The organism is Streptomyces sp. NRRL F-5630 (assembly GCF_000719475.1).
In the GTDB taxonomy this organism is placed as follows: domain Bacteria; phylum Actinomycetota; class Actinomycetes; order Streptomycetales; family Streptomycetaceae; genus Streptomyces.
The window spans coordinates 1-44,188 of the sequence record NZ_JOGO01000093.1; the positions used below are offsets into that span (position 1 = coordinate 1).

A 44,188-nucleotide genomic window follows, 5' to 3' on the forward strand; every position below is an offset into this window, starting at 1 on the left:
CCCGGTCCCCGCGGGGGCCCTCCCACCCCCCTGCCGCTTCCCCCCTCCCCCCCCCCGCCCTGCTCGCCCATCGCCCCCGCCGCGCCCGCCGCGCCCGGGGGACGGTGGCTGTGGGGGCGGGTCGGGCGCGATGGGCGAGCAGGGCGGGGCGGGGCAGGGGGAACGCGGCAGGGCGGTGGACGCGCACCGGCGGTAACGGGCCCGGGTACAGCGGGACCGGCCGGTCGCTCGTACGGGCGGGGCGGCGGCGCGCCGAACCGTACGAGCCGCCCGGCCCTGCCCGGGCCCCGGACGGACCGCGTCCGGGGCCCCGCGGTGGGGCCGAGCGCCGTCCTCCGCGCGGCGGACGGCGGTACGGCTGCGGGCGGGGCCCGTCGTGGGGTCCCGCCCGCAGCCGTACCACCGCGCTCGGCGGCCTCCGGGTCAGTCCTTGATCTCGCAGATGACCGTGCCGGAGCTGAGCGAGGCGCCGACCGCGACGTCCAGGCCCTTGACCGTCCCGGAGCGGTGGGCCGTCAGGGGCTGCTCCATCTTCATGGCCTCCAGGACCACGATCAGGTCGCCCTCCGCGACCTGCTGGCCCTCCTCGACGGCGACCTTCACGATCGTGCCCTGCATCGGCGAGGCGAGCGTGTCGCCCGAGGCGGCCGGGCCGCTCTTGCGGGCCGCGCGGCGCTTCGGCTTGGCGCCCGCCGCCAGGCCCGTACGGGCGAGGGACATGCCGAGGCGGGCCGGGAGGGAGACCTCCAGGCGCTTGCCGCCGACCTCGACGACGATGTTCTCGCGGTCCTCGTCGTCGGCGGAGCCGTCCGCCGGGGCGGCGAAGGGCTTGATCTCGTTGACGAACTCGGTCTCGATCCACCGGGTGTGGATCGTGAACGGGTCCGTGGAGCCGGTCAGTTCGGGGGCGAAGGCCGGGTCCTCGACCACGGCGCGGTGGAAGGGGATCGCCGTCGCCATGCCCTCGACGCGGAAGTCAGCGAGGGCGCGCGCGGAGCGCTCCAGGGCCTCCTTGCGGGTACGGCCCGTGACGATCAGCTTGGCGAGCAGCGAGTCCCACGCCGGGCCGATGACCGTGCCCGACTCGACCCCCGCGTCCAGGCGCACGCCCGGACCGCTCGGCGGCGCGAAGGTCGTGACCGTGCCGGGGGCGGGCAGGAAGCCGCGCCCCGGGTCCTCGCCGTTGATGCGGAACTCGAAGGAGTGGCCGCGCAGTTCGGGGTCGCCGTAGCCCAGCTCCTCGCCGTCGGCGATGCGGAACATCTCGCGCACGAGGTCGATGCCAGCGACCTCCTCGGTCACCGGGTGCTCGACCTGGAGGCGCGTGTTGACCTCCAGGAAGGAGATCGTGCCGTCGTTGCCGACCAGGAACTCGACGGTCCCGGCGCCGACGTAACCGGCCTCCTTGAGGATCGCCTTCGACGCGCGGTACAGCTCGGCGACCTGGGCCTCGCTCAGGAACGGCGCGGGCGCCTCCTCGACGAGCTTCTGGTGGCGGCGCTGGAGCGAGCAGTCGCGGGTCGAGACGACGACGACGTTGCCGTGCTGGTCGGCGAGGCACTGGGTCTCGACGTGCCGGGGGCGGTCGAGGTAGCGCTCGACGAAGCACTCGCCGCGCCCGAAGGACACGACCGCCTCGCGCACCGCCGAGTCGTACAGCTCGGGGACCTCTTCGAGCGTGCGGGCGACCTTGAGGCCGCGACCGCCGCCACCGAAGGCCGCCTTGATCGCGATGGGGAGCCCGTGCTCCCGCGCGAAGGCCACGACCTCATCGGCGCCCGAGACCGGGTCGGGCGTGCCCGCGACGAGCGGCGCACCGGCGCGCTGCGCGATGTGACGCGCGGCGACCTTGTCGCCGAGGTCGCGGATCGCGGCGGGGGGCGGGCCGATCCAGGTCAGCCCGGCGTCGAGGACGGCCTGGGCGAACTCGGCGTTCTCGGAGAGGAAGCCGTACCCCGGGTGCACGGCGTCCGCGCCGGACTCGGCGGCGGCGTGCAGCACCTTCGCGATGTCGAGGTAGCTCGTCGCGGGCGTGTCACCGCCCAGCGCGTACGCCTCGTCGGCCGCCCGCACGTGAGGCGCGTCCCGGTCCGGCTCCGCGTACACCGCTACGCTGCCGATGCCCGCGTCGCGGCAGGCCCGGGCGACCCGGACGGCGATTTCACCGCGGTTGGCGATGAGCACCTTGCGCACGATGGCTCCCTTTTCTCGCTCTTCGTCCCTGGGGGCGGGCCCCGACGCGTACGAACACGCCGAGTTTAGGGACAGCCGACACGAGGCGCCGGAGGCGGCCCGGTGGTGAGTTTGCCCACACCAGCCGCCCCGCGACCCCAGGCGAACGGACGAAAGTCCATGTACAGGGCCCTGAACCACTTCAGCGTAGCCCTGCCCGAGGGGCGGGGTCTCTGTCCGCCCGTGCCGCGAGGGGCGGGGTTTCTTTGTGGGGATTCGACTAAAGAGGGCGGGATTCTTTGCGCCTCGGCCGGGCCGGTGTCTCGCGCGGACCCTTGCCGGGCCGCCTACTCGTCAGTAGCGTGCGCGAGAGCCATGCGTACCCCCGGTAACAGTGGTTGCGGGGGCGGAACGGAAGCGGGTGCCGAGGATGACGCGGACCGTGGCGGCCTGGGTGACGGGCTGCGTCCTGTTGCTGGAGACCTTCGGGATCATCCTGCTCTGCCTCACGCTCGGCGCCGTCGTCGGCGACCAGTCCATGTCCCTGGCGGGCACCGACCCGGACGCCGTCGTCACCGGCTCGTACGTCCTCGCCGTCGTCGCCGGGCTCTTCCTCTGCGCCTGCGCCGTCGTCGCCCTGCGCTGCGCGGTGCGCCGCCACGCCCCCGGGCGCACGGGCCGAGTCCTGCTGATCGTCGCCGCCGTCGTGCACGGCCTGCTCGCGGCGGTCTCCCTGGCGCTCCTCGGACTCGCCGCCTTCCTCGGCCTGCTCGTCGTCCTCGCGCTGCTCGTCCTCATCCTGGTGAGCCCGGACGCCGCGCCCGCGCCCCCGCACGCCGAGGTCAGTCCTTCCACAACTCCGTGATGGCCACGCCCAGTTCGCGCAGCAGCGCGCGCAGGGTGGGCAAGGAGAGGCCGAGCACGTTGCCGTGGTCGCCCTCGATGCCGTCCACGAACGGGGCCGAACGCCCGTCGAGCGTGAACGCCCCCGCCACGTACAGCGGTTCACCGCTCGCCACGTACGCGGCGATCTCCGCGTCGTCCGGCGTCCCGAACCGCACCGTCGTCGACGCGGTCACCGAGGCGCGCGCACCCGAGCCGGTGTCGATCACGCAGTGCCCGGTACGGAGCACCCCGGCCCGCCCGCGCATCGCCTTCCACCGCGCCGCGGCCTCCTCGGCGTCGGCGGGCTTCCCGTACGCGACGCCGTCGAGGTCGAGCACCGAGTCGCAGCCGACCACGAGCGCGCCCTTCGCGTCCTCGCGCGCGGCGACCACCGCCGCCTTCGCCTCGGCGAGCACGAGCGCCAGCTCACCCGGCGTCGGCGCGCTGATCGCCTCCTCGTCCACGCCGCTCACGATCACCTCGGGATCGAGTCCGGCCTGGCGCAGCAGGCCGAGCCGCGCGGGGGACTGCGAGGCGAGGACGAGACGGCGGCGGGGAGCGGGGGAGTGCGAACCGAGTGCGGGCATGGGAGTGATCGTAGGCGGTACGCCGTGCGCCCTCACACGTATCCGCCGAGCCCGAGGAGCAGCATCGCGAGCACCATGACGCACGCGAGGAGCACACCCGCGCGGTGCAGCTTCTTCTGCGCCGCGCGCCACTCCTCGGGCGGCTCGTGTTGATCCCGGTCCGACCACAGCATGGGTTCCAGGCTGCGACCGCCGGGGTGCCGCGCGCCTGAGTACGCATACCTAAGAGGACGGCGGCGGGGCGCGTGCGCCGGGGGAGGGGCCGGGTGGCCCGCGACGCGCCCCGGGGCCGGGCGAACGCGGTGGGCCGGGCGGGGAGGCCCTCGGAGCGTGGTGGGGTAGGGGCATGAGCAACCCGTACTCCGATCTCGACCGCCCCCCGCTGCACGCCACCGCGCTGCGCCGCGCACTCCTGCGGCCCGGCGGGCTGTGGACCGCGCTCGATGTCGTGCCCCGTACCGGCTCGACCAACACCGACCTGCGCGAACGCTCCGCCGGCACCCCCGAGGGCACGGTCCTCGTCGCCGAGGAGCAGACGGGCGCCCGGGGCAGGCTCGACCGCCGCTGGAGCGCCCCGCCGCGCTCCGGGCTCTTCTTCTCCGTCCTGCTGCGCCCCGAGGTCCCGCCCGCGCGGCTCGGCTGGCTGCCCCTCCTCGCCGGAGTCGCCCTCGCCACCGCCCTCTCGCGCGCCGCCGGAGTCGACACGGCCCTCAAATGGCCCAACGACCTCCTCCTCACCATCGACGGAGGCGAGCGCAAGGCGGCCGGCATCCTCGCCGAGGCCACGCAGGACGGCGCCGTCGTCCTCGGCATCGGCCTCAACGTGTCGCTGCGCGCCGACGAGCTGCCGGTCCCGACCGCCGGTTCCCTCGCCCTCGCCCACGCCCTCACGCTCGACCGCGACCCGCTGCTCCGCGCGGTCCTGCGCTCGCTCGCCGACTGGTACGGGCGCTGGCAGGAGGCGGACGGGGACCCGGCCGCCTGCGGACTCCAGGCCGCCTACGCGGCGGGGTGCTCCACGCTCGGGCGGCGGGTGCGGGCGGAGCTGCCGGGGGGCGGCGAGCTGGTCGGGGAGGCCGTCGCGCTCGACGGGGACGGCCGGCTCGTCCTTCTGACCCCGGGGGGCGCACAGGAGGCCGTGGGGGCGGGGGACATCGTCCATCTGCGCCCCGCCCCGCACCCGGAGGAACGACAGGGCGGCTCGGGCGGCGAGTGAGCCAGGGCACACCTGCCGTATCGTGGAGCGCGGTCGTGGCGTTGGCCCGCGGCAGAGGGGAAGGGCGCAGGCAGTGACCGTCGACGACACCGGTTCGGGCGAGGGTGGCTCGGCCTCACCGGGCGGCGAACGGCGCGCCCCGGAGGGGGCGGGCGACTCCGCCGGCACCCCTCCCGCACCCAACGACGCCGACCCCGACCCCGCACCGGAGCCGGGCGCGGCGGCCCCGGGCGGCTCCGGCCGCCCCGAGGATCGTCCCGAAGGCTCCGGTCACCCCGACGGCCCCGAGGGCTCAAACGGCTCGCTCGGCTCCGAGGGCGTGGACGGCTCGGAGCGGTCCGAGGACCCCGGCGGCTCCGGGCGCGAGCACCTCGTCGAGTGGACGCGGGACCGCGCGGTGGACCGGGGCGAGCACGAGCGCGCCGACCACGCCCCCTCCGTCCCCGGCGCCCCCCGCGACGAGCCGCCCGAGGACGACCCCCTCGCACTGCGCCTCGAAACCCTCATCCTCGGTGCCGAGCGCCGCTATACCCCTTTCCAGGCCGCCCGGACCGCCGGTGTCTCGATGGAGCTGGCCTCGCGTTTCTGGCGGGCCATGGGCTTCGCCGACATAAACCAGGCCAAGGCGCTCACCGAGGCCGATGTCCTCGCCCTGCGCCGCCTCGCCGGTCTCGTCGAGGCCGGGCTGCTCAGCGAGGCGATGGCGGTCCAGGTCGCCCGCTCCACCGGGCAGACCACGGCGCGGCTCGCCGAGTGGCAGATCGACTCCTTCCTCGAAGGGCTCACCGAGCCGCCCGAGCCCGGGATGACCCGTACCGAGGTCACGTATCCGCTGATGGAACTGCTCCTGCCCGAGCTGGAGGAGTTCCTCGTCTACGTGTGGCGGCGCCAGCTCGCGGCGGCGACCGGCCGGGTCGTGCAGGTCAGCGACGACGAGGAGATGGTCGACCGCAGGCTCGCCATCGGCTTCGCCGACCTCGTGGGCTTCACGCGCCTCACGCGCCGCATGGAGGAGGAAGAGGTCGGCGAACTCGTCGAGGCGTTCGAGACCACCTCGGCCGACCTCGTCGCGGCCCGTGGCGGGCGCCTCGTCAAGACCCTCGGCGACGAGGTGCTCTTCGCCGCCGACGACGCCGGGGTGGCCGCCGAGATCGCGCTGCGCCTCATCGAGACCCTCTCGGGCGACGAGACGATGCCCGAACTCCGCGTCGGCATCGCCTTCGGCACCGTCGCGACCCGGATGGGCGACGTCTTCGGCACGACGGTGAACCTCGCGTCCCGGCTCACCTCGATAGCGCCACGGGACGCCGTCCTCGTCGACTCCGCCTTCGCCGAGGAACTCATCCGCACCGGCGAGGCCCCCGTCTCCGAAACGGCCGCGGCCGAGGAGACGGACCGCGCGGCGAAGGAGGGCGAGCCGCCCCCCGCCTACCGCTTCGCCCTCCAGCCCATGTGGCAGCGCCCGGTCCGCGGCCTCGGCGTCGTCGAACCGTGGCTGCTGACGCGGCGCGCCCCGAAGGAAGACGAGGACTGACCCGGCGGGGCACGGGTGCGGGTGCGCGCTCGCGTGGCCGGGCGCGCGAGACGGCGACCGGCGAGGCGCCCGGCGCGTACCCGCCGAAGACCCCGGTGAATAACGCTCGTTAACATCGGCGGGGACCGCAGTCGGGAGACACACCGAGACCGGAGGCCGCCGTGCCCGTCACCGCAGAGAACCCCGAAGTCCCCGCCGAGCGCCGCTACGGCAGTGACATCCTCGTCCGCCGGCACGGCCACGTCGCCGAACTCGTGCTGGACCGGCCGCGGGCGCTCAACGCCGTCGCGACCGCAACCGCCGAGGCACTCCGTGCGGCCTGCGGGGACCTCGCCGACGATCGCGCGGTGCGGGCGGTCGTGCTCACCTCGTCCGCCGAGCGGGCCTTCTGCGTGGGCGCCGACCTCAAGGAGCGCAACTCCCTCAGCGACGCGGAGCTGATGCGGCAGCGCCCCGTGACCCGCGCCGCGTACACCGCCGTGCTCGACCTGCCGGTGCCCGCCGTCGCCGCCGTGCACGGCTTCGCGCTGGGCGGCGGTTACGAGATCGCCCTCGCCTGCGACCTGATCGTGGCGGACCCGAGCGCCGTCGTGGGCCTGCCCGAGGTCTCCGTGGGCGTCATCCCGGGCGGCGGCGGCACGCAACTGCTACCGCGCCGCGTCGGCGCCGCCCGCGCCGCCGAACTCGTCTTCACGGCGCGCCGCGTCCCGGCCGCCGAGGCGAAGGACCTGGGCCTGATCGACGTCCTGGTGGGGGAGGGCGAGGACCGTACGGAAGCCCTCGCGCTCGGCGCCCGCATCGCGGCCCACTCCCCCCACGGCCTCCGCGCCGCCAAGCGCGCCCTGCGCCTCGGGCAGGGGCTCGACCTCCGGGCGGGCCTGGAGGTCGAGGACGCCGCCTGGCGCTCGGTCGCCACGTCCGGGGACCGCGCGGAGGGGGTGGCGGCCTTCAACGAGAAGCGGAAGCCGCAGTGGCCGCAGGAGTGAGGACAGCGGGAGGGAGGGGGACCGCCCGGCCGCCCCGAGACCGCTCCGCGTGTTCACTCTCCGTAGTCGCTCATCCGGCAGACCCCTCGTCACCTGCCTAAAGTGGCCGAATGAGCGACGGAGCGGAGGACGCCCGGTTGCGGGCTGTCGTGGAGCTGGCGCAGGCCATGGCCGTGGCGCGCTCCGCTCGGGAGACGTGGCGCGCGGCGGCGCGGGGGGCGCGGCGGGCGCTCGGGGGGAGCTTCGCCGCCCTGTCGGTGTGGGAGCGGGGGCCCGGACGGCTGCGGGTGCTCGTCAACGAGGGGCAGCGGGCGCCGGGCGAGGAGGAGTTCCCCGAGGACGAGACGTATCCCGTGCACCGCTTTCCCGAGATCACCGAGTTCCTGCACGAGCGGTGGGCGCGCGGCGGCGCCCCGCACGCCTGGGTCGAGACCGCCGAGGGCCCGGCCGGGGGCGAGGCCGGGTACTGCCACCAGCGGGTCGCGGCGCTCCGGCGCCGGGGCCGGGGCGCCTGCGTCGTCGCCCCGCTCGTGCTCGACGGGCGCGCCTGGGGCGAGCTGTACGTGGCGCGGGCCGCGGGGGCGCCGGTGTTCGGGCAGGCGGAGGCCGGGCTCGCGACCGTGCTCGCCGCCGTCGTCGCCGCCGGTCTCGCGCAGCTCCACCGTCTGGAGGAGGCCCGCAGGCTCGCCTTCACCGACCCGCTCACCGGGCTCGCCAACCGCCGCCTCGTCGACCAGCGCCTCGACGAGGCGCTGGAGCGGCACCGCGCGGAAGGGCTCGTCCTGAGCCTTGTCGTGTGCGACCTCAACGGGCTCAAGCGGGTCAACGACACCCAGGGCCACGCGGTCGGCGACCACCTCCTCGAACGCTTCGGCTGCGTGCTCTCGCGCGGCGCGGCGCGCCTTGGCGCGGGCACGCTCGCCGCGCGCCTCGGCGGCGACGAGTTCTGCCTCCTCGCGCTGGGCCCCGGCGCGGACGAGGTCGTCGCCGTCGCCGAGGAGGTCTGCGCGGCGGCGTACGCGCTCGACGTCGGCGAGGGCGTCGCGTGCGGCGTCGCCTCGACGGGCGACGCCATCGGCCCCCTCACCTCGGCCCGCCGCCTCTTCCGCCTCGCGGACGCCGCGCAGTACGAGGCGAAGGGCCTCGCCGCCCGCCGCCCCGTGGTCGCCGGGCGCGAGGGGAGCGACGACCCGGTGGTCCGTCTCGCGGACGCCGTCCGTACGGACCCGGACGACGCCCGTCAGGAGACCCCCGGGCACGGCGCCGCTCCCGCGCCCCCCACGGAACGCCGCCGCATCCGCGGCAGACGCCGCCCCGAGCGGCCGGAGGAGCCCCGCCCCGACCGGCCCGGCGGATCTCCCGGCCCCCCGGACGCCCCGCGCGACTGAGCCGGGAGCCCCCGCGCCTGCCCCTACGCGGGCGCGCGACCCGCCCGCCGCCGCCTCGCGCCCCCCGTCCCCGACCCGCGCCCGTCCGATCCGCTCCCCGCCCTGTTGTCCCGTCGATTCATTTCGTAGGGTCGTGAATATGGATATGCACACTGTGGTGCTCGGGTCGAGCGGTGTCACCGCTGCCGAGACCCTCGCCGTGGCCCGCGCGGACGCGCGGGTCGAGCTGGGCGCCGAGGCGCGCGAGGCACTCGCGAAGGCGCGCGCGACGATCGACGCGCTCGCCGAGAAGCCCGAGCCGGTCTACGGCGTCTCGACGGGCTTCGGGGCGCTCGCGAGCCGGCACATCGCCCCCGGGCTGCGCGCCAGGCTCCAGCGCAACATCGTCCGCTCGCACGCCGCCGGGATGGGCCCGCGCGTCGAGCGCGAGGTGGTGCGGGCGCTGATGTTCCTGCGCCTGAAGACGGTGTGCTCGGGGCGCACGGGCGTACGCCCCGAGGTGGCGCAGGCGATGGCCGACCTGCTCAACGCGGGGATCACCCCCGTCGTCCACGAGTACGGCTCGCTCGGCTGCTCCGGCGACCTCGCCCCGCTCAGCCACTGCGCCCTGACCCTCATGGGCGAGGGCGACGCGGAGGGCCCGGACGGCGTCGTGCGGCCCGCGGGGGAACTGCTCGAAGCGCACGGCCTCCGGCCCGTCGAGCTGCGCGAGAAGGAGGGGCTCGCGCTCCTCAACGGCACGGACGGCATGCTCGGCATGCTGCTGATGGCCCTCGACGACCTCGCGCGCCTCTACACGTCCGCCGACATCACCGCCGCGCTCTCGCTCGAAGCGTTGCTCGGCACGCGGAAGGTCCTCGCCCCCGAGATCCAGGCCATCCGCCCGCACCCGGGCCAGGCGGCGAGCGCCGCGAACATGCTCAAGGTCCTCGCGCACTCGGGACTCACCGGGCACCACCAGGACGAGGCCCCGCGCGTGCAGGACGCCTACTCGGTGCGCTGCGCCCCCCAGGTCGCGGGCGCGGGCCGCGACACGCTCGCCCACGCCCGTACGGTCGCCGAGCGCGAACTCGCCGCCGCCGTGGACAACCCCGTCGTCCTGGAGGACGGCCGCGTCGAGTCCAACGGCAACTTCCACGGCGCCCCGGTCGCCTACGTGCTCGACTTCCTCGCGATCGCCGCCGCCGATCTCGCCTCGATCGCCGAGCGCCGCACGGACCGGCTCCTCGACAAGAACCGCTCGCACGGGCTGCCGCCGTTCCTCGCCGACGACGCGGGCGTGGACTCCGGGCTGATGATCGCCCAGTACACGCAGGCGGCGCTGGTCAGCGAGCTGAAGCGGCTCGCCGCTCCTGCCTCGGTGGACTCGATCCCGTCCTCGGCGATGCAGGAGGACCACGTCTCCATGGGCTGGTCGGCGGCGCGCAAGCTCCGGACGGCCGTGGCGAACCTGACGCGGGTCGTGGCCGTCGAGCTGTACGCGGCGACGCGGGCGCTGGAGATCCGTACGGCCGACGGCGGGCCGCGCGCCTCGGACGGTGGCCGCGCGGCGCTCGACGCGGTGCGCGCGGCGGGGGTGCTCGGCGCGGGGCCCGACCGCTTCCTCGCGCCCGACCTCGCCGCGGCGGAGACCTTCGTCCGCGAGGGCGGCCTCGTGCGCGCCGTCGAGGCGGCCGTGGGCCCGCTGGCCTGAGCCGCACGCCCGGTCCCCGCGGGGACCGGGCGCCTCACGCGCCGCGGCCCGTACGACGAGTGAGGCCCGTAGGGCCCGAAGTCCCCCCAGCCTGAAGCCGGTACCGGCCGAGGTCTGTACCGGCCGAAATCTTCACCGCCGAAGTCCGTACCGCTCGAAGCCTGTACGGGCTCGACTCCGTAGTCCTAGACCGCCGCGTCCGCGAACGGCTCGTGCCGCCCGCGCCTGACCGCGACCGTGACGCACGCCGCGCCGATGCCGAGCGAGGCGAGGCCGCCCACGAGGTACGGGGTCGTGTCCACCCCGCCCGTGTCGGCGAGGCGGTCCCCGTCCGTCGTGGCGGTGGCCGTGGCGGCGACCTCGGTACGGGCGGGTGCCGCCGCCGCGTCCGGGGCCGAGGGAACGAAGGACAGCGCGCAGAGCACGGCCGCCGAGGCCGTGGCGGTCAGGAGGGACCTGCGGGCGACGGAGGACATGAAGGGCATCTCCCTTGACGCACGGGGACGGTGGGGGACGACGGGGGACGGGGCGGCCGGTGGTGTCCCGGGCGGCCCTGGGCGCGATGCTAGTGAGGGACGGCGGGTACGCGAAAGCGGTGCGCGCGAGGCGGTACGGGCGGCGCGCCGTGCGAGGCGCACGCATCGGCTCCCCGACGTGGGGAAAACGTCCTGCAAGGACGGCAACCGCGGGGCCGCGATCCTCGTCTCAAGGGGAAACAGTGATCCCCGAGCCCGCCGGGACGTGGCGTTGCCCACATTCCCGGGGGCGCGCCATCGGACCGGTCGAACGGTTGTTGTAGACAGGGACGACGCGTGGTTGCCCTCGGCAGCCGTGCGCCCTGTGCATTTTCCGGGGGCACTGCGGGATTCGGCGACGATGGAGAAGCGAGTGATGACGGTCAGCAAGCGGCGCAAGGCTCTTGCCGCCGCCTCCGCCGTACTGGGCGGAGTGCTGGTGCTCTCCGCCTGCGGCGGTGGCGACGACAACGGCGACAAGGCGGACGGGAAGAACGGCGGCGGTCAGTCGCAGGTCGACAAGTCCGCCGCCGAGAAGGCGTCGGCCGCGCGAATAAAGATCGCCCCCAAGAACGGCTCGAACGCCGCCAGCATCAACAACGCGGGCCGGGTCACGGTCAGCAAGGGCTCGCTCACCGAGGTCTCGCTGACCGCCGCGGACGGCACCAAGGTCGCGGGGGCCTTCTCGGCCGACAAGACGAGCTGGAAGCCCTCCGCCCAGCTGGAGCGCGCGACGAGCTACAAGGTCAACGCGACGGCCAAGGACAGCGAGGGGCGCGTCGCGCACGAGAACGGCACCTTCACGACCGTCTCGCCGCAGAACAGCTTCATCGGGAACTTCACGCCCGAGGACGGTTCGACGGTCGGCGTCGGTATGCCTGTGTCGATCAACTTCGACAAGGCCATCACCGACAAGAAGGCCGTCCAGGAGGGCATCAAGGTCTCCAGCAGCTCCAACCAGGAGGTCGTCGGTCACTGGTTCGGCAACCAGCGCCTCGACTTCCGGCCCGAGCAGTACTGGCAGGCCGGCTCGACCGTCTCCCTGAAGCTCGACCTCGACGGCGTCGAGGGCGCGAACGGCGTCTTCGGCGTCCAGCAGAAGACCGTCACCTTCAAGATCGGCCGCAGCCAGGTCTCCACCGTCGACGCCCAGTCGAAGACGATGAAGGTCGAGCGGGACGGGAAGGTCGTCAAGACCATCCCGATCTCGGCGGGCTCCCCCGAGAACAAGACCTACGAAGGCCAGATGGTCATCTCGGAGAAGTACAAGCAGACCCGGATGGACGGCTCCACCGTCGGCTTCACCGACGACGACGGCAAGGGCGAGTACGACATCAAGGACGTGCCGCACGCCATGCGGCTCTCCAGCTCCGGCACCTTCATCCACGGCAACTACTGGGGCTCGCCCTCGATCTTCGGGAGCGTCAACACCAGCCACGGCTGCGTGGGTCTCCAGGACGCCAAGGGCGCCAACAACCCGAACACCAACGGCGCCTGGTTCTACGACAATTCGATGATCGGTGACGTCGTCGTGGTCAAGAACACCGGCGACAAGACGGTCTCGCCGGACAACGGCCTCAACGGCTGGAACATGAGCTGGGACCAGTGGAAGCAGGGCTCGGCCGTCTGAGCCCACCCCGCCACCGTCGCCGCGGTCGTCCGTCCGAGGGCCCGCCCCCACTGCCGGGGGCGGGCCCTCGGACGTGTCCCCGCCGCTTCTCACGATCCTTTTATCCAGCCCTTACCCGGCCGTCAGGACCGCTCCCTACGGTCGCCCCATGTTCTTCACCTGTCTGAGGCGCGAGCTGCGCCGCCGCAGAAAAGCGGCCCTCGTCGTCGCCTCCGGGCTCGCTCTGGGCATCGCCCTCGTCATCGTCGTCAACTCGGTCGCGGCCGGGATGAACAAGGCCCAGGACAAGGTCCTCCAGTCCCTGTACGGGCTCGGCACCGACCTCACCGTCACCAAGGCCGCCGCCGCCCCCGGGGAGGGCGGCACCGGCAACCGCCCGCGCTTCGACTTCGACGCGAAGGACAGCGGCGACGACAGCGAGCAGAGCAGCGACCGCGTCATGGTCCAGGGCTTCCAGACCCTGGCCTCCTCGACCGTCACCCGCGTCGCGGAACAGGACGGCGTCGCGCAGGCGGTCGGCGGGATCAGCCTCCAGGTGATGAAGGTCGACGGGCAGTTCGAGCGCGGCGAGTTCCAGCAGGACGGGAGCGGCGGCTCCGGCGGCAGGGGCGCCCCCGGCGGCGGGAACGGCGGGGGAGACCAGCCGCCCAGCGGCGAAGTCAAGGGCGGAGGCGCGCGGTTCGACGTCGACTCGTACTCCGTCTACGGCACCGACGTGGCCCACCCCGCGCTCGGCCCCCTCACCTCCTCCAAGATCACCAAGGGCCGCACCTTCACGAAGAGCGAGACGGACGCGAAGCTCGCCGTCGTCGACAGCGCCTACGCCAAGGAGAAGAAGCTCTCGACGGGGGACAAGCTCACCGTCCACGGCACCACGTTCGCGATCATCGGCATCGCGACGGCGGACAGCGGCGACGCGGCGGCCAACGTGTACGTGCCGCTCCAGCGGGCGCAGACGCTCGCCGACGCGAAGAACAAGGTCACGACGGTCTACGTGCGGGCCACCGACTCCCAGAAGATCGACTCCGTCAAGGCGGCCGTCCTCAAGCAGGTCCCCGGCACCACCGTGACGACCTCGGCCGACCTCGCCGACACCGTCTCCGGCTCGCTCTCCACGGCGTCCTCCCTCGCGACCGGCGTCGGCCGCTGGCTCTCCGTCGTCGTCCTGGCCGCCGCCTTCCTCGTCGCCGGCCTGCTCACGGTCTCGGCGGTGGGGCGCAGGGTGCGGGAGTTCGGCACCCTCAAGGCCCTCGGCTGGTCCAGCGCCCGCGTCAACCGGCAGGTCGTCGGCGAGGCGGTCGTCAACGGGCTCATCGGCGGCGTCCTCGGCATCGCCGTCGGGCTGCTCGGCGCGTGGCTCGTGGGCCTCGTGGGCCCCACGCTCACGGCCCATACCGGCTCCTCGGCGGCGCGCGGTGCGGGCGGCCCCGGCGGCGGCTTCGGCGGCCCGGCGCGGCAGGCGGCGCAGAAGGCCCTCACGGTCTCGCTGGAAGCGCCGGTCTCGGCGACCACGGTGGTCCTCGCGGTGGTACTGGCCCTCGGGGGCGGCCTCGTCGCCGGCGCCTTCGGCGGCTGGCGGGCGACCCGCCTGCGCCCGGCGGACGCGCTGCGCCGCGTCGAGTAGCCCGTACGGGGCGGGGCGGCCCTCGTACGCGCCGCCCCTCCCCGTACCGCCGCCCCGCACCCGCCCCGTACCGGCCCCCGATCCGCTTCCTCACCAGGCCGCGTGGCCGATCGCAGCCCGCGCGCCGGAAAGCAGTACCCATGTACCAGCTCCGCCAGGTCACCAAGGAGTACCGGAGAGGCAAGGACACCGTGCGGGCCCTCGCCGGTGTGGACCTCGGTCTCGACGACGGCGAACGCCTCGTCGTGCAGGGTCCCACCGGCGGCGGCAAGTCCACGCTGCTCCAGCTCCTCGGCGGGCTCGACCGGCCGAGCGCGGGCAGCGTCTCGCTCGACGGCACGGACTTCGCGCGCCTCGGCGAGGCGAAGCTCACCCGGCTCCGCCGCGACCACATCGGCTTCGTCTTCCAGAGCTTCAACCTCATCCCGACGCTCACCGCCCAGGAGAACGTCGAGACCGCGCTCGTGCCGCTCGGCACGCAGAGCGCCGAGCGCCGCGAGCGGGCCGCGCGGGCGCTCGCCTCTGTGGGGCTCGGCGAGCGCGGCAAGCACCTGCCGTCCGAGCTGTCCGGCGGTCAGCAGCAGCGCGTCGCGATCGCCCGCGCGCTCGTCAAGGCACCCAAGGTGCTCCTCGCCGACGAGCCGACGGGCAACCTCGACGAGACGACGCGCGACGAGATCATGGAGCTGCTCGAAGGGCTGTGGGCGGAGCGGAAGTTCACGTTCGTCATGGTCACGCACGACAGCGCCCTCGCCCGTCGCGCGCCCCGGCTCATCACCCTGCGCAAGGGGAAGATCGCCGACGAGAAGACGGCGAAGCCGGTCTGAGCCGCCGCGCCGGGCCCCGGACACGCGCACGTGACGTCCGGGGCCCGCGTACGCCCGTCCCTGTGCCCGGCGCCCCGCGCTCGTACGCGGAGCCGCATGCGCCGGGCCGCCCGTCAGGCGTACGCGCCGCCTGGCCTTCCCCGCCCGTCAGGCGTACGCGCCGCCCGTCCCGCCCTGCCCGTCCCGCCCCCGTGCGACCGCCGTCGCGTCCCGCCCCCAACTGCCCAGGAGCCGCAGCGCCTCCGCCGAGGGGGAACCCGGTTCGGCGTGGTAGACGAAGAGGCTCTGCCCGGCGTCGTCGGGCAGCCGCAGGGTCTCGTACGAGAGGGTCAGCTCGCCGACCAGTGGGTGGCGGAACTCCTTCGTGCCGTGGCTCAGGTCCCGGACCTCGTGTGCCGCCCACAGCCGCCGGAAGTCCTCGCTGTGCAGCGACAACTCACCGATCAGGCCGGTCAGTCCGGTGTCCTCGGAGCAGTACCCGGCGTAGACGCGCAGCGCCCGCACCGTCTCGGCGGCCTTCGCCTCCCAGTCCACGAAGCGGTCGCGGAGCGCGGGTTCGAGGAAGACGAGGCGCGCGAAGTTGCGGTGGTGCGGCGGGAGGGTGCCGAAGTCGTGCAGGAGAGCCGCGGCGAGCCGGTTCCAGCCGAGGATGTCGGTCCGGCCGTCGAGGACGTAGGCGGGCACGTCGAGCGAGTCGAGGAGCGTGCCCAGCGCGGGGCGCAGCGTGGTGGCACAGCCGCGCTTCTTCTTGCGGCCCGGACGGGCGCGCGCGAGGTGGAGCAGGTGCTCGTGCTCGGCGTCGCTCAGCCGCAGCGCGCGGGCGACCGCGTCGAGGACCTCGGCCGAGACATTGCCCGCGTTGCCCTGTTCGAGCCGCGTGTAGTACGCGACCGAGACACCGGCGAGCTGCGCCAGCTCCTCGCGGCGCAGCCCCGGCACCCTGCGCTGCCTGCCCAGCTCGGGCAGCCCCACGTCGCGCGGCTTGAGCCCGGCCCGGCGCAGCCGCAGGAACTCGCTCAGCTCCGCCTTGGGGTCGAGGGCGCCGGGCACCGCGCGGCCGTGCTGGGTGGGGGGAGTGCTCATCCCTCCAGTATCCGCCGGGTGCCCCGGAGTATCCCTGTGAGCCTGTCCCCGCTGGTGGTACGCACGGCAGGCGTACGCCCAAGGGGGGTCTGGGCCGGCGGCCCGGACCGCCGCACACTGGACGACGGCCCGCCCCCGCCTGGCGGGGCCCCCGCGCGGGCCGCGACGATCTACCACGGAGAGTGTTTCCCCGTATGACCAGCCTGACCGCCATCCCCGCCTACGCCGCACCCGCGCCCAAGGCGCCCCTGGAGCGCACCACCATCGCGCGCCGGCCGGTCGGCCCGCACGACGTCCTCATCGAGATCAAGTACGCGGGCATCTGCCACTCCGACATCCACCAGGCCCGCGAGGGCTGGGGCAAGGGCATCTTCCCGATGGTCCCCGGCCACGAGATCGCCGGCATCGTCACCGCGACGGGCTCCGCCGTCACGCGCTACGCGGTCGGCGACCGCGTCGGCGTCGGCTGCTTCGTCGACTCCTGCCGTGAGTGCGAGTACTGCGAGCAGGGCCTGGAGCAGTACTGCGTGCAGGGCACCGTCGCCACGTACAACGGCCGCGAGAAGAACGGCGAGCCCACCTACGGCGGCTACTCCACCCACCTCGTCGTCGACGAGGGGTACGCCGTGCGCATCCCCGAGGGCATCGGGCTCGACGAGGCGGCGCCGCTGCTGTGCGCGGGCATCACGACGTACTCGCCGCTGCGGCACTGGAACGCGGGCCCCGGCAAGCGCGTCGCCGTCGTCGGCCTCGGCGGCCTCGGGCACATGGCCGTCAAGCTCGCCGCCGCGATGGGCGCCGAGGTCACCGTCCTGAGCCAGTCGCTGCGCAAGAAGGACGACGGGCTGCGGCTCGGCGCCACGCACTACCGCGCGACAAGCGACGAGGCCACGTTCGAGGAGCTGCGCGGCAGCTTCGACCTGATCCTCTGCACGGTCAGCGCCCCGCTGCCGCTCGGCTCCTACCTCGGCCTGCTCCGCGTGGACGGCGCCTTCGTCAACGTCGGCGCCCCCGAGGAGCCGAACTCGCTCAACATGTTCTCGCTCATCGCCGGGCGCAAGACCCTCGCGGGCTCCTCGATCGGCGGCATCCCCGAGACGCAGGAGATGCTCGACTTCTGTGCCGAGCACCACCTGGGCGCGGACATCGAGGTCATCCGCGCGGACCAGATCAACGAGGCGTACGAGCGCGTCCTCGCGAGCGACGTCCGCTACCGCTTCGTGATCGACACGGCGACGATCTGACGCGACGGGCCGGGACGAGGGGCGGGGGCGGGGCCGAGGCCGCGCCCCCGCCCCTCACCCGCTTCCGCCCGGCGTCGGCCCACCGCCCGCAGCCCCCGGGCCACACCCGGCCTCAGGGCCCGCCGGGGCGCGGGACCCGCCGCCCCGCGCCCTCATCGCGTCAGCGTCGCCGGGTTGCCGCCGTTCGCCTCGTAGCCCGCCACCGCCAGAGCCCGGTAGAGCGCGTACTCGGCGGCCGGGTCCTCACTCAGGGTCCAGGGGAGGGCGCCCACGTAGCCGTCGACGCGGACGACCTGCTCCATCGCCTCGCTCCACCGCCTCCCCTGGACGAGGAAGCGCAGCAGGAGGTGGCGGACGAGGGGGGCCGCCGGGTCGTCGTGACGGACCGAGCGGACCGCGTACAGCGCGCCGTGCAGCGCCCGCTTGACCACCGCCGTGTCGTGGAAGTCCTGGACGAGGACCACGTCCTCCATGTGGTCGAAGAGCGAGAAGAGCGGCAGCGCCGCGAGCAGCGAACCGCGCGGGGCGCGCGCGGCGGCGGCCTGCGCGAAGGAGTCCGCGAAGTCGGCCGAGCCGTGCCACTTCGCGCTCCAGTACGACAGCGCCGCGAGGTGCGCGCCCATGTGGGCGGGCGCGACGTCGAGGATCTTCAGCCACAGCCGCTCGAAGTCCTCGTGGCTCTCGCCGAGCCCGCGCGCGACCGCGAGCCGCGTGATGTGCGGCACGGGATCGCCGGGCGCGAGGAGCGCCGCCTGCTCGCAGGCCGCGCGCGCCTCCTCCAGGATGATCCGGAACTCGTCCGTGCCCACCGTCGAGGTCCGCCACGCCTGCTGGACGAGGAACTCCGCGTGCACCGCCGCCGCCCCCGCGTCCTTGGGGGCCTCCGCGCGCCACGTCCGCAGCCAGCGCCCGCCCTCGCCCGGGTGCCCCGCCAGCTCCAGCGAGGCCGCCCCCGCGAACGCCTGGACGCGCTGCCAGCGCAGCTCGCCGTGCTTGTCCGTGCCCGCGAGCAGCCGGGCCGCCGCCTGCCAGTCCTGCCCGCCCTGCACGGCCCGCAGCGTACGCAGCAGCTCGTCGTCGGGCCCCGGCAGGCGCACGTCCAGCTCCTCCTGGGGCACGAAGCCGTACGCGGCCGGGTCGGCGGCGTCCGGGTCCCCGGGCCGCGCCAGGCGTATCCCGCCGGCACCGCGCCTGCGGAGCACGGAGGCCACGACGGCGCCGATCAAGAGGACCCCGAACAGGGACCAGAGAATCTCCATACCAACAGCGAACCAGACCGTGAGACGAATGGGCCAACCTCACCTCAAGAACGTGCCAAGGCGGCGTCAAGTGCCCGTACCGCCCGTCTTCTCGAAAACGCTGCCGGACGCCCGTCCGGCACCCGGGCCGTCGCGGGGGCACTACGCTCGGTGCGCATGACCGACAGGTACAACAACTTCGAGACCGTGGCGATCCATGCGGGGAACACCGCCGATCCCCTCACCGGGGCCGTGGTCCCGCCGATCTACCAGGTGTCGACCTACAAGCAGGACGGCGTGGGCGGGCTGCGCGGCGGCTACGAGTACAGCCGCAGCGCCAATCCGACCCGCACCGCGCTGGAGGAGAACCTCGCGGCCCTGGAGGGCGGCCGGCGCGGGCTCGCCTTCGCCTCCGGGCTCGCCGCCGAGGACTGCCTGCTGCGCACGCTCCTCGCCCCGGGCGACCACGTCGTCATCCCCGACGACGCCTACGGCGGCACCTTCCGCCTCTTCGCGAAGGTCGCGAGCCGCTGGGGAGTCGACTTCTCGGTGGCCGACACCTCGGACCCGTCCGCCGTGCGCGCCGCGCTCACGGACCGCACGAAGGCCGTGTGGGTCGAGACCCCCTCGAACCCGCTCCTCGGCATCACCGACATCGCCGCCGTCGCGGCCGTCGCCCACGAGGCCGGGGCGAAGCTCGTCGTCGACAACACCTTCGCGAGCCCCTACCTCCAGCAGCCCCTCGCGCTCGGCGCCGACATCGTCGTGCACTCCATGACGAAGTACATGGGCGGCCACTCCGACGTCGTCGGCGGCGCCCTCGTCGTCTCGGACGAGACCCTCGCCGAGGAACTCGCCTACCACCAGAACGCGATGGGCGCCGTCGCCGGGCCCTTCGACGCCTGGCTCGTGCTGCGCGGCATCAAGACCCTCGCGGTGCGCATGGACCGCCACAGCGAGAACGCCGCCCGCGTCGCCGAGATGCTCACGCGCCACCCCAAGGTGACCCGCGTCCTCTACCCGGGCCTGCCCGAGCACCCGGGCCACGAGATCGCCGCGAAGCAGATGCGGTCCTTCGGCGGGATGGTGTCCTTCCAGGTCGCGGGCGGCGAGGAGGCGGCGGTCGCGGTGTGCGACCGCGCGAAGCTCTTCACGCTCGGCGAGTCCCTCGGCGGCGTCGAATCGCTCCTGGAGCACCCGGGGCGCATGACCCATGCCTCGGCGGCGGGCTCCCCGCTGGAGGTCCCGGCCGACCTCGTGCGCCTCTCGGTGGGCATCGAGAACGCCGACGACCTCCTCGACGACCTGCGCCAGGCCCTGGGCTAGGACGTCTCCCGGAGGCTGACCACTCCCTCACCAGCGCGGATACGAAGGAGTGGTCACCTCCTCGGGCACGGCCCACGGTCGCGCCCGGGCCGCCCACACCGCGAAGACGAGCACCGCGCAGCACAGCAGCACCCACCCCGCCCGCCGCAGCCGCGCCCGCCGCAGCCGCGTGCGGCGCCCCCTCCGCGCCGCCTCGGCCGCCAGCCCCGCGGGCACCAGGGGCACGGCCAGCCCCGCGAGGACGTCCCGTACCCGCGCCTCCTCGCGGTCCGCGAGACTCACGGCTCCGCCCCGGAGACCGGCGGACGCGCCACGAGGTGCGTTCCCCGCGCGCACAGCAGCCGCACCCGGCCGACGGAGAGCCCGAGCAACGCGGCCACCTGCTCCTCGGCGACGCCCTCGTGCAGCCGCAGCACGAGGACGAGCCGCACCCGTGCGGGCAGCGCGGCCAGCGGGCCGCGACCGCGGCGCCTTCGGTACCAGGAGGAGCGGAGGACGAGCGCGACGAGCGCGGCGCGCGTGTGGTCGTAGGGGTCGCCGTCCTCCAGCCGGTCCCAGACGGCGCAGGTACGGGCGAGGGCGCGCCGCAGGAGCGCGAGGGCGAGCGGCGCGGCGGGCGCCGCACGGGTGGGCCCGGTGCCGGAGGGTTCGGGGCCGGGCGGCTGTCCCGCCTCGCCCGTCAGGAGCGCCGCGGTGCGCAGCAGTCTGGGCGCGGCCCCGCCGACGTACGCGGCGAACTCGCGCGCGTCGTCCGGTCGCCGCCGCCGTGCCGCCGCCCGTCCCGCCGAGGCCACCCGTCCCCCCCCCCCCCCCCCCCCCCCCCCCGCCCCCCCCCCCCACCCCACGGGCCGGGCGGGGGAGGGGGGGGCTCGTCCGCCGTCCGCTCCTCGCGCGGCACGGCGCCCTGCGGTCCCGCCTGGCGGCGCAGGAGCGCGCCGTTGAAGCGGCCGAGGAGTTCGGTGAAGGTCTCGCGGTCCTCGTGGGTCCAGTCCGCGGTCAGCTCGGCCATCAGCGCGCGCCGGGAGGCCCGTACCTCCGCGAGCCGTGCCTCGCCGCGCGGCGAGAGGCGCAGCACGACCGCCCGCCCGTCCTCGGGGTGCGAGGTGCGCTTGACGAGGCCCGTGTCCACGAGCGGGGCGACCTGGCGGGTCACCGTCGAGGAGTCGATGCCCATGCTCGCGGCGAGCGCCTTGACCCCCATGGGGCCTTCGGAGTCGAGCCGGTTGAGCAGGAGGTACGCGGCGCGGTCCATCGAGTTCCGCACCTGCCCCACCCCGCCGAGGCGGGTCTGTTCGGCACGCCGCGCGAAGACCGCGACGGAGTGCTGGAGGGTTTCGAGCAGACCGGATTCGCTCGTGGTCGTCATGTCCGGAGATGTGGGCATGGCCGGGGCTCACTTCACGCTTGGTGGCTGGTTGGGGGACAGCGTACGCGGCTCCGCCGCCACAGTGACCGGGGGTGCGTAAACCAAAGGCAGGTCATTTTTTGCTCATGGGACCTTGACGCGGCGCTTGCCCCGGGCAAATCGGTTCATATGGCACGCACTGCCGTCGGGCCGTACCGGTGCCCCGTCCGCCCCCGTTCGCCGCACCCGTCGTGCGCGCCGCCGGACGCCCGGTGATGCTGGGCGGAGGACGGCAGGAGCGGACGGGGGAGCGTGTGAGCGGAGTCGTGCACGCCGAAGGGCTCGTGAAGACCTTCGGCTCGGTGAAGGCGCTCGACGGCGTCGATCTCGACGTGCCCGAGGGGACTGTACTCGGACTCCTCGGCCCGAACGGCGCCGGGAAGACGACCGCGGTCCAGTGCCTGACGACGCTCCTGCGCCCCGACGCGGGCACCGCGACCGTCGCGGGCTTCGACGTCGTCGAGCGGCCGCACGACGTGCGCCGCGTGATCGGGCTGTCCGGGCAGTTCGCCGCCGTCGACGAGTACCTGACGGGGCGCGAGAACCTGGAGATGGTCGGCAGGCTCTACCAGCTCAGGGCCAAGGCGGCGAAGGCGCGGGCCGCCGAACTCCTCGAACAGTTCCACCTGGCCGGGGCGGCCGACCGCACCGCCAAGACCTACAGCGGCGGGATGCGCCGTCGCCTCGACCTCGCCGCCGCGCTCGTCGTCAAGCCACCCGTCATGTTCATGGACGAGCCGACGACGGGCCTCGACCCGACCAACCGGCAGGAACTGTGGGACGTCATCCAGGACCTCGTCGCGGGCGGCACGACGATGCTGCTCACGACGCAGTACCTGGAGGAGGCCGACCACCTCGCGCACGACATCTGCGTCATCGACCACGGCCGCGTCATCGCGCGCGGCACCTCGGACGAGCTGAAGGCGCAGATCGGCGGGGAGCGCGTGGAACTCGTGGTGCACGACCCCGCGCGCATGGAGGAGGCGGCCGAGGTCCTCTCCCGCGTCGCCGTCCCCGAGGCCGGTGCGGACGCGGTGACGCGCGAGGCCCACACGCGCGGGCTCACGGTCCCGGTTCGGGGCGGGGCCGGGCTGCTCGTCGAGGTGATCCGCGAACTCGACACGCGGGGCATCGCGATCGACGACATCGGCCTGCGCCGCCCGACCCTCGACGACGTCTTCATCAGCCTGACGGGCCACGTGGCGGAGGGGGACGCGGAGCGGGGGAGCGCCGGGGGCGGGGACGAGGGGGACGGCGCCGCCGCGGGCGGGCGCGAGGGGGACGGCGCCGCCGCGGGCGGGCGCGAGGCCGACGGCAAGGAGCAGACCCCATGAGCGCCGTGTCCGACTCGCTGGTGATCGCCAGGCGCAACCTGATCAGGATGACCCGCATCCCGGAAGTGGTGCTGTTCAACATCATCCAGCCGGTGATGTTCGTGATCCTCTTCACGTACGTCTTCGGCGGCTCGATCAAGATCGGTCCCACCACGAGCCAGGACGTGTACAAGAACTTCCTGATGGCGGGCATCTTCGCGCAGACCGTCACCTTCGCCACGGCGGGCTCGGCGGCCGGGATCGCCGACGACATGCAGAAGGGCATCGTCGACCGCTTCCGGTCACTGCCGATGACGCGCGGCTCGGTCCTCACCGGCCGCACGGTCGCCGACCTCGTGCAGACGGCGGTGACGCTCGCCGTGCTCGCGGCGGTGGGCCTCGCGGTCGGGTGGCGGCCCGGTTCGGCCGAGCCGACGAACGCCGGCAAGATCCTCGCCGGCTTCGGCCTGCTGCTGTTCTTCGGCTACGCCTTCACCTGGATCGGCGCGCTCATCGGCCTGTCGGTACGGACCCCGGAGGCCGCGACGTCCGGCGGCATCATCTGGCTCTTCCCGGTCACGTTCGTGTCGAACGCCTTCGTCGACACGCGCCAGATGACCCCGTGGCTGCGCCACATCGCCGACTGGAACCCCTTCAGCGCGACCGTGCAGGCGTGCCGCCAGCTCTTCGGCGACCCCGGGGTCTCGCCCTCGTCCGCGTGGCCGATGCAGCAGCCGGTGTGGGCCTCGCTCCTGTACTCGGCGCTCATCGTCGTGGTCTTCCGCACCCTGGCGGTGCGGAAGTTCCACCGGGCGGACGGCTGAGGACGCCACGGCGAGGACGCCACGGCGAGGACGCCACGGCGAAGGGCCCGCCCCGCGCCGTCCGTACGGCGGCGGGGCGGGCCCTGTGCGCGAGGGGCGCGGGCGGGGCGTCAGCCCTGGTACGGCTTCGCGTCGAGGATCTTCACCGACGCCTTCTTGCCGTTGGGCAGCTCGTACTCGGCGGTGTCACCGACCTTCTTGCCGTTGACGCCGGTCCCGAGGGGCGACTGCGGGGAGTAGGTCTCGATCTCGGAGCTGGCGTACTCCCGCGAGGCCATGAGGAAGGTGAGGGTGTCGTCCTCGTCGCCGTCGAAGGCGATCGTGACGACCATGCCCGGCTCGACGACACCGTCGTCGGCGGGGGCCTCCCCGACCTTGGCGTGCTGGAGCAGCTGCGTGAGCTGGCGCACGCGCAGCTCCTGCTTGCCCTGCTCCTCCTTGGCCGCGTGGTACCCGCCGTTCTCGCGCAGGTCGCCCTCCTCACGCGCTTCCTCGATCTTCTTCGCGATCTCGGTGCGCGCCGGACCAGACAGGTACTCCAGCTCCTCCTTGAGCCGGTTGTACGCCTCCTGGGTCAGCCAGGTGACGTTTTCGCTCGTCTGGGTCACAGGTGCTCCTCGTAGGTACTGGGAATACAAATCAACGCCCTACCAGAAGGATGTTCCTTCACGGACGGGCGAAACCACGAGCCTAACAATTCAGACGCCAGAGCGGGAGGACATTCCTGGGGGACTTGCCCCGCGGGCGGCGGGGGGGCACGGGTACGAGGTGGACCCGGCCGGTTGCCGGTGGCCGGGCCCCGTAGCAGCCCCGGGCGGGGGCGACGCAGCCCGCGTACCGCCGTCTCCCTGCCCGCCGTCCGCCTACCCGCCTACCCGCCGGGACAGGTGCCAGAACCCGCCGGGATCCGTGTGGGATGCCCTAGTCGGCGTGGCAGCCGACCAGCTCGGCGGTCGTGCCGCGCGAGGTGGTGCGGAAGGTGACGACCTTGTCGACGCGTTTCGCGGACTGGTCGAAGCGGAAGTCGGCGCGGCCGACCTCGGCGCCGTCCCCGGCCTGCGAGCGCATCGTGCAGGTGCCCTTCGCGTCCTCGTCCTTGCGGACTTCGAGGTGGGCCTTCACCTCGTGGTCCGAGACGACGTCGAAGGAGATGACCTCGGCGCTCAGCTTCTGCCCGGCGATGTAGCTCCAGCCGAACCAGCCCACGACCACGAGCAAGAGGACGCCGAGTACGGCACCGACGGTCTTGAGCTGCCTGTCGGTGCGCTTGTCGCGCCCGTAGCGGCTCGCGAAGGCGCGGACGGCGTCGGCATCGGCCGTGCCGGGTGCGGTCGCCGTCATGATCGTCCCTTCGCCCGTGGTCACCGGTGCGTGCCGCTGCGCGCGGCGCGTCCCCGGTGCGCGGAAGCCGGAATTTTCCGCTTGCCGGTTCCGTCACTATAGAAGCCCCTGCCCGGCCGGCCGGACCCCGCCCCCAGGCCGCGCGCGGCGGGATCAACGGCAGGATCGCGGTCGTCGCGACGAACACCTGAGGAACGAGTCTTGACTGAGAAGCTGCGCCTGATGGCCGTGCACGCCCACCCCGACGACGAGTCCAGCAAGGGCGCCGCCACGATGGCGAAGTACGTCGCGGAGGGGGTGGACGTGCTGGTCGTCACCTGCACCGGGGGCGAGCGCGGGTCCATCCTCAACCCGAAGCTCCAGGGTGACGCCTACATCGAGGAGAACATCCACGAGGTCCGCAGGAAGGAGATGGACGAGGCCCGCGAGATCCTCGGCGTCCAGCAGACCTGGCTCGGCTACGTCGACTCGGGCCTCCCCGAGGGCGACCCGCTGCCGCCGCTCCCGGAGGGCTGCTTCGCCCTCGTGGACGTCGAGGAGGCGGCCGGGCGGCTCGTGCGCGAGATCCGCTCCTTCCGCCCGCAGGTCATCACGACCTACGACGAGAACGGGGGCTACCCGCACCCCGACCACATCATGACCCACAAGATCAGCATGGTGGCCTTCGAGGGCGCGGCCGACGCGGAGCGCTTCCCTGAGGCGGAGTTCGGCCCCGTCTTCCAGCCGGCGAAGCTCTACTACAACCAGGGCTTCAACCGGCAGCGCACCGAGGCGCTGCACGAGGCGCTGCTCGCGCGCGGCCTGGAGTCCCCGTACGGCGACTGGCTCAAGCGGTGGGAGGAGTCGGAGCGCACGGAGCGCACGCTGACCACCTTCGTCCCGGCCGCCGACTACTTCGAGATCCGCGACAAGGCGCTCATCGCGCACGCCACGCAGATCGACCCGGACGGCGGCTGGTTCCGCGTCCCGATGGAGGTCCAGAAGGAGGTCTGGCCGACCGAGGACTTCGAGCTCGCGAAGTCTCTGGTCGAAACGTCCCTCCCCGAGGACGACCTCTTTGCGGGCATCCGTGACAATGGCTGAATGAGCGGAAGCGCGAGCGCAGGCCAGGCCATGATCCACTTCGTCCCCCTCGCCGAAGTCGACGCCGACAAGGTGACCCCCGGTCTCCTCGGCTTCGTCGTCTTCGCGGTGATGGCGGTGGGCGTCTGGGCCCTGATGAAGTCCATGAACCGGCACATGCGGAAGGTCGACTTCAAGGAGCCGGAGGACCCGGCGACGACGGAGAACGACACGACGACCAAGGCCGGCACAGCAGGCCGCGGCTGACCCACCTGCCCCCGGCGCCCGGCCCACGACGCGAGCGGCGCGGGGCGGTGGGCACGCACGGGGCGGCGGGGCGGTATGCCCCGAGGGCCGACGGTGCGTGGCGGGCGGCGGTGGGGGGCGGTACGTGCCCGGCGGCCGGGTGGCCGGGGCCGACGGGCGGTGGGTGCCCGAGGGCCGACGGTGCGTGGCGGGCGGCGGTAGCGCAGACGCGTCCCCGGGCGTCGCGCCATCGGCGTATCCCGCGCCACCCGGCGCCTCGCCCGGCCGCGTTCGTGCGGGCGCGGCCCACCTCCTCGCCGGGCGGTTTCCGCCGCGGGTCTGCGCCCCGGAGCGTCGCGGGTCGGCGGCCGGGTCGGCGCCCGGCGGACTCCGGTTCCGGGCGTCCTCGCCCCAGCGGCGTCCTCGCCCGACCCGCCCCGCCCCGACCCGGCGCGTCGTCCTCACCCCGTTCGGGCGACCCCCGGGAACTCCCGGGAACTTTTGGCCGCCGCCGGTCGTCATGGCCCACTACAGGGGGCCCATCGAACCCTTAGGTGATCCGTTCGACCTTCCCCTAGGGTCTGTCTTCAATCTCGCCTCGTCGCCCGCAGGGCGGCCGCGCGGCGTCCGGTGCGTGCTCTCGGCGTGCCGGCCGGAATCCGTCGTACTGGGCCCTGCCTCCTCGGGGCGCCCCCGAACCCTTGGGCCCTCGCGCCCCCGCACCCTCGCCCCCTCACCACCCCGCGCGCTCCGCCTCCACGCCCATGACCTCCCGTGCGTGGCGGCCCGGGATCATGCCGAGGCGCCAGCCCTGCCAGCCGTCCTCGGGGACCGCGCCCCGGCTGAGCAGGAGCCGGTAGCCCTCCACGTAGCCGCCGAGCGCCTCGTCGCGCGCCGGGTGGGGCGCCGCCGCCAGCGCGGCCAGTTCCTCCTCGGCCACCGCCGAGCCCACCTCGAAGCCTCCCGCCGACGCGTAGGGGAGGAGCGAGGCGTGCAGGAAGCGCGCCCAGTCCTCACCCCTGCGGTCCCCGTACGAGCCGAAGAGCCGGTCCGCCTCCTCGGTCAGCTCGACCGCCTGGGCGAGTCGCGCGTTCCCCGCGTCGATGACCGCGAGTTCGAGGCACGTCCACGCCTCGCCGTGGGCGAGCGCCATGCGCTGGAAGTCGGCGCGCGCGTCGACGAGCAACTGCCGCGCGAAGCCGCTGTTGCGCAGCGAGCCCGTGCGCGCCGCGCGGTGGTCGCGGGTGAGGCGCGCCGAGTGGTGCCGGGAGCAGGCGAGCCCGTACACGTCGCGCATCCGCGAGAACATCGTGCGCGCCCGCTCCAGTTCGCGCAGCGCCGGGTCCCCGACGCCCTCCGCGTCGAGCGCCTGCCCGAGGTAGTACCGCGTCCACGCCTCGCCGCGCGCGTCCTCGTTCTCGTGGTGCCGGCTCAGCGCGGCGCGCAGCCCCTCGACGGCCGCCGCCGAGTCCCCGGCGACCAGCTCGGCGCGCGCGAGCTGGGTCAGCGCCCACGCCTCGCCGCGTCCGTCACGCGTGCGCCCGTACAGTTCCAGCGCCTCGCGGAGCGAGTCCGAGGCCCGCTCGACCTCGTCGAGCCGTAGCCACACCTGCCCCAACTGGTAGTGCGCCCAGGCGAGTCCGTGCACCGACTCGTTCTCGCGGTGCAGGTCGAGCGACTCCCGCAGCAGCGCGAGCGCCTCGCCCGGGTACCCCCGGTCGCGCTCCACGGCGGCGAGCGCGTGCAGCGTCCAGCCCCGGTCGCCCCCGAGCGCGTCGCCGCTCTGGAGGGCCAGCGCCTCGCGCAGCTTCTCGGCCGCCTCGGGCAGACGCCCCTGATGGTGCAGGGTGATGCCGAGCGAGCCGAGCGCGCGCGCCGTGCCGGGCTCGTTGTGCGCCTCGCGGTACAGATCGACGACGGAGGCGAGCGTCGTACGGGCCGTGTCCAGCTCACCGAGCTGCCGTGCCGCGATGCCCTTGCGCCACTGCACCGAGCGGCCGAGCAGGCCCTTGTCCACCGCCTCGGTCAACTCGCTGATCTCGCCCAGGCGGTAGAGATCCCCGCGCAGCAGGCAGTAGTCGCACAGCGCGCCGAGAAGGTCGAGCACCGCACGCTGGTCGACGCCCTCCGCCTGCCGCAACGCCGCCGTGATGAAGCTGGATTCCTCGTCCAGCCACCCCAACGCCGCCTCCAGCGAGGCGAATCCGTGCGGGCCGGGCGCGCCGACACGCGTCGACGTCTTGCCGTCCACGAGCCGGATCACCGCGTCCGCCAGTTCGCCGTAGTCGACGATCAGCCGTTCCAGCGCGGCCGTCCGCTCCGCCGCCTCCTCCTCGTCCGCGAGCCGCGTGCGCGCGAACGCCCTGACGACGTCGTGGAGCCGGTACCTGTCCCCGCGTACGTGGTCCACGAGCCCCGCCGCCGCGAGTTCGGCGAGCAGCCGCGTCGCCGTCCGCTCCGGCACGTCGAGCAGCGCCGCCGCCGCGCCCGCGCCGAGCGAGGCCCGCCCCGCGAGCGCGAGCCGTCGCAGCAGCCGCTGCCCTTCGGGCGCGAGGTCCGTGTACCGCAGCCACAATGCCCGCTCCACGGGGGCGACGGGACCATAGGCGGCGAGGTCGGCGACGAGCCCGCGCGGGCTGCGCGCCCCGAGCGCCGAGCCCGCCAGCCGCAGCGCGAGCGGCAGCCCGCCGCACAACTCCCCGATCTTGTCCATCGCTTCGGCGTCGTACGGTCCGGGCAGCTGACCCGCGCCCGCGCGTACGACCTCCTCGGCGCCCGCCGCTTCGAGCGCTCCCACGGGGAACTGGTGCACCCACGCGCCGTCCGCCTCGGGCGAGTCGGTGTCGGGGCCGGCGAGGTCGAGCGGACCGCGCGCGGTCACCAGGACGAGGCTGTCGGAGTGCTCGGGCAGCAGGGCGCGCACCTGCGCCGCGTCGGAGGCGTCGTCCAGGATCACCGTGACCGGCAGTCCGTGCAGGTGTTTGCGGTACAACTCCGTGAGCTTCCGTACCTGTTGCTCCGAAGAGCTGCGTTCGCGGAAGAGCAGTTGCTCGCGCGGGGCGCCGAGGCGGTTGAGCAGGTGCATGAGCGCGTCGCGGGTCGGCAGCGGTGGGGTGTCCGGGCTGCCGCCGCGCAGGTCCACGACGCACGCGCCCTTGAACTGGTCCCGCAGCGCGTGCGCGGCCCGTACCGCCAGCGTCGTGCGGCCCGAACCCGGCTCGCCGTGCAGCACCACGACGACCGGACGCGTCCGCGTCGCCGCCCGCGCGGAACGCACGAGCCGCGCGATCTCCGCGAGTTCGGCCCGTCGCCCCGCGAACACCCCATCCGGCTGGGGGAGATGCGCGAAGGACTGCTCCAGCACGGAGCGCCGCCGCGCCGCCGCTCCCCGATCCGTCGTCCGTACGAGGCCGCTGCGCCGCCCCGTGCTCCGGCCGCCCGTGCCCGCCGCCACACTGCGGGCCAGCAGGCGCTGTTGGTCGAGGTACGGGCGGATGCCGCGTACCTCCAGGGCCGTGAGCCACTGGAGGCGGGCCTGTTCCAGCCCGCCGGGCTGCCCCAGGGCCCCGGCCCGGCGGTGCGCGGCCGGCCAGTACCCCGCCGTCGCCTTCACGAAGGTCGTCGCCGCCCCCGCGACGGCGACCGTGGCCCCGGCCCCGACCGCCGCCCCGACCCCCGTGCCCAGCGCGACGTCCGCGACGAAGGCGGCGGCCGTCGCCGTCGCGGTGACGAGCAGCGGGCCGCCAAGAGTGCGCGAGGAGAAGGCTGTTGAGATGCTGACCGCGCCCGCCGCCGCCTCGTCGAGCGCGGTCGTGTACGCCGCGTACTCCTCCGCCGCGGGAGCCGTCCACTCGTCCACGGCCGCCATCGCCCGTCCGAGCAGCACGCTCGCGTCGAGCTTCCCGCCCCCGCGCCGCACCTCCTCCTCGACGGAACGCGTCAACAGCCGCTCCGCCTCGGCCCGATGCTCGGCCCGCAACTCCACCCGCCCCGCCGACTCCTGCGCCATGCCAGCCCCTTCCCGTCCCCCATGTCTCCCCGGACCTCTACCACGGTCGTCGCACACAGATGCGAGAACCGTTCCCAGAACCCGGGCTGATCGCACTTCCCGGGGGAGGGGAGAAGGTTTTTGGGACGGTACGGGACGCCCTGCCCGTACGGGATGCGGCGCTCGCAGGGAGGCGTCACGGGAAGCCGTGCCCGCGGAACGCTCCCGCCGTCAGTCCGTGTACCCCACGGCCTTCAGCGCCGCCTCGACCTTCGCGCGGTGCCGCGCCTCCCAGTCGTCGAGCGACTGCGTCTCCTCCTCGGCCAGCCGCTCCCCGGCCGTGCGCAGCACCGCGGCCGCCCGCCCGGCGGGGGTCACGACGACGCCCTCCTCGTCCGCGACGACGATGTCCCCCGCCCGTACGCTCACGCCCCCGCAGCGCACCTCCGCACCGAGCGAGCCGAGCCCCTTCTTCGTACCGGGCACCGGCACGATCCCCCGCGCGTACACGGGGAATCCGGCCGCGCGCACCTCGCCGAGGTCGCGGATCAGGCCGTCCAGGACGAACCCGGCGATCCCGCGCCGCCGCGCCACGGCGCACACGTTCCCGCCCGCGAGCGCGTACTCCAGGTCCCCGGACTCCACGACGACGACCGAGCCGGGGGCGGCCCGGTAGATCGCCGCGTGCAGCATGAGGTTGTCGCCGGGTACGCACCGCACGGTGTACGCGGGCCCTGCGAGCCGCGGTCCGGGCCCCCACAGCGGCCGTATCCCGGCGTCCATGACCTGTGCTCCGCCCAGCACCTCGGCCAGAGTGGTCGACGGCACCTTCCCGAACTCCGCGAACCCTCCGGCCTCCACGACGTCACTCATCCGCGCGCTCCTTCCCGGTGTGGTCACCACGGATCATGCCACCGGCGCGCTCCAGGCGATGAGGGATGTGCGGAGCGGAACGCCGACGGGGTGGTCGGTGTGCCTGGTCCGGGGGCGGAGATGCCTCGATCGGGCCGCCAAGAATCCCGATGCCTGGGCTGACGGTCAAGTACCGAGAGCAGGACGACCTCTCGCTGCCCCCTACAGGGCCCCGACCCCTACAGGGCCCCGACCCCTACAGGGCCCCGACCCCTACAGGGCCCCGAGATCGACCTCGAAAGAGAAGGGAGCGGCGGCCTTCACCGTGCCAGTGAACATTTCGCCGTCCCTGTACGCCTTGGTGAGACCTTGCCGGAACCACCCGGCTGAGCCCGAGGGCCCATGGCAAGCCATCCGTCCGGCAAGCAGGAGGCGGGCGGATCAGATTTTCTGCACGCCGAGGTCGGCGAAGAGCTTCCTGACCCCGGGGTCGACCGAGTAGAGCACCAGGCCGCGGATGGCACGGGTCATCAGCACGCCATAGGCATTGCGCAAAGCGCGGACGAGTTCGGCGTCGTCCTTGATCTGTGAGGCTTTGCTCTTCACGTGCTCGCGGTGGGCGACCCAGCCGCCGTCCTCCCACGTGAGATCGGGGCCCATGATCACGCCGCCCCACTCGTACTCGAGTCCTTGGGCCGTGTGCACGCACCCGATCTGCCCGAAGCCTCCGGGGTCGGTCGCCCAAAACTTTCGCTTGGGGATTCCCTGAACGCTGTGGTTGTCGCCGGCGTTCCAGGGGCGTGCCCAGTCGGGATCGGGGCTGACGTCGGGGAAGGAGCCGGTGTCGTCGGTCCAGCCCCAGCACATCCCCGCGGTCATCCGGGCGCTCACGCCCGCTGGGTCCTTGCCCTCAAGGAAGGACTCCATCTCGGCAGCGCTGTCAGCGTAGTAGACCTCGAAAGGCTCAGGGTCGGTGGCGCCGTCCGGACGCCACGCGATGGGGTTCCCGGCCATGAGCCGGCTGACCCAGGTGTCGTATGTCGAGCTGCCGACGGTTCGGAGTACCCGGTCCAGGTTGATCGGCACGATCTCTACGCCGAGGTTCAGGAGTTCGTTTTTGAGTCGCTCAGGGGACCAGACCTCCTCCGCGAAGAGGCGCTGATCCCCGTCGATGAAGAAGACCGGCACACGAGCGTGGGTGACGACCTCCTCCACCGAGGTCGGCCCTGTCTGCCGCATCCTGAAGGAACCGGTCTTCGGCCGTAGGCTGAGGCGGTGGGCTTCGTCGCAGACGATCAGGTCCAGCTCGTCGGGCCCGAACTTGTCGGCAATCTGCACCAGCGGCCTGAAGACCTTCTGGTGCCCCTTGGCAGCCCGCTTGAAGGTGTCGCGAGAGGCGATGCCACCGGAAACGAAGGCGGCGGAATGCCCAGCTTGCAGCGCTTCTCCCAGCGCGGTGAGCGCAACGAGTGACTTGCCGCTGCCCGCACGTCCCTCGATGACGAATACCTTTTTCACCCCCTGCGACCCGACGGCTGCCGTGGCATCGGCGATCGCCTGGACCGCCCGCAGTTGGTGTTCGACAAGACTGAACCGGGTGTGGCCGTTGACGATCCCTGCGGTCTCGTCGATCAGAAGGTTGGTCGAGCGTCGGCGTCCGAGCAACTCCTGTGCGGCCTCCGCGCCGGAGCCCGAGCTGAAGTTCGCGGTCAGGAACTTCTCCAGATCCCCCGGTTGCCGTGCGGTGAACGTGGGGACCCCTGGGCGAGGGGACACCTGGCTTATCCACTGGTACTCAGGATCCATCAAGTTGTGCAGGTACGCCGCGCCCACGAGATTGACGTAGCGGTCGTCGAACATGCTGTGGTGCCTGCGCAGGTCGTCCATATTGTTGCCGACCTGGACCGCGGGATGCTTGAGGTGCTTCTCGTACTTAGGGAACGGTGCGTAGACCAGATCCCTGGCGCAACGCCGGCAGAGTGTGGTGTTCCCCTCCGCCCTGCATGAGGCGCAGAGCCCGGCTGTCTTCGACACGGTCGGACGCTCGATACTGCCCCACTGCTTGAGCTCGATGACCGCGTAGCTGAGCCGTCCCGATGGGTGCTGTCCCGCGAGGACGACGTCGATGTGGTTCATTTGACCGTCGGCGAGGTACTCGATGAACATCCGCACCTGGCCGAGCCCGAGGTTGTCCAGCGTGGTCGCCAGCTCGTAGACGCTTTCACGCCAGGACTTGACATCCGAGGGGCTCGGTTTCTTGTCCTTCGGGTGCGCGGCGGTGTAGCGCTCGCTGATCTTTCGGACCAACTGATGGCGGTCCCGTACCAGACGCTGTGCGGACCAGAACGCCTCCAGCGGCTTCCAGCCGCTCCCGACCGCCATCCCGCTTACCTCCAATGAACGGAAGCTCTCCCCGAGCCGATTCACTGGAACTTAGCAGGATCGTATTGTCATTCAATCTGGATTTACTTGGTCGGCCGCGGTAGGCGGACCACGGCGGCGCTGAACCGGGTGAGCCCTCAGGGCTGAGCCGCGTGAGACGCTGGCTCGCATGAACCGTCTCGCCGACGCGACCTCGCCTTATCTCCTTCAGCACGCGGACAACCCGGTCGACTGGTGGCCGTGGGGACCGGAGGCGTTCGAGGAGGCGGAACGGCGGAACGTCCCCGTCCTCCTGTCGGTCGGCTACGCCTCCTGCCACTGGTGCCACGTCATGGCGCACGAGTCCTTCGAGGACGCGGAGACCGCCGCGTACATGAACGCGCACTTCGTCAGCGTCAAGGTGGACCGCGAGGAGCGGCCCGATGTCGACGCCGTGTACATGGAGGCCGTGCAGGCGGCCACCGGGCACGGCGGGTGGCCCATGACGGTGTTCCTGACGCCCGGCGGCGAGCCCTTCTACTTCGGTACGTACTTCCCGCCCCGTCCGCTGCACGGCACGCCCGCCTTCCGGCAGGTCCTCGAAGGGGTGCGGGCCGCCTGGGCCGACCGCCGCGAGGAGGTCGCCGACGTGGCGGCGCGAGTCACCGCCGACCTCACGGGCCGCAGCCTCGGGCTGCCGACGGACGCCGCGCCGCCCGGCGCCGACGCGCTCGGTGCGGCGCTGCTCGGCCTCACCCGCGACTACGACTCCCGCCACGGCGGCTTCGGCGGCGCGCCCAAGTTCCCCCCGTCCATGGTCCTGGAGTTCCTGCTCCGCCACCACGCCCGCACCGGCGCCGAGGGCGCCCTCCAGATGGCCGCCGACACCGCCGAGCACATGGCCCGCGGCGGCATCTACGACCAGCTCGGCGGCGGCTTCGCCCGCTACGCGGTGGACCGCGAGTGGACCGTGCCCCACTTCGAGAAGATGCTTTCCGACAACGCCCTCCTGTGCCGCTTCTACGCCCACCTGTGGCGGGCCACCGGCTCGGCCCTCGCCCGGCGGATCGCCCTGGAGACCGCCGACTTCCTCGTCCGCGAACTGCGCACCCCCGAGGGTGGTTTCGCCTCCGCCCTCGACGCCGACAGCGACGACGGCACGGGCCGCCCTGCCGAAGGCGCCTACTACGTGTGGACGCCGGAGCAACTGCGCGAGGTACTGGGCGAGGCGGACGCCGCCCTCGCCGCCGCCCACTTCGGTGTCACCGACGAAGGCACCTTCGAGCACGGCAGTTCCGTGCTCCGGCTGCCGCGCACGGACGGCTTCGACAGCCCGCCCGTCGATGCCGCCCGCCTCGACCGGGTGCGGCGCGCCCTGCTCGCCGCGCGCGACACCCGTCCCGCCCCGGGCAGGGACGACAAAGTGGTCGCCGCCTGGAACGGTCTCACCGTCGCCGCTCTCGCCGAGACCGGCGCGTACTTCGACCGCCCCGACCTCGTCGAGGCCGCCCTCGGCGCCGCCGACCTCCTCGTCCGCGTCCACCTCGACACCCACGGCCGCCTGAGCCGTACGTCCCGCGACGGCCGTCCCGGCGGCAGCGCCGGTGTCCTGGAGGACTACGCCGACGTCGCCGAGGGCTTCCTCACCCTCGGCTCCGTCACGGGCGAGGGCGTGTGGACGGACTTCGCCGGGCTGCTGCTCGACCACGTCCTCGACCGCTTCCGCGACGACAGCGGAGCCCTGTACGACACGGCCGCCGACGCCGAGGCCCTCATCCACCGGCCCCAGGACCCCACGGATAACGCCACGCCCTCCGGCTGGAACGCCGCCGCCGGCGCCCTCCTCACCTACGCCGCCCTCACCGGTTCCACCCGGCACCGCGCCGCCGCCGAACAGGCCCTCTCCGTCGTCCGCGCCCTGGCCCCCCGCGCCCCCCGCTTCGTCGGCCACGGCCTCGCGGTGGCCGAGGCCCTTCTGGCGGGCCCCTACGAGGTCGCCGTGGTCGGCGCCCCCGACGACCCGCGCACGCGCACCCTCCACCGCACCGCTCTCCTCGCCACGTCCCCCGGCACGGTCGTCGCCGCGGGCCCCCCTTCCCCGGAGCCGGAGTTCCCGCTCCTCGCCGACCGCCCCTTGGTCGACGGAACCCCCGCCGCCTACCTGTGCCAGGGCTTCGTCTGCGACCGCCCGGAGACGGACCCGACAGCGGTGGCGGCCCGCCTGGGCAGCCGCGAGGGGGCCGTGGCCCCGCACGCGTGACGTCGTCCGTGGCGCTCGGCCTCGCGCACCGCACCGCCTCGCGTGGGCGTGGGCCGCGCAGGCCCGTGGTGGGGGCCCGTATCAGGGGGGCGCCTCCGGGCCGGGGAGCTGGCCGACGGTTGCGAGCGCTTCGGTGACGAGGCGGGACAGGCGGTCGTGGTGGGCGCCGTGCCAGTAGACCCGCCCGCAGGCGGGGCATTCCGCGTAGACGTCGTACGTGGTGCGGGTGCCGGCGTCGATGCGGTCGGCCACGTCCGCCAGGGTGGCCGGGCGCAGAAGGGCGTTGCAGGCGGTGCAGCGGGTCCAGGGGCGCAGGTGGGGGCGGAACCTGTTCAGGATGTCGGCGAGTTGTTCCTCGGGGCGGTGGCTGTACACGTACGCCCCGGCCCACAGTTCACGGCGGCGCAGCAGTCCCCGGTCGCGGCTGAGCAGCACCCGGCGTTCGGTGGCCGACCGGGTGGCGAGCGCCGCGTCGCCCGGGTCTTCCCGCGGGTAGGCGGTGTCCACTCCGAGCACGCGCAGCCGGCGGGCGAGCGTGCCGAGGTGGACGTCGAGGAGGAAGCGGAGCGGGGCGCCCGGCACCCGCTGCGGGCGGTCGACGGCGGCCACGGCGATGTGCTCGCCGCCCTGCGGTATGAGGGAGGCCGGTACGGGGGCGCCGTCGCGGGTGAGACCTCCCACCTCGGTGAGCGGTACGCCGAGCGACTCCACGAGGTGGCCCAGCGTGGAGACGCCGTCCGCGCGCGACGTCAGGGTCAGGCGGCCCTGTGGGAGGAAGGTCTCCATGCCGGGCGCGAAGGTGAGGACGAGGTCGGTTCCGTTCACGCCCACAGACTTGCACGGGCCCCGGACAGGCTGCCGCACTTCATCCACAGGCGCTGTCGATCGTCAGCTCATCACACCGCCCGGCGCGGAGCGTCGGTTCCTCGCCCTGCCGCGCGGACCGTCGGCCCCCACCCCGCCCGCGCGGAGTTCCGGCCCCACCCCGCCCGCGCGGAGTTCCGGCCCCCCCACACCATCCGCGCTGGTCATCGGCCTCCGCGCCGCCCGCGCGGCCCTTCGGCCCCGCGCTCCGCCCGTAGCCCCGCGCCTCACCCGTGCTGGTACGCCACCAGCGAGATCCCCACGTAGTGCACGACGAACGCCGCGAGCGTGAGGGAGTGGAAGACCTCGTGGAACCCGAACCAGCGCGGCGACGGGTTCGGCCGCTTGAGCCCGTAGATCACACCGCCCGCGCTGTACAGCAGCCCCCCGACGACCACGAGGACGAGCACCGCGACGCCGCCCGCGCGCGCGAAGTCCGGCAGGAAGAAGACCGCCGCCCAGCCCATCGCGATGTAGCAGGGCGTGTAGAGCCAGCGCGGGGCACCCACCCAGAAGACGCGGAAGGCGATGCCCGCCACCGCGGCGGCCCAGATCGCCCACAGCAGCCACGTCCCCTTGCCGTCGGGCAGGAGCAGCAGCGTCAGCGGCGTGTAGGTGCCCGCGATGATCAGGAAGATGTTGGCGTGGTCCAGCCTGCGCAGCACCGCCTCGCCGCGCGGCCCCCAGTTCCCCCGGTGGTACAGCGCGCTCACGCCGAAGAGCAGGCAGGCCGTCAGGACGTAGATCCCGCAGGCGACGCGCCCCCTCCCGGAGTCCGCGAAGGCCGTCAGGACGAGGCCGGCCACCACCACGGCGGGGAACATCCCCGCGTGCAGCCAGCCGCGCAGCCGCGGCTTGACCAGGGCCGGGAGGGGGAGGGCGGAAGGCGCGGAAGCCTTCGCCGTCGCCCCGGAGGGGTCGGGAGCGGGAGCGGGCGTGGAGTCGTGCGTCGTGGTCATCTGCCGCGTGTCCTTCGGGCCGGTGTCCGGGGGAGGAGAGGTGTTCGTGGGTCCGTGCCGCGCATCGGCGGTGCCGGGCGAGTGCGGGGGACGGGAGGAGGGGCGGGGCCGGGCCGGAGTGGTCCGCCCGGCCGGTCGGGCGAAGCCCGCGTCGCGTCGCGAGCGGGCGCGGTCATATCGGCATGGTAGCGAGGCCGGTTGAACACCCCGCCCCCGCCTGCTCACACGGGCGCGACGCCCGTGCGCGCGACCCCGCGCACGTCACGCCCGTACACGCGACGGCACGGCGCCTGCCCGCACGGGCACGGGCCGCCGCCCCCGCCCACCTGAGGCCGACACCCGCGCACCACTCTCGCCCAGCGCCCCGCGCCGCGCACCCCCGCACCCGTCCAGGGGCTCACTCCACGCCCCACCCCCGGCCCCTCCCCTCCCCGCCGTGTCTCGAATCACTCCGCTCACATGGGCGGCCCCCTGGACAGATGCGCGGGGAAGGCGCAGGATCATATGAGTGCGGTCGGCACCGGATGAGCGGCTACGAGAGCGTCCGGGTCGCGGCCCCCACGGGGCAGACAGACTTCTCACCCTCGCTTAGGAGCAATTCGTGGCGCGCGACATCGCGGCTCCCCCGTCCTCCGACACTCTCGGCACGACCAACGGCATTCCCCACCCCGGAACCGCTGCCGACACCCCGCCGACCAGGCACGCGGAGCTGCGCGCCTGGGTCGCGGAGATCGCCGCCCTCACCGAGCCGGACCGGGTGGTGTGGTGCGACGGCTCGGAGGCGGAGTACGACCGGCTCGCCGCCGAACTCGTGCGCAAGGGCACTTTCCGCCGGCTCGACCCGACGCTCCGCCCGAACTCGTACTACGCCGCCTCGGACCCCTCCGACGTCGCGCGTGTCGAGGACCGGACCTTCATCTGCTCCGAGAAGGAGGCGGACGCGGGCCCCACGAACCACTGGCAGGACCCGGCCGTCATGCGCGAGACCTTCCAGGGCAAGGACGGGCGCGGCGGTGTCTTCCGCGGTTCGATGCGCGGTCGCACGATGTACGTCGTGCCGTTCTGCATGGGGCCGCTCGGCTCCCCGCTCTCCGCGATCGGCGTCGAGCTGACCGACTCGGCGTATGTCGCCGTGTCGATGCGCACCATGACGCGCATGGGGCAGGCCGTGCTCGACGAACTCGGCGAGGACGGCTTCTTCGTCAAGGCCGTGCACAGCGTCGGCGCCCCGCTCCGTGCGGGCGAGGCCGACGTGCCGTGGCCCTGCAACTCCACCAAGTACATCTCGCACTTCCCCGAGGACCGCGAGATCTGGTCGTACGGCTCCGGGTACGGCGGCAACGCGCTGCTCGGCAAGAAGTGCTACGCGCTGCGCATCGCCTCCGTCATGGCGCGCGACGAGGGCTGGCTCGCCGAGCACATGCTCATCCTCAAACTGACGCCGCCGCGCGGAGAGTCGAAGTACGTCGCCGCGGCCTTCCCGAGCGCGTGCGGGAAGACGAACCTCGCGATGCTGGAGCCCACCGTCAAGGGCTGGACCGTCGAGACCATCGGCGACGACATCGCCTGGATGCGCTTCGGTGAGGACGGCAGGCTCTACGCGATCAACCCCGAGGCCGGTTTCTTCGGCGTCGCGCCCGGCACGGGCGAGCACACCAACGCCAACGCCATGAAGACCCTGTGGGGCAACGCCGTCTTCACCAACGTCGCGCTCACCGACGACGGCGACGTGTGGTGGGAGGGCATGACGGAGGAGCCGCCCGCGCACCTCACCGACTGGCGCGGCAACGACTGGACCCCCGCGAGCGACACGCCCGCCGCGCACCCCAACGCGCGCTTCACCGTGCCCGCCGCGCAGTGCCCGATCATCGCGCCGGAGTGGGAGGACCCGAAGGGCGTGCCGATCTCGGCGATCCTCTTCGGCGGGCGCCGCGCGAGCGCCGTGCCGCTCGTCACCGAGTCCTTCGACTGGAACCACGGCGTCTTCCTCGGCGCCAACGTCGCGAGCGAGAAGACCGCCGCCGCCGAGGGCAAGGTCGGCGAGCTGCGCCGCGACCCCTTCGCCATGCTGCCGTTCTGCGGCTACAACATGGGCGACTACATGGGGCACTGGATCGACGTGGCCAAGGGCAAGGACCCGGAGAAGCTGCCGAAGATCTACTACGTCAACTGGTTCCGCAAGGACGCCACCGGCCGCTTCGTATGGCCCGGCTTCGGCGAGAACAGCCGCGTCCTGAAGTGGATCGTGGACCGGCTCGACGGCCGCGCCGAGGGCGTCGAGAGCCCCATCGGCGTGCTGCCCGCGAAGGGTGCCCTGGACACCGAGGGCCTCGACCTCTCCGCCTCCGACCTCGACCACCTGCTCACGGTCGACAAGGAGGTGTGGCGCGAGGAGGCCGCGCTCGTCCCCGAGCACCTCAACACCTTCGGCGAGCACACCCCGAAGGAGCTGTGGGACGAGTACCGGGCGCTGGTACGGCGCCTCGGATGATGGCGCGAGCCTGCCGGTAGTCCCGGTGGCGGCGCGGTCGGCCGGTGAACCCCAAGGGGCGGGGCCCCTCGCACAAAGGCGTGCGAGGGGCCCCGTCTCTTGTGCGCGGCGCCCGCCGGTCCTGGTCCCTGGCGTTGCCTACGGCTCAGGCCGCGAGGGCCGTGGGCCGCGCGGACCCGGCCGTCGTCGTGGGCTGCGCGGACCCGGTGGGGTCGATCGCCGCCGCGTGGGCCTCCATGCGGCGGGCGGCCAGGATCGCCGCGCCCGTGTCGGCGCGCGAGGCGGCGACGACGAGGGCGCGTCCGGCGAGCGCGTGCGCCCGGCGGTGCAGGTTCGTGAGGTCGCTGGTCCCCCGGGCCGTTCCGGCGGCGGCGCGTACGGGGCTGCCGCCGCGCAGCCTGCGGAGGTGCTCGCTCAGCTCCCTGCCCGCTTCGCCCAGCGCGGCCGCCTCGTCCGCCGGGGAGAGTGCGCGCAGTTCGTCGGTGAGCGCGAGCAGCGCGGCGAGATGCCCGGCGAGCTGGATGTCCAGCTCCTCCTCACGCGAATGACGGGGGAAACGGGACTGCTCGCCGGAGGTGGAATGGACGGACTTGCTACGGATCGGCTCGTACACGAAGGACCTCCAGGGTTGCCTGAGAGCATCCTACCTTGGAATCCGTCTAAGTTAGAATCCGTCCAGAGAAGGAGTTCGTAGCGACTAACGATCGCGACTGTGGCCCGGGACCGGCCGACGTGCCGACCGCGAACCAGGCCGCGCGTACCGGCCACGGGCCCGCCGCTCGTACCGCCCGGGGCCCGCCGCTCCCACCGGCCCGGACGACGGACCGCTCGTGCCTCAGTTCTGCCCGTACTCGCTCAGGAAGTGGCCGATCCGGCCCACCGCCTCCGTGAGGTCCTGCACGCTCGGCAGGGTGACGATCCGGAAGTGATCGGGTTCGGGCCAGTTGAAGCCCGTTCCCTGCACGACCATGATCTTCTCCTTGCGGAGCAGATCGAGGACCATCTCGCGATCGTCCTTGATCTTGAAGACCTTCGGGTCGAGGCGCGGGAAGAGATAGAGCGCGCCCTTGGGCTTCACGCACGACACGCCGGGGATCCGCGTCAGCAGTTCGTACGCGGTGTCGCGCTGCTCGCGCAGTCGCCCGCCCGGCAGGACCAGCTCGTTGATCGACTGCCGCCCGGTGAGCGCGGCGACGACGCCGTGCTGGCCCGGCATGTTGGCGCACAGCCGCATGTTCGCCAGGATGTTCAGCCCCTCCAGGTAGGAGGTGGCGTGCGCGCGCGGCCCGGAGACGACCATCCAGCCGACGCGGTAACCGGCCACGCGGTACGCCTTCGACATGCCGTTGAACGTGAGCGTCAGCAGGTCGGGGGCGAGCGCGGCGGTCGGGGTGTGCGTGGCGCCGTCGTAGAGGATCTTGTCGTAGATCTCGTCGGAGCAGACGAGCAGGTTGTGGCGGCGGGCGATGTCGGTGAGCCCGCGCACCATCTCCTCGTCGTAGACGGCGCCCGTGGGGTTGTTCGGGTTGATGATGACGAGCGCCTTGGTCCGGTCGGTGACCTTGCGCTCGATGTCGGCGAGATCCGGCATCCAGTCGGACTGCTCGTCGCAGCGGTAGTGGACGGGGACGCCCCCTGCCAGCGAGACGGCGGCGGTCCACAGCGGGTAGTCGGGCGCGGGGACCAGGACCTCGTCCCCGTCGTCGAGCAGGCCCTGCATGGCCATGACGATCAGCTCGGAGACGCCGTTGCCGATGAAGACGTTCTCGACGTCGGACTCGACGCCGAGGGTCTGGTAGTGCATCGTGACCGCGCGGCGGGCGGCGAGCAGGCCCTTGGCGTCGCCGTAGCCGTGCGCCGAGGAGACGTTCCGGAGGATGTCCTCCAGGATCTCGGGCGGGGTCTCGAAGCCGAAGGCCGCCGGGTTCCCGGTGTTGAGCTTGAGGATGCGGTGGCCCGCCGCCTCCAGTCGCATCGCCTCGTCGAGCACCGGGCCGCGGATTTCGTAACAGACATTGGCGAGCTTCGCTGACTGGATCACCTGCATGCCGGTCACCTTACGACCGTGTTAACCCGCCCGCATGACGTATACGGCGGAGCCGGAGGCCGCCGGGCGGGCGGCGGCTTCCATTCGTACGTGCCAGCCGTCGGCGGCCGTAGCTCTGCGGGGCGGCGGTGGCTTCGCGGCTTGGATTCCCCGGTGGGGGAGGCATGTCCCCTGTACGGGTGAGGTCGGACACGCGGCGGACCCCGGGTGGGGGCCCGCACCCGTTCCCGGGGCGCCAGGCACGCACGCGTGTGACGCCCCTTACGGGGAGGAGGTGGTCCAGCCCGGGCAGCGTCCCGTGGTCTCCAGGAGCGCGCCGATCTGCTCGGGCGCGACGGGACGCGAGTAGAGGTAGCCCTGTCCCATGTCGCAGCCCATCGCCCGCAGCCGTTCCGCCTGGCTCCTGGTCTCCACGCACTCGGCGGTCACGGTGAGGCCCAGACGGTGGGCCAGGCCGACCAGGGCCTCCACGATCACCTCGTCCGCCGGGCGGCCCTCGGCGGTCGTGGACCGGGCGGGACCGCCCGCGATCACGGCCGCCGCGTTCCGGTCCCGGGCGCCGGGGGTGTCGGGGGAGGCGCCGGTGGCCTCAGCGGGGAGGGCGTCGGGACCGGTGGCAGCCGACGGGATCGCGGCGGGCGGGGCTGCGGCTTCCGGGGCCTCGGCCTCCGGGGACGCGCCCGCGAAGGGGAAGCCGCGCACGAAGGAACCGTCCAGTTTGAGGACGGAGACAGGAAGACGGCTGAGGTAGGAGAGGTTGGAGTAGCCGGTGCCGAAGTCGTCGATGGCGATCCGCACCCCCATGTCGCTCAGTTCCTGGAGGGCCCGCAGGGGGCGGCCGGTCTGCCCCACCACCTCGGACTCGGTCAGCTCCAGCTGGAGCAGGGACGGCGGCAGCCGGGTCTCCGCCAGCACGTCGGCGACGTCGGCGGCGACGTCGGAGTCCCAGAGCTGCCGCACCGTGACGTTGACGCTCACGTAGGGCGGCCGTGCTCCCGGGCGGGCGAGCTGCCAGGTGCGGGCCTGGGCGCAGGCGGTGCGCAGGACCCAGCGGCCCAGCTCGACGATGGAGCCGTCCCGCTCGGCGACGTCGATGAAACGGTTCGGGGCGAGCCGGCCGAAGCGGGGGTGCCGCCAGCGCACCAAGGCCTCGACGCCGTGCAGGGTGCCGTCCGCGAGGGCGACGAGCGGCTGGTACTCCAGCTCGAACTCGCCGTCGCGCACGGCGGGGCGCAGCGCGGTGGCGAGCAGGTCCTGGTGGGCGCCGTCCTCGCTGCGGGCGGAGTCGAACAGGGCCCACCGGCCCCCGCCCTCGGCCTTGGCCCAGCCGAGCGCGGTGGTGACGGCGCGCATCAGCTCGGCGGGACTCGTCTCGCGGGCGCGCAGTTCGGCGACTCCGGCGGAGGCGGAGACGGCGAGGCGCCGCCCCGCGATGTCGTACGGCTCGCGCAGTTCGCGCAGCACGGTCGTGGCGAGTTCGGTGAGCTGCCCGGGGCCCGTCGTCTCGCGGACGAGGAGCGCGAACTCGTCGCCGCCGAGCCGGGCGAGGACGGGGGCCTCGCCGCCCCCGGGCGCGAGGGCCGGGCCGAGGCGGGCGAGGCGCGCGGCAACGGCACGGAGCAGGTGGTCGCCGACGAGGTGGCCGTGCGCGGTGTTGACGTGCCGGAAGCCGTCGAGACCGAGGACGCAGAGGCCGACGCGCCCCCGGCCGCCGCGCAGCCCGTGCTCCTCCAGCGTGTCCGCGAGACGGTCGAGGAAGTGGGCGCGGCCCGCGAGCCGGGTGAGCGGGTCCTCGCGCTCGGCGGTGCGCAGGCGGGCCCTGAGGTCGTGGCCCTGGCTCGTGTCGCGGACGGTGAGGAGGGCGCCGCGCGCGGGCGCGAGGTGTTCGAGGCGAAGCTCGGCCCAGGCTTCGCCGCCCAGCGGCGACGCGATCCGCCGGGTGCAGACGAGGTGGTGGCGCCGGCCGGTGAAGACCTCGGGAAGACCGGGGGTGGTGTGCGGGGCGAGGCCGAGGGCGGTGAGGTGGGTGAGGGGACGGCCGGGGAGCGAGGCGGCGGGGAGGGCGAGGTACTGGTGCAGGGCGGGGTTGGCCGCGGTGATGGTGCCCACCTCGTCGACGAGCGCCATCGGCAGCGGGGCCGCGTCGAAGGCGGCGCGGTGCGTGGCGTCGGACGGGGCGGTCGCGGGTGCGGGCGTTGGTGGGGGCGCGGGGGGCGGGGACGCGGGT

Annotated in this window: 35 protein-coding genes and 2 pseudogenes; 17 read left to right on the top strand and 20 right to left on the bottom strand. The window is 73.6% G+C overall.

The genetic code is table 11. The annotated features are described in order from the left end of the window. Positions 1-423 precede the first annotated feature (423 nt). The gene (locus IF99_RS0127395) at positions 424-2,193 is read right to left on the bottom strand and encodes an acetyl/propionyl/methylcrotonyl-CoA carboxylase subunit alpha (RefSeq protein WP_031000540.1); all 1,770 of its coding nucleotides are present in this window, start codon (positions 2,191-2,193) and stop codon (positions 424-426) included. Between the two features lie 409 nt (positions 2,194-2,602). Here IF99_RS0127395 and IF99_RS0127400 point away from each other — a divergent pair, with 409 nt between their 5' ends. Further along, positions 2,603-3,037, top strand: coding sequence for a hypothetical protein (locus IF99_RS0127400; protein ID WP_234340881.1), 435 nt, complete (start codon positions 2,603-2,605; stop codon positions 3,035-3,037). Here IF99_RS0127400 and IF99_RS0127405 read toward each other — a convergent pair. Together IF99_RS0127405 and mmpB are read right to left on the bottom strand one after the other, a co-directional pair. Beyond that, complete coding sequence (locus IF99_RS0127405; RefSeq protein ID WP_031000544.1) at positions 3,015-3,644, bottom strand: Maf family protein; 630 nt, start codon at positions 3,642-3,644, stop codon at positions 3,015-3,017. The genes IF99_RS0127400 and IF99_RS0127405 overlap by 23 nt on opposite strands. Before the next feature lie 32 nt (positions 3,645-3,676). Further along, entirely contained in the window at positions 3,677-3,817 is a 141-nt protein-coding gene (mmpB, locus tag IF99_RS34500) for a morphogenic membrane protein MmpB (RefSeq protein ID WP_199806573.1), read from the bottom strand. Positions 3,818-3,990: 173 nt separating this feature from the next. Here mmpB and IF99_RS0127415 point away from each other — a divergent pair, with 173 nt between their 5' ends. The 5 genes from IF99_RS0127415 (at position 3,991) to hutH (ending at position 10,461) form a co-directional block, all read left to right on the top strand. Next, positions 3,991-4,860: a biotin--[acetyl-CoA-carboxylase] ligase gene (locus IF99_RS0127415; protein WP_031000546.1), complete on the top strand. Its 870-nt coding sequence runs from the start codon at positions 3,991-3,993 to the stop codon at positions 4,858-4,860. A gap of 73 nt (positions 4,861-4,933) precedes the next feature. Next, positions 4,934-6,394, top strand: a complete 1,461-nt coding sequence (locus IF99_RS0127420; RefSeq protein ID WP_078655305.1) for an adenylate/guanylate cyclase domain-containing protein — start codon at positions 4,934-4,936, stop codon at positions 6,392-6,394. A gap of 161 nt (positions 6,395-6,555) precedes the next feature. Beyond that, positions 6,556-7,380, top strand: a complete 825-nt coding sequence (locus IF99_RS0127425; protein WP_031000550.1) for an enoyl-CoA hydratase/isomerase family protein — start codon at positions 6,556-6,558, stop codon at positions 7,378-7,380. Positions 7,381-7,490: 110 nt separating this feature from the next. After that, positions 7,491-8,768: a GGDEF domain-containing protein gene (locus IF99_RS0127430; RefSeq protein ID WP_234340882.1), complete on the top strand. Its 1,278-nt coding sequence runs from the start codon at positions 7,491-7,493 to the stop codon at positions 8,766-8,768. A gap of 145 nt (positions 8,769-8,913) precedes the next feature. Beyond that, complete coding sequence (gene hutH / locus IF99_RS0127435) at positions 8,914-10,461, top strand: histidine ammonia-lyase (protein ID WP_031000554.1); 1,548 nt, start codon at positions 8,914-8,916, stop codon at positions 10,459-10,461. Between the two features lie 185 nt (positions 10,462-10,646). Here the strand turns inward: hutH and IF99_RS0127440 are convergent, their stop codons facing one another. After that, on the bottom strand, positions 10,647-10,937 hold the full coding sequence (locus IF99_RS0127440; RefSeq protein ID WP_234340883.1) for a tat (twin-arginine translocation) pathway signal sequence: 291 nt from the start codon (positions 10,935-10,937) through the stop codon (positions 10,647-10,649). 415 nt (positions 10,938-11,352) lie between these two features. On the opposite strand from IF99_RS0127440, the gene IF99_RS0127445 reads away from it, so the two are divergent. From IF99_RS0127445 to IF99_RS0127455, 3 genes are all read left to right on the top strand, one after another. Next, positions 11,353-12,606, top strand: a complete 1,254-nt coding sequence (locus IF99_RS0127445; protein WP_031000559.1) for a L,D-transpeptidase — start codon at positions 11,353-11,355, stop codon at positions 12,604-12,606. Positions 12,607-12,754: 148 nt separating this feature from the next. Beyond that, positions 12,755-14,230 carry an ABC transporter permease gene (locus IF99_RS0127450; RefSeq protein WP_031000562.1) on the top strand — a complete coding sequence of 492 codons (1,476 nt, stop codon included), beginning with the start codon at positions 12,755-12,757 and terminating at the stop codon, positions 14,228-14,230. Between the two features lie 140 nt (positions 14,231-14,370). After that, positions 14,371-15,057 carry an ABC transporter ATP-binding protein gene (locus tag IF99_RS0127455; RefSeq protein WP_031000564.1) on the top strand — a complete coding sequence of 229 codons (687 nt, stop codon included), beginning with the start codon at positions 14,371-14,373 and terminating at the stop codon, positions 15,055-15,057. 147 nt (positions 15,058-15,204) lie between these two features. Here IF99_RS0127455 and IF99_RS0127460 read toward each other — a convergent pair whose 3' ends face one another. Then, positions 15,205-16,140, bottom strand: a complete 936-nt coding sequence (locus IF99_RS0127460) for a helix-turn-helix domain-containing protein (protein ID WP_031000566.1) — start codon at positions 16,138-16,140, stop codon at positions 15,205-15,207. 194 nt (positions 16,141-16,334) lie between these two features. Here IF99_RS0127460 and IF99_RS0127465 point away from each other — a divergent pair, with 194 nt between their 5' ends. Further along, positions 16,335-17,384, top strand: coding sequence for an NAD(P)-dependent alcohol dehydrogenase (locus IF99_RS0127465; RefSeq protein ID WP_031000568.1), 1,050 nt, complete (start codon positions 16,335-16,337; stop codon positions 17,382-17,384). Between the two features lie 152 nt (positions 17,385-17,536). Here the strand turns inward: IF99_RS0127465 and IF99_RS35245 are convergent, their stop codons facing one another. Next, entirely contained in the window at positions 17,537-18,643 is a 1,107-nt protein-coding gene (locus tag IF99_RS35245) for a hypothetical protein (RefSeq protein ID WP_031000570.1), read from the bottom strand. Positions 18,644-18,799: 156 nt separating this feature from the next. Between IF99_RS35245 and IF99_RS0127475 the strand changes: the two genes are divergently transcribed. Continuing rightward, the gene (locus IF99_RS0127475; protein WP_031000572.1) at positions 18,800-19,948 is read left to right on the top strand and encodes a cystathionine gamma-synthase; all 1,149 of its coding nucleotides are present in this window, start codon (positions 18,800-18,802) and stop codon (positions 19,946-19,948) included. A 27-nt stretch (positions 19,949-19,975) separates the two neighbouring features. Here the strand turns inward: IF99_RS0127475 and IF99_RS35250 are convergent, their stop codons facing one another. From IF99_RS35250 to IF99_RS0127490, 3 genes and pseudogenes are all read right to left on the bottom strand, one after another. Continuing rightward, a complete protein-coding gene (locus IF99_RS35250) occupies positions 19,976-20,230 on the bottom strand; it encodes a hypothetical protein (protein WP_031000574.1) in 255 nt (84 codons plus the stop codon). Further along, positions 20,227-20,742 carry a sigma factor-like helix-turn-helix DNA-binding protein gene (locus tag IF99_RS0127485; RefSeq protein ID WP_031000575.1) on the bottom strand — a complete coding sequence of 172 codons (516 nt, stop codon included), beginning with the start codon at positions 20,740-20,742 and terminating at the stop codon, positions 20,227-20,229. Before IF99_RS0127485 ends, IF99_RS35250 begins: the two co-directional genes overlap by 4 nt. A gap of 89 nt (positions 20,743-20,831) precedes the next feature. Then, a pseudogene (locus tag IF99_RS0127490) lies at positions 20,832-21,332 on the bottom strand (MarR family winged helix-turn-helix transcriptional regulator); the annotation flags it as partial. Positions 21,333-21,607: 275 nt separating this feature from the next. Between IF99_RS0127490 and IF99_RS0127495 the strand changes: the two are divergent. Then, positions 21,608-22,687 carry a daunorubicin resistance protein DrrA family ABC transporter ATP-binding protein gene (locus tag IF99_RS0127495; protein WP_031000579.1) on the top strand — a complete coding sequence of 360 codons (1,080 nt, stop codon included), beginning with the start codon at positions 21,608-21,610 and terminating at the stop codon, positions 22,685-22,687. Further along, positions 22,684-23,490, top strand: coding sequence for an ABC transporter permease (locus tag IF99_RS0127500; RefSeq protein ID WP_031000581.1), 807 nt, complete (start codon positions 22,684-22,686; stop codon positions 23,488-23,490). Before IF99_RS0127495 ends, IF99_RS0127500 begins: the two co-directional genes overlap by 4 nt. A gap of 110 nt (positions 23,491-23,600) precedes the next feature. On the opposite strand, the gene greA is transcribed toward IF99_RS0127500, so the two are convergent. Continuing rightward, a complete protein-coding gene (gene greA, locus IF99_RS0127505; RefSeq protein WP_031000583.1) occupies positions 23,601-24,098 on the bottom strand; it encodes a transcription elongation factor GreA in 498 nt (165 codons plus the stop codon). Between the two features lie 313 nt (positions 24,099-24,411). Further along, a complete protein-coding gene (locus IF99_RS0127510; RefSeq protein WP_031000585.1) occupies positions 24,412-24,831 on the bottom strand; it encodes a DUF4307 domain-containing protein in 420 nt (139 codons plus the stop codon). A 201-nt stretch (positions 24,832-25,032) separates the two neighbouring features. Here IF99_RS0127510 and mca point away from each other — a divergent pair, with 201 nt between their 5' ends. Both mca and IF99_RS0127520 read left to right on the top strand, forming a co-directional pair. Then, complete coding sequence (gene mca / locus IF99_RS0127515; protein WP_031000587.1) at positions 25,033-25,914, top strand: mycothiol conjugate amidase Mca; 882 nt, start codon at positions 25,033-25,035, stop codon at positions 25,912-25,914. Beyond that, a complete protein-coding gene (locus IF99_RS0127520) occupies positions 25,915-26,160 on the top strand; it encodes a hypothetical protein (RefSeq protein WP_199806574.1) in 246 nt (81 codons plus the stop codon). 712 nt (positions 26,161-26,872) lie between these two features. Here the strand turns inward: IF99_RS0127520 and IF99_RS0127525 are convergent. The 4 genes and pseudogenes from IF99_RS0127525 to IF99_RS0127540 all read right to left on the bottom strand — a co-directional run bounded on the left by IF99_RS0127525 (position 26,873) and on the right by IF99_RS0127540 (position 33,361). Further along, positions 26,873-30,148 carry a tetratricopeptide repeat protein gene (locus IF99_RS0127525; RefSeq protein WP_031000591.1) on the bottom strand — a complete coding sequence of 1,092 codons (3,276 nt, stop codon included), beginning with the start codon at positions 30,146-30,148 and terminating at the stop codon, positions 26,873-26,875. Positions 30,149-30,358: 210 nt separating this feature from the next. Next, positions 30,359-31,000, bottom strand: coding sequence for an RraA family protein (locus IF99_RS0127530; protein ID WP_031000593.1), 642 nt, complete (start codon positions 30,998-31,000; stop codon positions 30,359-30,361). A 252-nt stretch (positions 31,001-31,252) separates the two neighbouring features. Further along, a pseudogene (locus IF99_RS35255) lies at positions 31,253-31,342 on the bottom strand (Uma2 family endonuclease); the annotation flags it as partial. A 78-nt stretch (positions 31,343-31,420) separates the two neighbouring features. Beyond that, on the bottom strand, positions 31,421-33,361 hold the full coding sequence (locus IF99_RS0127540) for a DNA/RNA helicase domain-containing protein (RefSeq protein WP_031000595.1): 1,941 nt from the start codon (positions 33,359-33,361) through the stop codon (positions 31,421-31,423). Between the two features lie 169 nt (positions 33,362-33,530). Here IF99_RS0127540 and IF99_RS0127545 point away from each other — a divergent pair, with 169 nt between their 5' ends. Beyond that, on the top strand, positions 33,531-35,600 hold the full coding sequence (locus IF99_RS0127545; RefSeq protein WP_031000598.1) for a thioredoxin domain-containing protein: 2,070 nt from the start codon (positions 33,531-33,533) through the stop codon (positions 35,598-35,600). Positions 35,601-35,681: 81 nt separating this feature from the next. Here IF99_RS0127545 and IF99_RS0127550 read toward each other — a convergent pair whose 3' ends face one another. Both IF99_RS0127550 and trhA read right to left on the bottom strand, forming a co-directional pair. Then, positions 35,682-36,425: a Mut7-C RNAse domain-containing protein gene (locus IF99_RS0127550; RefSeq protein ID WP_031000600.1), complete on the bottom strand. Its 744-nt coding sequence runs from the start codon at positions 36,423-36,425 to the stop codon at positions 35,682-35,684. A gap of 266 nt (positions 36,426-36,691) precedes the next feature. After that, positions 36,692-37,423, bottom strand: a complete 732-nt coding sequence (gene trhA / locus IF99_RS0127555; protein WP_031000602.1) for a PAQR family membrane homeostasis protein TrhA — start codon at positions 37,421-37,423, stop codon at positions 36,692-36,694. A 601-nt stretch (positions 37,424-38,024) separates the two neighbouring features. On the opposite strand from trhA, the gene IF99_RS0127560 reads away from it, so the two are divergent. Then, entirely contained in the window at positions 38,025-39,914 is a 1,890-nt protein-coding gene (locus tag IF99_RS0127560; RefSeq protein WP_420705728.1) for a phosphoenolpyruvate carboxykinase (GTP), read from the top strand. 145 nt (positions 39,915-40,059) lie between these two features. On the opposite strand, the gene IF99_RS0127565 is transcribed toward IF99_RS0127560, so the two are convergent. The 3 genes from IF99_RS0127565 to IF99_RS0127575 form a co-directional block, all read right to left on the bottom strand. Next, positions 40,060-40,527 (bottom strand): hypothetical protein, encoded by a 468-nt coding sequence (locus tag IF99_RS0127565; RefSeq protein ID WP_051703715.1) that lies wholly within the window; start codon positions 40,525-40,527, stop codon positions 40,060-40,062. A gap of 222 nt (positions 40,528-40,749) precedes the next feature. Continuing rightward, on the bottom strand, positions 40,750-41,961 hold the full coding sequence (locus IF99_RS0127570) for a pyridoxal phosphate-dependent aminotransferase (protein ID WP_031000608.1): 1,212 nt from the start codon (positions 41,959-41,961) through the stop codon (positions 40,750-40,752). Between the two features lie 261 nt (positions 41,962-42,222). Further along, the gene (locus IF99_RS0127575) at positions 42,223-44,088 is read right to left on the bottom strand and encodes a putative bifunctional diguanylate cyclase/phosphodiesterase (RefSeq protein WP_037827746.1); all 1,866 of its coding nucleotides are present in this window, start codon (positions 44,086-44,088) and stop codon (positions 42,223-42,225) included. Between the last annotated feature and the right edge of the window lie 100 nt (positions 44,089-44,188).

Bases quoted from the DNA above. Each gene is read 5' to 3' on its own strand.
- IF99_RS0127400 (WP_234340881.1), top strand. From the start codon at position 2,603: ATGACGCGGACCGTGGCGGCCTGGGTGACGGGCTGCGTCCTGTTGCTG.
- IF99_RS0127405 (WP_031000544.1), bottom strand. From the start codon at position 3,644: ATGCCCGCACTCGGTTCGCACTCCCCCGCTCCCCGCCGCCGTCTCGTC.
- mmpB (WP_199806573.1), bottom strand. From the start codon at position 3,817: ATGCTGTGGTCGGACCGGGATCAACACGAGCCGCCCGAGGAGTGGCGC.
- IF99_RS0127415 (WP_031000546.1), top strand. From the start codon at position 3,991: ATGAGCAACCCGTACTCCGATCTCGACCGCCCCCCGCTGCACGCCACC.
- IF99_RS0127430 (WP_234340882.1), top strand. From the start codon at position 7,491: ATGAGCGACGGAGCGGAGGACGCCCGGTTGCGGGCTGTCGTGGAGCTG.
- hutH (WP_031000554.1), top strand. From the start codon at position 8,914: ATGCACACTGTGGTGCTCGGGTCGAGCGGTGTCACCGCTGCCGAGACC.
- IF99_RS0127440 (WP_234340883.1), bottom strand. From the start codon at position 10,937: ATGTCCTCCGTCGCCCGCAGGTCCCTCCTGACCGCCACGGCCTCGGCG.
- IF99_RS0127445 (WP_031000559.1), top strand. From the start codon at position 11,353: ATGACGGTCAGCAAGCGGCGCAAGGCTCTTGCCGCCGCCTCCGCCGTA.
- IF99_RS0127450 (WP_031000562.1), top strand. From the start codon at position 12,755: ATGTTCTTCACCTGTCTGAGGCGCGAGCTGCGCCGCCGCAGAAAAGCG.
- IF99_RS0127455 (WP_031000564.1), top strand. From the start codon at position 14,371: ATGTACCAGCTCCGCCAGGTCACCAAGGAGTACCGGAGAGGCAAGGAC.
- IF99_RS0127460 (WP_031000566.1), bottom strand. From the start codon at position 16,140: ATGAGCACTCCCCCCACCCAGCACGGCCGCGCGGTGCCCGGCGCCCTC.
- IF99_RS0127465 (WP_031000568.1), top strand. From the start codon at position 16,335: ATGACCAGCCTGACCGCCATCCCCGCCTACGCCGCACCCGCGCCCAAG.
- IF99_RS35245 (WP_031000570.1), bottom strand. From the start codon at position 18,643: ATGGAGATTCTCTGGTCCCTGTTCGGGGTCCTCTTGATCGGCGCCGTC.
- IF99_RS0127475 (WP_031000572.1), top strand. From the start codon at position 18,800: ATGACCGACAGGTACAACAACTTCGAGACCGTGGCGATCCATGCGGGG.
- IF99_RS0127500 (WP_031000581.1), top strand. From the start codon at position 22,684: ATGAGCGCCGTGTCCGACTCGCTGGTGATCGCCAGGCGCAACCTGATC.
- IF99_RS0127510 (WP_031000585.1), bottom strand. From the start codon at position 24,831: ATGACGGCGACCGCACCCGGCACGGCCGATGCCGACGCCGTCCGCGCC.
- IF99_RS0127520 (WP_199806574.1), top strand. From the start codon at position 25,915: ATGAGCGGAAGCGCGAGCGCAGGCCAGGCCATGATCCACTTCGTCCCC.
- IF99_RS0127525 (WP_031000591.1), bottom strand. From the start codon at position 30,148: ATGGCGCAGGAGTCGGCGGGGCGGGTGGAGTTGCGGGCCGAGCATCGG.
- IF99_RS0127530 (WP_031000593.1), bottom strand. From the start codon at position 31,000: ATGAGTGACGTCGTGGAGGCCGGAGGGTTCGCGGAGTTCGGGAAGGTG.
- IF99_RS0127540 (WP_031000595.1), bottom strand. From the start codon at position 33,361: ATGGCGGTCGGGAGCGGCTGGAAGCCGCTGGAGGCGTTCTGGTCCGCA.
- IF99_RS0127545 (WP_031000598.1), top strand. From the start codon at position 33,531: ATGAACCGTCTCGCCGACGCGACCTCGCCTTATCTCCTTCAGCACGCG.
- trhA (WP_031000602.1), bottom strand. From the start codon at position 37,423: ATGACCACGACGCACGACTCCACGCCCGCTCCCGCTCCCGACCCCTCC.
- IF99_RS0127570 (WP_031000608.1), bottom strand. From the start codon at position 41,961: ATGCAGGTGATCCAGTCAGCGAAGCTCGCCAATGTCTGTTACGAAATC.
- IF99_RS0127575 (WP_037827746.1), bottom strand. From the start codon at position 44,088: ATGGCGCTCGTCGACGAGGTGGGCACCATCACCGCGGCCAACCCCGCC.